The organism is Anaerococcus nagyae (assembly GCF_017874535.1).
Lineage (GTDB): Bacteria > Bacillota > Clostridia > Tissierellales > Peptoniphilaceae > Anaerococcus > Anaerococcus nagyae.
In genome coordinates, this window is sequence record NZ_JAGGLS010000007.1 from 1 (window position 1) to 57,671 (window position 57,671).

Genomic DNA, 57,671 nt, shown 5'->3' on the forward strand with positions numbered 1-57,671 from the left:
CTCTCATGAAAAATATTTTCTCTACTTAACGTAGTTTTCTTTTTTTATTCATAAAAGCTTTTTTGATTCAAGCTCTTCATTTACACTGATTTTTTCAATCAATGCGTGATTTATATAATCATCCTTTTTAAAGAAATCAACTTGGTTAAAGTTGTCAATAACTTTATCGTTATTTATTGATAGGTTGATTATGTTTTGTGTTTACATAATCATTGATATTAAATTTCATTTTAGATGTATAATACATCTGGTTCATTGTCGTTTGTTTGTAACGACTTTATTAGTCTACCACTTAATTTTTGCTTTGTCAACTTTTTTTAAAATATTTTTACAAAAAGTTTACTCGGCTTTACAAATTAACTGTTTCGACTTTATTTAGTCTATCACCTTTTTGATATTGTGTCAAGTGTTTTTTTGTTTTTCTTTTAAAACCTCTTGGCATCTTTGCGGTGTCGACTTTTACTATTATACAGACTTTATTTTTTTTGTCAAATCTTTTTTTACTTTTCTTCTCTTGGATTATAATTTACTATGGATACCATCTTTCCATCTTTATTTTGTATTTTTCTTATTTTTTTATCAAAATCAAGACGCTTTATCCATATTGACTTACCACAGCCTAAACACTTTAGCTTCATATCTGCACCCATACGTTCTATCTCCCACTTATTTTCTCCGCACGGATGCCCTTTTTTTAATGTTATTACGTCCTTTAATTTATATTTCTTCATTGAATTCCTTTCCACTTGCTATAGACACTGTTTGTATACTTGGATTTAGATCTCTATGATAAATCTCATCTATTATGAGTTTTCTTTCTTTTCTTCCAAGAGCCCATTGATATCCCGGCACTGCTATAGCTGTAGTTTTTGCTACATATGATGACTCACGTATTTCCATTATTCCAAATAGACTTACATCTTCTAGGATATATTTACCTAATTCTTCATCTTCTTTTAGTTTTTCTGAAACAGAATTCACTATATCCTGAGCTTCTTCATATGAAACATCGTAAGATAGATATATATTACATTCAAATTTCATTGGCCCACTATTTAAATTTTGTACATTTGTTATTTGAGAATTAGGGATGGTATGCAAAGACCCATCATAATCTCTAATTTTTGTATGACGCATTCCTAATGTTTCAACCGTTCCTTCAACTCCAGCAGTCTTTATCCAATCTCCTACTCTGTAAGTATCATCAACTATAATTATAATTCCGGTAACAATATCTTTTACTAAGGTTTGAGCACCAAAAGCTATTGCTACCCCACCTATCCCTGCTGTTGCTATGATTGATCTAGTATTTATACCAATCATATCCAAAATTATCATTAATACTATAAAACCCACTATAAATCTTATAACTGTATATAGATTTTTACTGAGGGTTTCTATCCTCACTTTTCTATATCCATCTTCATCTATTTTGTTCGTAAAGGCTCTACTTATAAAATGAGATAGAACTTCTAATAATATTTTCCCTAATACTAAGATAATTAGAATCATGAGTACATCTTTTAAAAAATCAGTTTTAGTTAATTGATTTACATTTATATCTGGCATTATACCAACCTTTCTTTTTTAATCATAATATATTTAATTCTATCATTAGTCAATAATTTACACATTATAATATCTAGTTAATAAAGTAAACACTTATTTAAGATAACTAGATATTCCTATATTACGAATTAAAGTATTAAATATTATATAATCTTTATCATATTTTTTCTTATAGTCTAAAAAAATATCCATTTGGTATCTACTAGCCTCTTTTTGTAAACAAGTGACACATATGCTAACTACACTTGTAGGAATATTACACTTATACTTCTTTTAAAATAAATATAGTAGCTTTTGCTGAATTGATAGAACTTTAGGAAATAATCTACAGAAGTTATTTATATAGAATATATATAAATTTTTATATCAAAGTATTTTTCTAAAGTAATATATTCTTAATAAGTGTTTAGTTTACGATATTAAAATTAAAAAAAGCACACGAATATGCTTTTCAGAACGTAGACAAAGTATATTTTATAACTTGTTAATAATATAAATTAAGATACAGTCCATCTCATCTAGATGAATATACTTTCACTTAGTAAATTCATCTCTAAAACTAGTCCAAAAGTAAGAAAAAGTTTGTCTAGCAAACGAGCTTTAATGTGCGTGAAACGAATGCATTAAGAAATCTCATGAGATTTCTCCGCTCACTACGCTCGGTCGAAATGGTCGATTTTATATTTTTTTAAACAGACTAAAAAAGCACCCGAAGGTGCTTAATGATTTAATATTATCTTAAGTTTATCTTACCAAAACCTGCAGATGCATTAATTTCAAGATCAGTTTTATCTACATTTGTAGAAATTTCATATCCTTTATTTTTTTGCATCTTGTTTTTGTATTTATCACTTATATTTAAACCTTGACTTAAAACATTAGCTTTTATATCTCCTGTAAAGTCTTGGCTATCAACTGTTATATTACCAAATCCAGAATTCAACTTGACTTCTTTACTATCTTTAATATTATAAATTCTAATATTTCCCGAATGTGTATCAGCCTTATATTTTTTTACATCCAATCCATCTACTCTAATATTTCCGCTAACAGCATTTATGTCTGCACTTTCACCACTTATATTAGATAGATATACTGAGCCATTTACATTATTTACACTTAGATAGCCATTAGTATTCTTAAGGTCAATTTTACCATTAGTATTATTGACATCTATATTGCCACAAGAATTTATGATATTAATTTTTGCATTAACAGAGTTTATATTTATCGCATTAAAATCTACATCTTCAATCTCAATATTTCCATTTATAAGATCAATGTCAAGATTATCATATAAATTTTTTCCTAAAGATAAATGTAGTATACTTGTAGCATCAAAATTATGATAAGATTCATTGATTCCTACTTCTAAATTATCTCCATTAATATCAATTTCTAAATAATCTAATAAATCACCTTTTTTTGCCCAAATATCTTGAGTAAGAGTAATTGCTGAATCGCTTGCCCTTTCTACTAAGACTTTACCATTAGGTATATCAATATTAATAGAATTTATTTCATCATCTATTCTCATTTCCTTATGAGTATTGGTTTCGCCTTTAATATTAAATTGGTTAATATCTATATTATCTAAATCAAAATTGCTAATTGTTTCACTTGTCCTTTTTATTACACTATCAAGCGATTGACTAAGTTTTGATACAAAATCACTATTAGACCTAGATTTTTTACCACCGAGAGCATCTATTAGATTGCTAGCTTCCTCGACTGTGATTTTGCCTTCCTTTAGCATTTCTAGAATCATTTGTTTTTCATCATTCATCTTTTAATCCCTCCAATAATTCACGAGCTTGGTCTGCTGTAATCTCGCCATTATCAAGCATATTAAGAATATCTATACGGCTTTCCTTTTTATCTATAGTTCCACCAAGTTTATTAACTAGTTTATCTATCCTATTTCTCACTGTTGGGTAAGATATGCCTATTTCCTCTCCAACATCTTTTATGCTCCCTCTTTTTTGTAAAAATAATTCTATAAATTCTTTATCTTCCTTATCAAGCCTTGAAAAGTTATCCATTTCAAACTCTCCACTAACTTCTGTATAACAATTCTCGCATCTATATGAAGTAATAATCATTTCATCGCCACAGTTTGGACATTTATTAATCATAGATAGCCTCCTTTTAATATAAATATACTATGATTTTAATATTTGTAAAGTCAAAATTAATATTTTTAATAAATCTGGTCATTTTTATTAAATTATACTCGTTTCTCTATTCAATATTGATTTTTACAATTAAAAAAACTGTTGAAAATAAATAGTTTTACTACTTATTTTCAACAGACTTAAATTATATATAATCACGAGCCCAGTAGGATCTAAGGCTCCTTACTATCCATAAGATTGTATTTAACATAACTACCGCTAAAAATATCATGCCTAACATATAGAAAGAAGCTAATATAACTTCATTTTTTCCAATAATTTTAGGAATCAGATTATAAATTATTGCCAGGGTGAAGAAAAATATTATCCACTTACCCGCTGTTTTTACATTTCCATTAAAATCTGGATAGATTTTTTGTTTTTTGCTATATCTCTTATTAAAATTATCTCTACGAATTTTTATTTCTTGTCTACTTTCTTTATCTGCATGATCTATAAGTGCAGAGTAGTAATGCTGCATATCTTCATTACTAGTTGCATATTTTTTAAGATTATCTATTTCCTCTTTACTATAAGTGTGACTTAGTATTTTGCTAGTTATCATAGCTTTTGATTTATAAGTTTTACGCTCATCTCTAAGTTCCTTAAGATCTGATATATTTCTTTTTTGCCCTATTAACATTTCTGTATCTAGTTCATATTTTTTCATATATTTAAAAATATTTGTAAATACTAAGACAAATACAAACATTATTAACATTTGGCTTACTATTATTCCTATATCATTAAAATCTAACTTATAAGCCATCCCTAAAATTACTCCTGGAATAAGTAAAGTTATTAGGGAAAGTATTAAAAACTTTAGGATTGATCTCATAATTTTAACACCTTTTCATAACATTCAACTAATCTCTTTCCTGTATTTATAAGAGATTTTTTCTCTGCTTCTTCGTAGCCTACCTCCGCTAATGATGGTAAATCACTTTCTAGTATAGATTTTATTTTTAGTTTAAAATCACTATAATCCTTACCCTTGTATATATTTGTTCCATTGATAAAATCTTTTTTAAATATTTCTATATCTCTAACTAAAATATCTGCCTTAGTTGAAAGGGCTTCTAGTAAAACTATGCCTTCTGTCTCTTCTCTGGTTAAAAATACATATAAGTCCGAGCCACTATAAGCTTCTCTAAGCTCTTCACTTGAAATATATCCTGGAAAATGTAAATTCTCTGTTTTATTTTCCATAGCCTTTTTTATTTCACTAGGAAGAACTGCTTGATTGAGTTTACCAAACCAAACGAATTCATATTCTGGCATAGCCGATGCTAATTTTATAAAATCATCTATTCCCTTTCTCTTTATAGGAAGACCCACAGATATTATAGACTTTTTGCTTTTATCAAGTCCATATTTTTCATAAAAGTTTTCTCTATCACAAACCTTACTTTTCCAAAAATCTAGATCTATTCCGTTAGAAACAACCTCTATTTCCCTTTTAAGTTTATAACTTTCTAGAATTTCTTTGGAGTATTCTGTAGGAGTTAAGACTAAATCTCCCTTATTGTAGCAATGAATCAGCCAACGCTTAAAAGCAGGAGCTATCTGGTTACTTAAAATAAAAGAATTTTTAAAATCCTCTTTTGTAGAATGTCCATGGTAAACCACCCTTTTACCATCTCTATGAGCTTTATTTGCAAAAGCTACTGATTTAGGAAAGACTGTATTTATATGTACTAGATCATAATCATCTTTTTCATCCAAGGTAAAATCACAACCTATCAGAGATAAGGCTCTTATCTGATGATCTATAGCCTTACCTACTCCGCTTTCTTTAACTGTATCATAATCTTTTGTGTATAAAAGAACTTTCATATCCGTACTCATTTACTGCCTTTTTATATAGATCTTCACACTTAGAACCAAAACTTTCTACAGAAAAATTCTCTAGAGCGTAGGACCTAGCATTATCAATTAGCTGCTTATGAAAATCCTCATCATCTAAAACTAAATTCATATAGGAGTTAAATTCTTCAAAATTATGGTACCTATATCCATTAAAGCCATCTTTAATTACACCTTCTAGAGAATTATCATCTCTACAAATAGCTACTGTTCCATTTGATAGAGCTTCATAATAAGTTAGTCCTTGAGTTTCTGAAGTTGAAGCTGTAGTAAAAATATCAGCTGCTTGATAATATTTATTAACCTCACTAGGTTCTACCATGCCTACAAAATTAATCTCTTTACTAAAGCTTTTACTATAAGCTTTTAGCTTATTTAAGTAAGGACCTCCACCGACTATATAAAAGGCTATTGAACTATCTTTAAGTTTTTCATAAAACCTAATAAGTTCCTCAATATTTTTTTCTTCAGCTAAACGACCTAAATAAAGCAATATTTTCTTATCCTTATCTAAATCAAGCTCATCTTTTAAATCTTCTTTATAGATATCAGGTATGCGAATACCAGTCGGTATAACAGCTATTTTATTAGCATCAATATTATAAGATTCTAAAATTTTAGCTGTTTTTTTAGTAGGTGCTATTATGTATTGACACATATCTGCAAAGGTCTTGCTAGCCTTAGCAACAATTTTAACTCCTGCCGCTTTATTTTTTATAAAGTAATGAGTGTAATCCTCATAAACTGTATGATAGGTATGGACTAGAGGTACATTTAACATTTTAGAAAGTGATTTAGCCATTACAAATGTAGAAAATTCACATTGGCTATGGATAATATCTGGCTCCCATTTTTTAATGGACCTAAGATGGGTCTTAGCTAAGATATTTGTAACTCTTGCTTCTGGATAAATTTTCCTAGCGGAAAGAGATCCAACGTAGTACACATCCTCACTCTTATAGCTTGAAATAGTATTAGATAGAGTTAGAACTCTTACTTCGTGTCCTTGATTTTCTAAATATTCTTTTAAATTTAAGACTGAACGCACTACCCCGTTTACTACTGGGTAATACCAGTCACTGCTTATAAGTATTTTCATAAATTCCTCAATAATACTATATTTTCTTTTTTATTATTTACAATTTTAACAATCTATTCTAGTTTTAATTAAATCAATAATTAGTATAGTCTATAAGAAACGAGGTGGCATATGGGACCATTAATTGCAACAGATATAATACTTCTAATTTTTAGCCTATATATAGGAGTGTTTTTTAAACATTTTCATAGCTCATATCCAGAAATGAAAGTAGGTTTTCATTTATGGGAAGTTTGCTATAATAAAGACTCTTGGGAATATGGCAATAATTTTGCAGGTAAACTTGCCATAATATTAGGAATTGCTTTATTTGGTATAATTTACCCTATACTCTTATACATGGGCCTAAAGAGAAGTTATATGACTGTATTAATTTTATTACTTTCAGTTATTTATTTCTTGCTATTATTTTTTATAGTAAAGATTAGGGTTCGTAAGAAATTTAACTTAAAAGATGAGTGAAATCTAAGTTAAATTCTGGGTAGTTATATAATAAGATAGTTTATAAGCATTATAAGAGAAAGGAAATTATATGGATAGTATTTTTGTAATATTAACTACATTTTCAGTTGTAATTGTAGCTTATCAAGCTGAAAAAAATAAAAATAATAGCAAAAAAACTCTTTCTTATAAAATATCTAAAATCATTGCAAATATTTTAAATTTCATTGTATTTTTAGATGTTAATGATGTAAATAATATTATAAACGATATAGAAAATAAGAACTAAGGCGACAATAATATCGTCTTAATTTCTTATTCTAAAGGTCTTTTTTCCATATATTTTCACTAACAAATGAAAAATTATTATTAAAGCAAACATAACATAACTTAAAACTAGTAAAACAATTTGTCCACTTATAGATAATTTTGAAATAATAAGCGGAATAAAAAGCACATTTAAATATCCTAGCAAAGAATTTGCAAATTTGTATCCCTTTCCTATATTAGTAGCTTCATAGTTAAATGGTTGAAAAATATAATATAAAAATAAATCAAGAGATACATAAAATAAAAAGCTAACAAGGACAAAAATTTCACAATATATTAAAGTTCTTAAATAAAATTTCTCAAACACAATAAAATTTAATACATTTACCAAAATCCCAGTTAAAAGACTAAGCATTTTTATTTTTAAAACAGTTTTGTACCTAAGCTTATACATAGTAAAAATAGCTTTTTCTTCCCTATAAAAGCCATATTGGAGCAATGGCCTATCACAATTTAAAAACATTGCTCTATTAATATTTGGATTATAATAAAGTAAATACATAAATATTGGTTGAGATATTATCAATATATTTAAAGTATCAAAATTAAAATCCGCTTGCTTGTATTTAGTAAAAGCAATAAGAGTGATAATTATAGCAAATAAAATTCCTGCTTTTTTTAAAATAGGTTTTACAATCACCCTATTATGTCTTGCAAAAAATAAATTATTTAAAAGCTCATATCCTCTGCCATTTTCTTTTTTATCTGTTTTTATGTCTGTATCCTTAAGAGCCAAACTATCATTTGCAATCTGATCCAAATCTACATTCATATCTGTATCTTCAAGCTTTGCATCTTCCAAAAGTTTGCCATATTCATCAAATTTCAAAAGATATTTGCTTGCAAAAATAGAAATTATTAAAGTTATTGTAAAGACCAGCATCAAGATATTGCTATCAATATCTTTAATTAACATCAATCCAGCAAATAAAATAATAAAGACAATAATATTTACCCAAGTTTTGTCTGCATATATTTTATCTTTTTTATTTAACAGCGATAAGGTAAAGGCATTGGAAATAATTCTTATAAAGGCAAGAATAAAGCTTATTAAAAACCCATTTTTAAATCCCAAAAATATTGTAAAAGCAAAAACTCTCCCAATTCCAAGCCTAAGTGGATCAAAAACCCCTTGAATCAAGCCACTTTCTTTTGCAAGCATCTTATATTGCTTGTTTAATTTATGAATTTCTACTTTTCCTCTGCTAATAGAATTTGAAAGTACAGCAGGTGCCAGATAAAGACTTAAAAATCCTAAATTTGTTAAGGCCAAGTCTACAAAATCATTGTAAATATTATCTGGAAAATGCCATGAACCTTTAATTAGCCATAGAAAAAATCCCGCATGAAATAAGGCAATAAAAAATGTAAATATGCACTTTAAAATCTGATCAATAATGCTAAGTATAGGTCCTATGGCAAAAATAAACTTTTTAAAAGCGTAAGCTTTATACTTATCCCCTGTATATTTTCCAATTAAAGGCAAGTGATGAAAAAAATAAATAATATGATTTACCTTATCCGCTAAATTTGCATTTTCTGTAATCCTATATTTTTTATAATATTCCATATTAATCCTCCTTTTGTAAAAGATCTATTATCTTCTCTTCAAAGTCTGGATTATTTTTAATTTCCCTATCTACTTCCTCTATTTGGCCCTTATGTAGTAAAACTATCTCGTCTGATATATCCTTAGCTAGATCTAAAATATGAGTAGAAAAAATTATAATATGGTCATTTTTTATATATTTTATAAGATTTTTCATTTCTTTTTGAACAACTACATCCAGAGAATTTAGCGGTTCATCCATAAGAATTACTTTTGGTTTTAAGATAAGAAACATCATCATTTGAAGTTTATTTCTCATGCCTGTAGAATATCCTTGGATAAGCCTATCCTTATCTTCCTCATCAAATCTTACTAGGTCAAAATAATAATTAGGATCTAGATTATCATTAATTCTTTCTTTATTTACATCTATAAAAAAATTTATAAATTCTCTAGCAGTTAAAAACCTTGGCAGCTCTGGTTCTGCCAGCATAAAAAATACATCTTTTAAATTAATATCTATTTTCTCATCATCTTCTAAAAGATATATCTCGCCGCTATCTTTTTTTAATTCTTTTGAAATCAAAGAAAAAAGAGTTGTCTTTCCTGCACCATTTCTTCCTAAGAGAGCATATATTATCCCTTGGTCAAATTTGGCACTTAAATCCATTAAGACGCTTTTTTCTTCAAATTTTTTTGATAAGTTTTCTATAACCAGTCTCATATTTGCTCCTATCCTTAATATTAGTTATGAGTATATCAAAGGATTGGATTTTAAACTAGAATAATCTATAGTAATCAATATAATATTATTTATATATTATATTCTTTTAATTGATATGATTTCAGAAGGGCTATCTATTATAAGATTAGGGTTTTCTCTTTCAAGAATCTTTCTATCACGAAATCCCCATGAACAACCAATAGTAAATATGCTGGAATTGCTACCACATTTCATATCTACTTCACTATCTCCAAAGTATAAAATTTCTGAAAATGGCACATTAAAATGGCTAGCGATAATTATTATTCCTTCTGGGGATGGCTTTCTTTTATAGTCCTCTCTATAACCTAGTATATAGTCAAAATAATCTTTGCCAAAAATTTCTTTTAAAACTCTATTACTCGTAGAATCTGGCTTGTTAGAAAAAGCTGTTAGTATTTCTCCATTGTTTTTTATAGAATCTAAAGACTCTTTTATACCCTCGAATGGCTTAGTAAGATAGCTCGGGTTATCATCATAAGCCTTGTTGTAACTATTATAAATTTCTTCATGAAGATTATCATCACCAGTAAATTCAGCATATTCTAAAGCTTTATCAACTAAGACTTTAGGACCATTACCTACAAATTCTCTTACTTTATCTTTTGGTACTTCTTTTAGCCCATAAGACTTAAAAGTTTCATTTAGATAATAATTGATAGAATCTATAGTATTAAGCAACGTTCCATCTATATCAAAAATATACATTATATCCCCTTTTCTTTTTTATATTCTTTTCTAAAAACTCTTACCCAAAATTTGCATAAAATTAATTATTTAGGGAATTAATAATTTTAAGAACATTTTGATTGATAATTTTACTCCATTGTATATACATTATGGTAAAATATTAATAGTATGTAAAGAAAGAGGGTTTTATGAACAACAAAAGAAACTTATCCATGCTAAGTGATTTTTATGAATTCACTATGGCTAATGGATATTTTAACAATGGAATGAAGGATACTGTAGCAATTTTTGACGCATTTTATAGGTCTAATCCAGATGAAGGCGGTTATTCAATTTTTGCAGGTCTAAATGATATTATAGATTTCATAGAGAATCTATCATTTTCCGATGAGGATATAGAATATCTTAGGAAAGTAGGCAATTTTTCTGATGATTTTCTAGACTATCTTAAAGACTTCAAATTCACAGGAGACGTTTGGTCATATCCAGAAGGGTCTGTTATGTTTCCAGGAGAACCTATAATAACTGTAAAAGCTCCTATTATCGAATGCTCAATACTTGAAACTTATTTACTTTTATCAATGAACTTCAATTCATTGGTCGCAACTAAGACTAGTAGAATAGTCCGTGCTGCAGGAGAAAGATTAGTAATGGAATTTGGATCTAGACGTGCTCAAGGCGCCGATGCTTCTTTAACAGGAGCAAGAGCAGCTTATATAGCAGGTGCCCCTGTATCAAGTAATACACTTTCTGCAAAAACTTATGGATTTAAGCCATCTGGAACTATGGCTCATGCTTGGGTACAAGCTTTTGACAGTGAATACGAAGCTTTCAAAACTTATGCAGAACTATATCCAGATAATTGTATATTATTAATTGATACCTACGATACTATGAATAGCGGCTTGCCAAATGCTATGAAAATATTTAAGGAAGTTCTAGAACCAAAAGGACTTACTGGCGGAGTACGTATAGACTCTGGAGACCTTGCTTACTTATCTAAAGAAATAAGAAAAATACTTGATGAAAGTGGTTTTACTGATACAAAAATAGTTGCAAGTAATTCCTTAGATGAATTTAAAATTAATTCATTACTATCTCAAGGAGCTCAAATCGATTCCTTTGGCATAGGAGAAAGACTTATAACAAGTAAATCTGATCCTGTATTTGGTGGAGTCTATAAACTAGTAGGAATCTATGAGGATGACGAACTTAAATCAAAAATTAAAATTTCTGAAAATGTAGAAAAAATTACAACTCCAGGTTTTAAGAAAGTTTATAGACTCTATGATAAAAATACTGGCAAGGCTGAGGCAGACTATATAACTTTAAGGAATGAAGAAGTTGATGAAAATCAACCACTTGTAATATTTGATCCACTATTTACATGGAAGATGAAAAAAATGGATAATTATGAAGCTCGCCTTATGCAAGAGCCTATTTTTGAAAATGGTAAGCTAGTTTATAAAGAACCTAGCATTGAAGAAATCCATGAATATTACCAAAGTGAGATGGAAAGTATTTGGGATGAGGTAAAGAGATTTGATCAACCACATAATTATTATGTAGACCTTTCCCAAGATTTATGGAATCTAAAGCAAAACTTAATCTTAGAAGCTAAAAGAGGACAATGATTGCTATAATAAGTGGGGCAAGTTCCGGAATAGGTAGAGAATTCGCTTACCAAATAGATAATAAGAATTATGATGAAATTTGGCTTATAGCCCGTAGGTATAAAAGACTAGTAGAAGTAAGAGATAATTTAAAAACACCAACAAAAATACTTGCCCTAGACTTATTAGATGAAAAAAGCTTTTTTATAATAGAAAATGAGCTTAAAAAAACTAGCAACAAAATCGGTCTATTAATTAATTCTGCTGGTATGGGGATTAATGATTACTTTGAAAATATTAGTTTAGAAGATAATGAAAAACTTATAGAACTGAATATAAGTGCTCCTAGTAAGTTAATTAAGATTGCTTTGCCCTATATGGGAGAGAATTCTACTATAATAAATGTAGCAAGTGTATCAGGGTTTATTCCCCAACCTAAATTTGCAGCTTATGCAGCTAGTAAGTCCTATCTTATAAGCTTATCTAGGGCCTTAAATAGGGAACTAAAAGATAAAAAAATCCATGTTGCCACCCTATGCCCAAACCCTGTAGATACCGAGTTTGGAAATAATAATGAAAATAATCTTAAAAAATATGGAAAAGAGGATTTGCATATTTTAGTAAAAAAAGCCTTAAAAAAAGCAGCTAAAGGAGACTTAATAACCACCCATCATGCTTCTAAATTTATGCTTGTGATCTCAAAAATCATCCCCCACTCATTCGTAATGTGGATTGAGAAAATTAACAAAATGTATTAAACAAAATTATTTTCTAGCAGTTTCCTTAGCTAGGATATATCCGCCTATTAGACCAGCTTCGTTTCCTAGCTCTGGGAATACTATGTATTCTTCACTACTTGGTATAGACAAGTAGCATCCTTTAATTTTATCAAATTCTTCTCTTATTTTTTCAATCATCCCCTCTTTGTTGGCAACACCACCACCTATTATAATTATGTGAGGTCTTAGAATAAGAGTATAAGTATATAAAGCCTTAGCTATATACCTTGCTGAAATTTCAATAGCTGGATCACATATAGATAAGTCTTCCCCTTTTCTGCCTGCTCTTTTTTCTATAGCTGGCCCTGAACATAAACCTTCAAAACAAGATTTGTGATAATCACAAACTCCTTTAAAGCTGTCATCACTATCTTTTGAAATTTCTATATGACCCATCTCAGGATGTGAAAATCCTTCTAGTAGTTTGCCATTTTGAATATATGAACCACCTATACCCGTTCCTATTGTAAGATATAGGCAACTCGGTTTATCCTTAGCAGCGCCTAAATAATATTCTCCAATTCCTGATGCTCCTACATCGGTTGTTAATCCCATTGGAACATCTAATTTTTCGCTTAAAGATGCTAATAAATTAAAGTTTCTCCATAATTTTTTAGGTGTAGCTAATATATAACCATAAGTATAAGAATTTTTATCGACATCTATAGGACCAAAAGCTCCTATACCAATAGACTTTATTTTGTATTTACTGAAAAATTCCACTACTTTTTTCATATTTTCATTAGGATTGCTAGTTTTTATCCTATATTCATCTTTCAAATTCCCATCATCATCAAAAATCGCACTTCTAATCTTTGTTCCACCTAGCTCTATTGATCCATAATACATTTATCTACCTCACTACATTTGATTCAACTATAGTTAAATCACCATCAAATTCATAAGAACTTACTTCGTTTGTTAATATGAAAAAGTCTCCTTTCTTAATGTTGAACTTTTCTCCATCAATAATAAGCTCACCTGCTCCATCTATCACTGATTCTAAGAGATAGTCTTTATTCCTTATCATTGATTGCTTACCTTTAATTTTTATTTCTCTGACTTCAAAAAATTCATTAGATGTTAAGGTAGTCTTTATCATATTTTCTATATTCTCTACTATAGCTTTTTCCTCAGTCTTATTAATTCGTATAGCTTCTAAAGACTTTTCTATATGCAATTCTCGTAGATTGCCATTTTTATCAGGTCTATCATAATCATAAAGTCTATATGTCACATCACTTGCTTGCTGTATTTCTAGTATTAAACATCCTTCTTTTATAGCATGGACAGTCCCGGCAGGCACAAAGAAAAAATCACCTTTTCTAGCAGGAACTTCTCTTAAAACCTCATCCCGCTTTTTGTTATTTATAAAATCTATTGCTTGATTTTTATTATCGACATTTAGTCCATAGATTATCGAAGATTGATCATCATTTAATATATACCAACACTCTGTTTTTCCTCTAGAATTTTCAAGTTTTTTGGCCATATCATCATCAGGATGAACTTGAATAGATAAGTCTTTTTTAGCATCGATTATTTTTACTAAGAGTGGAAAAGTTTCTTCAGTTGGGTTTGCAAAAAGTCCCTTATAATCTTTATAAACCTCGTCTAAAGTTTTTCCAGTAAGATCACCATTTATAATAGTTGAAGGAGCATCTTTCATTGCTGATATAGCCCAATACTCACCTATAGAATTTGAATTTATATCGTAATTAAATTCCTTTTTTAATCTATCTCCTCCCCAAATTTTTTCTTTAAATTTTCCATTTAATATTAGTACCTTTTGCATATCATAACCTTTCTAAAATATTTAAAGTATCTTTTATTTGTCCATCATCTGGATTATCAATATCTTCATAAGGAGCTCCAAGAGTAACTATAATATATTCCTTACCATTTTTGCTAGATAAAGTTGCCCAACACAAGCCTGCCTTATCAGTTGTGCCACTCTTACCTCCTATTATTTCAAATCCTTCATAAGTATAGTCTGCTAAATGTCTAAATACAGTACTCTGCATATATACTCCCTCTGGGTGATCTGCAGTATGTGTAGAAATATATTCTTTTTTAGTAAATATCGCTCTAAAATCAACATCATCTAGGGCATATTTTAAGAGCATCGCTATATCCTTGGCTGAAGAATAATGCCCTGGCTCATCCATACCATCTACATTTTGAAAATGAGTGTTTTTCAGATCAAGTTCTTGTGCTTTTTTATTCATAAGTTCTACAAATTCAAGTATTGATCCAGATATATTTATAGCAAGAGAATCCGAAGCTTCACCACCAGATGGTAACATAGCTCCGTAGAGTAAGTCCCTATATGTAGTTGTTTCTCCACCGAAGAATCCTGCCATTGAAGCGTTTTCTTTTACCAATCTTTGATAACTTTCTGTATCGACTGGAGCAAAAGCTCCAAGGTCATCAATGCTCTCAAGACTTACTAAGCAAGTCATAATCTTTGTAAGTGATGCCATAGGCAGCTTTTCGTTTTCATTATAAGACGTAATCTCTTTATCATCAGTCAAATTGTAGACATATACTGCTTTAGAGTTATATTCAACAACTTCCTTAGTTTGCTTTCTTACAGCAAGTATCAGAGCTACTAGAAGTATCGGTAATAATAGATATAATAAATTTTTCCTTTTCATATGAGCCTCAAACTTTATAAATTCATTATTTTGTAACTAGTATACAATATTTTTATATTTTTATAAAGATAAAAAAAGCAGAGAAAATGAGGTAAAGCTCAAAATCTCTGCTTAATGTAAACTACCTATATTATTAAATGGGTAAAATCTATAAATTGCATGTCCTTCTAAAGAGTCTCTTTTTATAGGACCGAATGTTCTAGAATCCTTGCTTATATTTTTAATTCTGTTATCTCCCACAACAAAATACTCATCTTTCGCTAAAATCCAAGAACTAATTCCTAGTTCTTCATTTTCGTAAGTATATGGAGCATTTGTATAATCTTCTTCTAATTTTTCTCCATTTATATAAAAGCTACCATCTATAAGATCGATCTTTTCGCCAGGAAGCCCTACTATTCTTTTAACATAAAGCTTTTTAGCAACATCTGGAGCATCTAGTATCACTATATCTCCTCTTTCATAATTCCTAAAATTAGTTCCAATTTTATCAACGAGAAGTAGGTCTTTTTCTTTAAGGGTATCATCCATAGAATGACCTTTTACAGTTGTAAAATTAAATACAAAAAGTCTAAAAATTAAAGCGATTGCTAAAACAATTACAAATGTTTTTAAACCATCTAAAAATTCTTTCTTATTAGTTTCACTATTATTCATAATCTAGTAACCTACTTAATATCCCTTATAATTTTATCAAACAAGTTTTTGAACTTATTCTAGCAAAAGATATCTTATATACTCTCCTTTAAATTAATTATATTCAAAATTATATAAATGTATGTAAATGATATAATTATAGCCTCTAATTATTATGGTAGCTAAAGGTCATCTCTTTAAATCAACTTATTTCTACTAATACTTTAGCTAAAATAATTTAGGAGCTGATAATCATTTAAACAAGATTTTATCTATTTTTTAAGACTTACTAAGAAAGTTCGTTTACATAAATAAGATAAGCTACTCATAGAAATGAACTTTCTTAATCGTTATTTTAAACAGTCATTAATTACTTCTTTGATATTTGATATTTGCCTTACTTTTATATCTTTAAAATCGGATTCATTGATTGAATTTCTTGCTACATAGCATTTCTTATAGCCAAGTCTTTCTAATTCTTTAATCCTCTGTTTTATTTGAGGAACTTTTTTAAGTTCTCCTGTAAGTCCCACTTCTGCTATAAATACAGTCTTATCATCTATAGGTTTTTTTAAATAAGATGAAGCTATAGACATCATTATAGCTAAGTTTACTGATGGTTCTGAAAGCTTTAAGCCACCTGTAGTCTTGATTATAACATTGTAATCAAATAGATTAAGCCCTGCTCTTTCTTGAAGAATAGATATAAGGGTATTCAAATCATCCTTACGAAGAGAGTCTCCTATTCTTTGTGGATACGGTAAAAATGATTTGCTTACCAGAGACTCAATTTCTACTTCTAACAGTCTAGATCCTTCCTTGGTTACAGATATTGCTGAACCTTCTATAGCACTTTGACGCGAAGTTATAAAATATTCACTGGGATTGGATATCTCTATAAGACCATCTTCACTCATCGAAAACAGTCCAATCTCTCCAGTTCTTCCAAATCTATTTTTAGTAGAAGTTAAGACTCTAAGATCTTCATCACTTTCTCCATCTAAAAGAAGTACTGTATCTACCAAGTGTTCTAATGTACGCAAACCAGCCATTTCATTAGCTTTAGTCATATGGCCAATCATTATTACAGCTCGTTTTTTTAATTCATCTTTAGCAATATCTACAGCTTTATTAGCAACTTCTATAGTTTGAGTAGGACTTCCTGCTTTATTATCAAATTCAGCTAAAGTAAATGTCTGGATGGAATCTAGAAATACTATTTGAGGATCTATATTTCTAATTTCATTTACAGCACTATCCATAGAATTAGTTGAAAGAATCCACACATTTTCTGGTAGATTTTCCATAATTCTATCAGCACGAGACTTTATCTGACTTTCTGATTCTTCTCCTGATATATATAAAACTTTAAGCCCCTTATCTGCATAGGACTTTGATAGTTGTAGAAGTAAGGTTGACTTTCCTGCCCCTGGACGAGCAGTAAGAATTGTCACACTGTCTCTTACCAGACCTCCTCCAACGGCTCTATCAAATTCTTCATAATCAGACTTTAGTCTTTGAGATTCATTGATTTTAATATTCTTTAATCTCTTCGCTGACTTATCTTCTATTACTTGCTTATTCTTATTCTTAGCTTCTGTAAGAGTAATTTCTGTAAGTGTTCCCCATTTACCACATTCTGGACATTTTCCTGCCCAAAGTGGTTGAGTATGACCACAGTTACTACACTCGTAAGCTTTTTTAATTTTCGCCATTTATATCTTTAATAAATTTATTTACTGAAAATTCATAAGCAGCTTTTTGTGGACTCTCTTTATATAAATTTTCATAAATATCACGTGGAGTAATTTGTTTTTCTAATAAAACTATTAAAGGATCTATATATTTTCTATCTTCTTCTATTTTATCTATTATATCTAACATCCATTCATAGATTCTCTTCTCTTTATAGAGAGCTTGAATGCCTTGAATAGTAGCTATTTTCTTTAAATCTTGAACACTTTCATAAGTCATATCAGAAAATTTTTCATATACATAATCTAATACGTCCTCATCGTAGAATATATTTTTAATTAAAGCTATTGCGGCAAAATTATATGGATAAGGTATGTTATCAGGCATCCTGACTTCTATATACTTTTTGACCCTAACATCAGGAAATACTATTGAAAGAGCATGGTAAATCATATCCGTACTAGAATCTTGATCCATGACTTCTTCAAATGTTTTATCTTTAGTAAATACTTCTTTTTTATCTCTTTCTATAAAGATACTAGGAGTTTTAAGGATCTTTTTAGCATAAGTTTCATAACTTAAATCATCATCAAATGAAAATGAGTATATTCCAGTTCTATCCTTATCGCATTGTTCCCATATAGTTTGTCTTAGATTGTGTTTATCATAAACTTTACCTTCGAAAATATAAGCATTATCAAAGATACTATATAAAAATGGAGATATAGCATTAGCTACAAAATACTTTTTCCTAAAGTCATACTCATCTTTATAATCTATAGCTACTTGTAGACTACAAGAGCCTTTCATCATATTATGAGCTAAAGCTCCTCCAAATTCTTCAAAATAATCGTACATATACTTATACCTTTGCTTAGGGATCATCTCTATATCATCGATTTTTTCTTTAGGTTGATAACCTATTTGTAGCAAGAGCTTATTTTCTTTTTCAAAAATAGGAATAATATCCTCCATAGCTTGCTTATAGTTTTCAAATAATTCATCTATTGAACTAGCAGCATCAAAGGCAAGCTCAAATTGAGCAGCTGGCTCTATAGAAATAGAATTTCCAGCTCTTCTAAGACCCATAATATTACTATTTTCGTAGCTGGCCTCATATCCAAGTTCTTTTACTTCTTCTAATAAATCACTAACCCCATCTTTTTGCTTATAACGTGCTGTATTTAAGCTATCTTTATCAACTGTGAAGTGTTCAGCTTCAAATCCAACTTTAAAATTTGTCTCAGACTTCTCACCTGATTTTATATAATCAACAATTTTTTGAATTTTTTCATCGTAAGTCATAACTACCTCATTTCTTACGTTTTTACAATTATTATACTTTAAATAAAGAAAATAACGTTAATTATATACAAAAAAGAAGCTATTATAAAATAAATCATTAGCATTTATAATCACTTGGTTTGTAGATAATTACAATAAGTAAAACTTATAAACTAGTAATAAAAATATTTATTCTATTATAGAAATTTCTAAATTTATGCTTTTTAAAATTCTTTTTTTTGAATTAAACTCATATTATAAAATTGTTTATAAGTAGGACTATTTTTTATTAAAAACTCATGTGTGCCTATAGCTTCAATAGATCCTAAAGAATTTAAAACTATTATTTTATCAGAATTCATAACTGTTTTTATTTTATGAGCAACTACCACTATTGTCATCTTATCTTTAAAAGAAACTAATATATCATTAATAACTGATTCACTCACAACATCAAGGCTAGAACTTGGTTCATCTAATAGCAATATCTTAGGTTCAGATAATAAATTTCTTGCTACATTAATTTTTTGCTTTTGCCCTTCTGAAAGTAAGATGCCTTCTTCTCCAATTACTGTACCAAGACCTTGATATTTATCTATAAACTTATCTATCGTTGTTAAATATGCATATTCTCTTAAAATATCATCATCCAGATCCCTATTTTTCCCATATTTAAGATTATTTCTTATAGTATCAGAAAACACCAAATTATTTTGTAAAATAAAAGATACATTATTCCTCAAATCATATGGAGAAATATCCTCCAAATCGTATCCTCCGACCGTAATTTTGCCTTCATAACCACCATAGAATTTATATATTAGTGATAAAATAGTTGATTTCCCAGATCCACTTGGACCGACTATTGAAACAAATTCTTTATTATTAATAATAAAATTAAGATTATTGAGTATACTAGACTCTCCATAAGAAAAGCTTACATTTTCGAATACAATAGATGAATTCATGTTTGTAACATGATCTTTATAAATACCATCATCTTCTGTATTAAGATCCAAAATCTCACTAAGTCTTGAGATAGCACCTCTTGCTTCAAATAACTCTGTAAAATCATTTAATAACTGAAGTATTGGTGATATGACTTGGACAACATACATAAAGAATATTATTAAATCCGAAATATTTAGTCCGCCTTTATAATAAGTAAATGATAGATATATAACTAAAAAGGTCAAATGGTAAACTATCAGCGCTGCAGATAAAGAACTTAAGCTTGCACCTACCAAAACCATTCTCTTCATATTATTAGATAAAGCATTAAAATAAGAAAAATGCCTTTTCTTTTCATCTTCTTGGGCATTGAAAGATTTTATAAGCTTAATATTATTTATTGATTGAGTAAAATTACCACTTATATCTCCTAAAAGTTTTTGTTGATTTCTGTATATATTTTCTAACTTTTTATTTACAGGTAAATTTACTAGCAAAAAAATCGGAACAATTAAAAGAACAAATAATGTTAGTTTAAGATTTATCTTAAATAAAAAGATCAAAGCTCCAATAACTATAACAGAGTTAATTATTATATCTGGTATTATTACAGATGCAATTTTTGAAATTACAACTATGTCATTTGTTAATCTACTAGATAAATTTGCTGGCTGATATCTTTCTATTACTGAAATTGGTAAGGCTATAACATGAGAAGAAAATGTTTTTTGTACATTCTCTATTGCCGTTGCTCCGACTGTACCTAAAAAATATGTAGCAACTGTTTTTATAATATATAGGACTAGTATAAAAAGTAAAATCAGACCTATTATATACTTATGGTCCATAAGATACTCAATAGCTTCACTACTTGCTAGTTGACCAATTATCTGAGGTATCATCAAGGTTAAAAAAGAACCTAAAGCACTAAAAATTATTCCTAAAATTAGCTTTGAATGAGGTATGCTTTCTTTTAGCAAATTATAAACAGTTTGATCTCTTTTCATATTAAAATTCAAGCTTCCTAAAATATTTCCTACTCAAAGTCCAAAATATACCTAGATATATTGCCAAAAGCAGTGTCATCAATAGCATACATTTTCCAAAACCAAATTGTGAGTATAGATTAAAATATGAATTAGGGAAAAAGTATTTTGATAACCCCAACTTATTGGATATACTACTAAAAAGTGCAAAAAATAAAGTAACTACTAAAGTAACACTATTATTAAATCTAATTGATAAAAAAACAGCTATAACTATAGTAATTATGTATATATATAATTTCCCAACAAGAGAAACCCACATGATTTTCCTATCTGTTATATTGCTAGCAATAAATTCTCCTGATCCATAACTTAAATTTTTAAAGTGCAAATAATAAGCTATTAAAGCTGAAAAAAAAGTAATAATTGAAAATACTATATAAACTAAAATAACAGACTCAATTTTTGCATCAATTACTTTACCTCTATCTATATCCTTAAATAAGTATAAAGTTCCTTTTTCGATTTCCTGATTGATAGAATAAATAACCAAATATATCAAAGCAACCAAGGGCAACACAGTATCGAAAACTATACTTTGACTTAAATCAAAAAAATCCATAAAACTCATTGAGTCATCCATACCCCCAATCTGCATAAAATTAGTAGGTAAAAGTGAAATAATCATCAATACTAATGGGAAAAATCCAAAAGCCATAAATATTTTAGCTGGTTTCCTCTTATAAGCAGTTTTAAAAACAGGCATAGTTAAATTGTTCATAAAATACCTCCTAACTTTCAAAGTACCTATTTATATCATCAGCTTTTTCTGAAATATTTAAAATACAATTAGAAGAAGCAAGATCTGCTAATAAGCCATTTAGTTTGTCAATATTTATCGATTTATCTATTTCTAAAGCTTTGCCTTCATCCAAAATCTTAATAGCACTATCATCAAGATTTTTTATTTGCTTAGATTTCTTTAGCTTTATTATAAGTTTTTTATTTTTTTCGTTATTAAAAGATTGACTCAACTTACCTTGGTTAATATATATGAATCTATTACATAAGGTTTCCAATTCTCCTAATTGATGGCTAGATACTATCATAGACACTTTTCTATCTTCAGACCATTCTTTTAATATATTTATTAGTTTATTAACACCAGTTGGATCAAGTCCTACAAACGGCTCATCTAAAAGTAAAATTTCAGGCTCAGCAACAAGAGCCATTGATAAAGCTAGTCTTTGCTTCATACCATAGGAAAATCTAGATGGATAATCATCCTTTCTCTTCCACAAATCTAACAATTCTAAAGTAGGCTCAATATTCTCTTTGTATTGAGTTTTATTATGGATATCTAAATAAAAATCCAAATTTTCCACTACAGTCAGATCTGGATAAAATACAGTTTCTATAAGAATTCCAAAATCATCCAGTCTATTATCCTTATCATATAAACTTTCACCTAAGTATAATACATCCCCATTAGTAGGTTTAATAGATTTGGAAATCAGCTTTAAGAGAGTGGATTTACCAGCTCCATTTCTACCGATCAGCCCTAATATTTCTCCTTTTTCAAGCCCAAAACTCACGTCATCTAAAGAATAAAAGTCATTAGTCTTATACTTTTTACTCAAATGATTTACTTCTAGAAGCATTCTTATTCCTTACTTTATTTTTAGAGTTTTTGTTGGTTGATGTCATTATTTTCGTTAAAAGATATCCTATTGCAACATACATTATCAAAGAAAAAATAAGCTGAGAAACATCAACAGGACTATTAGCAATTTTTACTGACATTTGTCCTACATCCTTGCTATAAGCATTTTTAAAAACATCCCATTTTCCATTATTTTTTACTATATTTCCAAATATTATATAAGTTAAAAAACTTATTAATGGTAAGAGATAATGATACTTATTAACTATATGAGTTGCATCAAACTCTTTTTTTATAAGAACAGCGTTTATTATTAAAGGAATTACTAGCATTATAAGAACAAATGCTAAACTCATCTTATCTAAAAATATTCCTAATATTAAAAAAACTAGGCAATTTAAAATAATAGCCTTTATATATGTATTTTTTGTTACATTTTCCATAATTAACCTCTTTCTACTTGCTTAAAAATTAAAAAAATCAACAAGTGTATTATTTATCCAATGGAGGGCGAAAGCATTTTCATATCCAAATTTATCATATAGTAAATATAAAATTATAGACATTGGAAATTTACTAACAATATTTATAAATATATTAACATTAAGATGAAGAATTAGTGAAAATAACAATGATCCTATAATTATAGCCTGTTTTTTATCAAATCCTTTTTTTAAAATTTCATATATAACGAATCTAAACAAAAACTCTTCACTACTTGCCACAATCATATTTCTAAAAATATTTACACCATCTACCTTAAATACTAATTTGAATAATACAAAGCCGACTATAGTATAGATTAAATAATTCCTATAATTGATATTAAAATCATTAATATCAATGCCGTATATTCTCTTAGACAAGGATAAAGGCAAGAATATAAAAAAAATAATCATTGACAAACTTAACCAAATTGTAGACATGAGAGTAAGATTATTTTCATTAGAACTAATAATAGTTAAAAAACCAGACATAACATAGCTAATTCCTGCTATAGCAATAAGTGCTAAAGACATAAAAACTAATTCAATTTTTTTTGAATCCACTTCAACTTCTTTCATAATTCACCTATACCAATTTAATGCTGTAATTGTACAATATGAAATATATTCTACAAAGGGTATATTTAAAATAAGCGCAGAAAGGAACTCCTTTCTGCACTTTTCCAACTTCTATAATTACTATCTATTGACTATAAGTCCATTCTCTAATATGTATTTATTATATTAAATATTTAATAAACATTTATTTTTAAATTTTAGAGAATAATCTTATTACCAATGCCATTTTTCTCCTTTGTAACCAAATGATACAATACCAAGGTTAACTTCTTTTTTGTTAAGTAATCTTCTTAAGAAATTCATAATACACCTCCTTTTTTTATTTTTAATAATTAGCTATTCTAATTACACTTTTATTATAATAAATCTAAAATTATAGTCAATGAACTTACATAAATATTACAAATTCAATATTTATATGATTTATGTAAATATTTTATTAAGCTTTTATTAAAAATATAATACAGTTTTTAATATTTATTTTGTCTTATATTTTAAATTAATATAAGTATGACTAACATTCAACGTTTTTAACTTTTCTAATAAACTTACAAAAATTTTACTATATTCTTACAAAAATAAATATTTTAAGGTATAAATTTTTCTAAAAATATACTCCATATAAATTTTTACAAAAACTTTACAAATGAAATTATAATAAGATGGATTATAATACTATTATGAAAACATCTTATTATTTACATAGCATTGGAATTTTAAAATTGACATACTCTAAGGAAAAGATTTATAAAATTGAGAAGTAGACAGATTTGGTAAATACGATGAAAAGTCTTTGTTTTCAGATAGTATTAATCAGGAAATAAAAGAATACTTGAATTCTAAAAGAGAGAATTTTTCATTTTATAATAATATTGAGCTTAAAGGAACAAAGTTTCAGATGACAGTATGGAATGAACTTAAAAATATCCCTTATGGAGATACCAAAACCTACAAGGAAATAGCGAAATCCATAGGTAAACCCAAAGCCATTAGAGCAGTTGCAAGTGCAATTGGAAAAAATCCTATTATGATAATAATACCTTGCCATAGAGTAATAGGCTCTGATGGTAAACTACATGGTTATGCTTACGGGCTAGATTTAAAGAAAAAACTACTTGCTATAGAAAAAGCTCCTACTAAAATAAACTAAAATAGTCTATCAACTAGTAAGAGCTTCTATTTTTAATTTATCCTCTCAGTAGACTCTCCATCAAAAAAGTGCAGAGCTTCTGGATCTAGGGTAAAGTAGTGCTTTTCACCTATATCGTAATCAAAGTAGCCTGGCTGACTTATTACTATATTGGTTCCATCATTTAATTTTGTATAAAGCAATTGTTCCTTGCCTAGCATTTCAATTACATCAATACTTGCACTTAGGGTATTATAATCTCTTTTTTCAGCTATAAATCTTTCTGACCTAATTCCTAGATAAACTTTTTTACCTTCATAATTTCTTATAAGCTTACTATCATTATCTGAAGGTCTAATTTTAATCTCCCCTGTATTACTTACAAATATTCCATCAGTGATTTTTCCTTCTATAATATTCATAGTCGGAGATCCTATAAAGCCTGCAACAAATAGATTGTTTGGCTTCCTATAAAAATCTGTAGGGGCTCCCACTTGTTGAACTATCCCCTTATCTAATAAAACTATCTTTGTTGCCATTGTCATAGCTTCTGTCTGATCATGGGTTACATAAATACTTGTGGTATTTAATTGGTTATGAAGCCTTACAATCTCCACTCTCATAGACTCACGTAGCTTAGCATCAAGATTTGATAAAGGCTCATCCATTAAAAATACTGCTGGATTACGTACTATGGCACGACCTAGGGCAACTCTTTGTCTTTGCCCACCTGATATATCTGATGGTCTATTATAGAGATAATCCTCAAGCTGTAAGATTTTTGCAGCATTTTTAACTCTCTCATCAATTAATTTTTTGCTTTCATTTTTCATATTAAGTGAAAAGGCCATATTTTCATAAACTGTCATATGTGGATATAGGGCGTATGATTGAAAAACCATGGCTATATCACGATCCTTAGGCTCTACCTTATTCATTATCTTATCATAAAAGTATAAAGTTCCTTCTGTAATAGAGTTAAGACCTGCTATCATCCTTATTAGAGTCGATTTACCACATCCGGATGGTCCAAGAATAACACAAAAATCTTTATCCTCTATATCTAAATCTATATTTCTTATAGTGAAATTTTCACGACCTTCATACTTTTTCCCTATATTGTCTAATTTTACTCTCATCTAAATCTCCTAACCCTTAACAGCACCACTTGAAAGTCCTGATACTAGCTCATCTTGTAATATAAGGAATAATATCATAACTGGTACTGCAGATAAGAATCCACCTGCTGCAAATGCTGGCTGATTCATCGTTCTCATATCATTAATCAAAGTAAATAGTCCTGTTGCTAGTGTATAATCCATAGGATTAGTCAACAGTATCTTTGGCATTAAGTAATCTAAAAATGGTCCTATAAAGCATTGCAATGCAATTATTGCAAGCATAGGCCTAGCCAAAGGCATAATTATCAACCTATAAACCTCAAAATTTGAACATCCATCTATACGAGCTGCTTCATCTAACTCTGGACTTATGCTATCTAGATATCCTTTTAGTATAAAGGTATTTGTAGCTATCGATCCACCAGAATAGATTAAAATAAGCATTGCAGATCTAGAAAAAATAGGAATTATACCATTTACTATAGAATGTATTGCATAGTAGGCTGTGATCCCTGCAAAAGCTGGAATAATTTGCACTAGCATTATAGCTATAAGGCTTGCCCTCTTTCCCTTAAATCTAAATCTAGAATAGGCATATCCTGTAAATGATACAAATATCAAAGTTAAGATCGTAGTTATAACAGCTATTTTTAGTGTATTTAAAACCCATCTTAAAAAATAAGTTCGCTCAAATAAATATCTAAAGTTATCTAGACTAAACTGAAAATCACCTGCCATAGAAATATATTGGCCTTGATTTCCATTAAAACTACTCATAGTCATTATTATAAGTGGAATAAGTATTATAGCTGCCCATACTATAAGTAGTAAGTATGTTAAGAATAAGGCTATCTTCCCACCAGTTGATAAGGGTTGCAAGTCTGATAAATATAGGTCATTTTCTTTATTTTTTTTTCTTCTTAGCATATTAATACTCCTTAAAAGCGGAAGATTTTCTATAACCTAAGTAAGATATAATAATTAATATTATTGATATAAATACTGTTATAGCGGCACCTATCGCCTGATATTGACTTTCCATTGTTAGCTTATAGATATAGGATATAAGGATATCTGATGATCCAGCTAAATTTCCGTAAACTTTAGGATTAAACGGTCCACCCTGATTGTAAAGGTAAATAATGGAGAAGTTATTAAAGTTAAATGTGTATTGATTAATAAGCATTGGAGCTATCTGGAATAGTACCAAAGGTATGGTAATTTTAAATGTTCTTCTTATTCCACTTGCTCCATCTATACTTGCAGCTTCATATAAGTCTTTAGGTATTGCTTGAAGCACTCCTGTTGTTAGTAAGAATATATATGAATGACCTAGCCATCCTTGTATTAAAATCAAAGATAATCTTGTCTGGTAGGTGTTATTCTTTATATCTAAGCTCGTATTAAATAGCGAAGAAAAAGCATTAGACAATACCCCTCCACGACTAGTCATAATAGAAAAGAACATAATAGTTATAAATGCAGGAACTGCCCAAGGGAGTAGGTATACTGTCCTAAAAAATTTCTTTCCCTTTATTCTTTCATTATTTACAAGAAGAGCAAATATAAATCCTAGAACAATAGCAAGTGTTGATGCTGCCAAAGTCCATACTAATGTCCATCCAAATATCTTCCAGAAAGCCTTACCTGCTATACCTTGACCTTTAGCAATTGTTATATAATTAGAAAGACCTGCCCAGTGAAATTTATTTTGATTTTGAGGATTCATATCAGTAAAAGAGATCAATATTGCTGTAACAATAGGTACTATTACTATAAACACTATTAGTATTAAAGCTGGAGTAGTTATAAGATATGGGAATCCATCTGTCCTCATAAATTTACGAGTTTCAAACCAATTGTTTGGTCTAATTCCTGCCATCTCAGCTTTCTCGACATTGCGGGTATCCTTAAAAGACTTAATATATATAAATATTGCTATCAATATAAATACTAAGGCAATAATTCCCTCAATCATAAATAGGATTGACCTATCAAGTCTGCCTCCGCCCTCTGCAAGGCTTATCAAACCTGCTATACCTTCGCCCTGATAATTGCCAAAACCTAAGGCATAAGGAATAGCAATCATATAAATAAATAGACTTCCTAAAAAAAAACATATGGCCTTTTGCCATTGACCATTTAAAAGCTGTCCTAAACCCGGAAGGAGAATAGATACTATAGATCTCCATGGTCTTATCTTTTCTTTTTCTATAGGAGTTCTACGGCGAGCTTCAGCTAAATCACTGGATAATATTTTCCTTTTTCCCCTAAGATCTTTTTTAATCTTATACTTTAGACTTTTAATTTCTTCTTCTAGAGAAACTTTGGGATTTTGGAATTCTATAGCCTTATTATTATCTTCAAAGCTCTTTTTAAGCTTCTGCTTTTCAGACTTATAAGCTTTTTTAGAAATAAGTTTTTTACTATAACTTTCTTTTAAAAATCCTAAATCTTTATCATATTTTCCCTTTAAAGCTTTCTTATCTTCATCTATTTTTTCATTAGCAATTCTTATATCCTCTTCTGTCAATAAATGAAGCTTATTACTTTTTTCAGTAAGTTGACTTTTTAGATATAAATCATGGTCTATAATGTCTGGTATTTCATTTATATAAATATTAGCTTCTTTAGCTTTAAGCTCAGCATCATAAGTCAAATCTGAATTAGATTCATAAAAATCTAACATGGATTGAGCCAGATAATATTTTGCCGCCAAATCTTTAAAATCTTTTGAATGAGCTTCCTTTTTTGATATTATGGAAGCCTCCCTTTTTTTAATATTTAAGAGTTTCTTTTCCTCTTTCTTATATTCATTAAGCTTAATATTATAAGGATGACTAGACTTACTTACATCTGTCTTCCCTTCAATTTGATCGATTATATATTGGTTTTTCCTAGGATGTAGGTTAGCTCGATCGTCTACTAGGTATTTTTCATATTTCATAAATTCCTAGGTCCTTTCTTTTGTTATTATAAAATAAAATAAGATTATATGTAGGATAATGACTAAATAATAAAAAATAGATTTTATTCTAAATTGCATTACAACATTTATAAGCGAAAGGAAAGTAGAAAATCCAAAAAACATCCTATAAATGTTGTTAACACCTCTTTTATTTATAGTAAAAAATGTATATATGGATATGATTATAGGGTTAATCGTGCTCAAAAATAAATTAAATAAAATATAATTTAAATATTGATCGTAAGAGCTTATCCCATTAGCATATTTAAAATTGTTAAAGAAATTGATATCCTTAGCAAAAAACATAGCCTCCAAAGATGAAAATAATATTATCAAAGCTGATACTATGAGGATTTTCATTAAAAATTCTTGATTTTCTCTATTCTTATTCATATAAAACATAAAAGGTCAATTGCTTGACCTTTTTAAATATCCTTTTAGTTAAAATTTTCCATCATTGATTCAAATGATGCCTTTAGTTCATTATAAGCCTTTTGTTCATCTTTAGGTGCTACTGAGTTCCATGAAAGAATAGCATTTTTATAAGTATCCCAAACGTCTGTCCATTCTTTAAATAACGGTCTTCTTGGAGAATTATTGTATGACTCTATAGTAGCACTAATAATTTCTTTATCCTCATCTGGCAAATCAGAATCCTTATAAGTTTCTGCATCTACATTTTCAAGGATCTTGCCAGTTGACTTAAATAAATCCACTGCATATTCTGGGTTAACAATCTCTTTAATCATCTCATCTGCTATAGCTACTTTGTCACTATCTTCTTCTATTCTAGAGTTAATAGCAAGCCCCCATCCACCTTGCCAGTGAGCAAGTGGTTTACCATTTAATGTCAAATGATTTATTGGATATACTTTTAAATTGCCTTCACCTGCTTGTTTAGAAATAGGATCAGCATCCCATGGTCCACCTAAACGTGCAACGCCACCATTACCTGTCTTAAACTTATCATCTATATAAGCCCAACCTGCATCAGCATCAAATAAAGGTGTACCTGCATCATAGTGTTTTTTCCAGTAATTAAATATTCCCTTGATAGTAGCTTTCTTTTCTGGCTCTAGATCTTTCCAATCTTTTGTCATATCAGTATATAAAGTATCATCATCTTCTTGTTTTAAAAGTTCAATTTCTGAAGAATTAGTAGCCGCTACACCATACCAAGCATCAAATAATGGGAATAGTACAGTCTCTGGATCTTCTATATCATTAATCTCTATTGGTTTTTCTATATCAATGCCTTTATCATCTGCATTAGCTGTGTTTACATAAGTTACTAATGATTCTATATTATATGGAAAAGCAAAATATTCTCCATCTATATTAAAATTCCCACCTATACCTTCGTCAAAATTATCCCATCCACCAATTTCTTTTTGAAGTTTCTTAGAATCAATAGCACCCAATACATCATTTCCATGAAGCACATAAAGCCTATCTGCTGGTATAGCAAATAAATCAGCTACATCTTCATTAGTTGCATCTGTCGAGTCTAATATATCAAGATGATCAAAAGCAGATACTTTCTTAAATTCTATATCTGCATTTGGATATTTTTCTTTAACTCTATTTGCAGCTTGTTCATAATGTGGTAGCCAAGCTTCTTCAACTTGTACTGTTAACTTAGCACTTACATCAGCTGCATCTTTGCTCTCATTTGCTGAATCTTTTTTACCTGCACCACAAGCAGATAAAACAAAAGCTAATGATAGAGCAGCTAGCCCTTTAAAAACATTCTTCATTTAATTCCTCCTTGCTTATAAACGCATATGAAAACGTTTATTACTTCCTTATTATAATAAATTATTAAATATTTGTCAATATTAGTATCTCTAGATATAAAAAAACCACCCTTTGCGTGGTTAGACACTTTTGACAAAATATAAAATCAACTTTGTCTATGTTCTAACCATCTTAAGGGTGGTTTATGAGTAGCTTTATTTTTTAGGATTATTCTATAGATTCAGTGGCTAGAGATTCTTTTTTATCCTCTGCTACGTTTTCAAATTCTAATTTTTCATCTTTTACAGTTAGTTTAATAACTGCATCGCGGTCTAGCTTATTATCTAGGATATCTTCTGCAAGTCTATCTTCTATCATCTTGGTTATATGACGTTCAAGTGGTCTTGCTCCATATTCTTCATTAAAGCCGCCTTTTGCTAGAAGCTTTATGACATCTTGATCGTACTCTATATCAATATCTATGTTATTTAATCTTTGACGAGTCTTATCTAACATTAGCTTGGTAATCTCTTCTATATTTTCTTCACTAAGAGGGTTAAACATAATAACTTCATCTAGTCTATTTAAAAACTCTGGTGCAAAGGCATTTTTCACTTCACGTTCTATAATCTCACGAGTTCTATCTTTACTCTTCTCTTCTATGTCACCTGTTTCAAAACCTATGGTTTGCTTTTCATTAAGACTTGATACGCCTACATTACTTGTCATAATAATTATTGTATTTTTAAAGTCTACTGTGCGACCTTGTCCATCTGTAAGCCTTCCATCATCCAGGATTTGAAGAAGTAAATTGAAAATATCCGGGTGAGCTTTTTCAATCTCATCAAATAGAATTACAGAATAAGGGTGATTCCTAACTTCTTCTGTAAGCTGGCCACCTTCTTCATATCCTACATAACCTGGAGGTGAACCTACTAGACGAGATACGGCAAATTTTTCCATATATTCACTCATATCCATACGAATTAAGTGTTCTTCTGATCCAAAAATATTTTCTGCTAATGATTTTGCTAGATAGGTCTTTCCTACACCAGTTGGTCCTACAAATATAAAGGAACCTATTGGTTTTGCTGGATCTTTTAATCCTACTCTAGCTCTTTTTATAGCATGCGCTACTGATTTTATAGCTTCATCTTGACCTATTACTGTCCCTTCTAGTTCATGATCAATATTTGCATATTTTTCCTTTTCATCTTCTGTAAGTTTTGTAACTGGAACTTTTGACCAAGAGGCAACTATACTAGCTATATCATCGTAATCTATAAAAAGATTTGCTTTATCCTTATTTTTCTTTTCTATTTCAGCTTCTATTTCAAATTGAGTTTGGTTTATCTTATCTCTAAGCTCTGCTGCCTTTTCAAAATCTTGATCTCTTACAGCTTCTTCTTTTTGAATTGTTAATTCTCTAATCTTATCTTCAGGATTTATATCTTGTTCTTCTTCTTGATAAGATTTTATCCTTATCTTACTCATCGCCTCATCTATTACATCTATAGCCTTATCTGGTAAAAACCTATCGTTTATATATCTATCAGTAAGTTCGACTGCTGCATTTATAGCTTCATCAGTGATTTCTACACCATGGTGAGTTTCGTATTTGTCCTTAACTCCATAGATTATTTTACGAGTATCGGCTAATGATGGTTCTTCCACTTGGATTGGTTGCATACGGCGGGTCAGAGCGCTATCTTTTTCAATATATTTTCTGTATTCTTCTATTGTTGTAGCGCCTATAATTTGTATATCCCCTTTGGCAAGAATAGGTTTTAAAATATTTGCAGCATCCATAGATCCTTCTGCAGCTCCTGCTCCAAGTACCATATGAAATTCATCTATAAATAAAACTACATCATCATGCTTTGATAGTTCATCAAATAACTTCTTAAGTCTATCTTCAAAATCACCACGATATTTTGTACCTGCTAACATGCTTGCTAAATCTAAACTTAGAATTGTCTTATCTTCTATAATTCTTGGAACTTCACCTTCTACTATTCTTTGGGCAAGTCCCTCGGAAATAGCTGTCTTACCGACTCCAGGTTCACCAATTAGAATAGGATTATTTTTAGTTCTACGCATTAGGATTTGGATGACTCTTTCAATTTCCTCATCTCTACCTATTACTGGATCAATTTTTCCATCCTCTGCTTCTTTATTGAGGTCTCTAGAATATTTAGTGATGTTTTCAGATAATTCTCTCTCATTTATTGAACTTTCAACTTGACCTGTTAAAAGTTCCTTGAGATTCCTCTTTACAGTTTCTTTTTCTACCCCTGATAAGAGGAACATTATATTAGTTAGAGAGTCCTCGTCTGCAAGTATTGCAAACAGAACATTTTCTTCTCCTGCTGATACTTGACCATGTCTTGATGCATTAAGCCTTGCAAGTTCAAAAATTTGCCTTACCTTTTTGCTATATTCTGTTGCTGGACGTACTGCTTGACCTTGACCTATATTATTTATAACTACTTGGCGAAGCAAATCATAATTTGCTCCAGCCGCTTCTAGCGCCTTTGTCGCTACAGAACCTGTCTTCATTAGAGCAAGGAGCAAGTGCTCACTACCTATATAATCATGGTTTAGAGAGTATGACTCGCGTCTTGCTTGTTGGGTTAGTTTATTTAATCTGTTAGCTTCCATTCTCTCTCCTTCATATATGAGTTAAGAAACTCAGCTCTATCAGGGTCTTTTTTACCCTTATACTTGTTTTTGGTTAAGTTAAATATCAAATAGTCTAGCTCATTACTAGTTAAGTCAGTATTAAAGCCTAGTTTATTATACTTTTTAAGCCTATATAACTGGCTAGCTATAGTATTGAGGCTCTTTAGATTTTCACTATTTAAAGTATTTAAACTAATATTTATTTCTTCTAATATATCTTCATCTGAAATATTATTTAAAATTTGATAATCTCTTCTAAATCTTCTCTCATTTCTTACCAAAGAATCTATATTGACTGCAAAACCATCTACATAATCATCCATGTTGTCTCTATAATTACCAAAGTTCTTTACAAGATATATGTCATCTACATATTTGTCATAATATTTTGGAACATATCTTTGAGCATACATACCGTGACTCATAAGTCCTTGTTTGAAACCATAATAAGATTCTTCTGCATTTACTAATCCAAACAAAAACATCTTTAGTCTAATTTCAAGACCTGCACCTGCATTTCTAGCATCACTTGTTAGGTATCCATATTCTGCCATAAAAGAAAAATCTAGAAGTTCATCCAGCTCTCTTTCTACTTCATAAGCTTTTTTATAAGCTTTTTTAACATCTAAATCAAAGTTTTTTATATTTATAGCTATGTGGTCACGATCATTAATTGTCAGAATATAATCATCCTTGATAACAATAGCTATTTGAGCTAGCTTACTATCACAATCTTCTGATAAGACCATGTCATTTATAAGTTTGTTTAAAGTAATTTCATCAATCTCACTTAGTAAAGTAACTTCATCTGGATATATTTTCTTGATTCTTTCTATCACTCTTTCGCTATCCTCATAGGTCATTGTAGTAGGAAAATCAACATCCTTTAGATTACGTCTTAAAGAGAGGTTAGAATTTAGAATTATATCTTTTGCATATTCTATCAATTTTTCACCTTCATATTTAAATCATCTATTCTTTCCTTTAAAGAAGCTGCCTGCTCATAATCTTCTGTATCTACAGATTGTTGCAGTTTTTCTTGAAGATCTTTAATTTCTAAAGCCACTTCTTTAAACTCACGATCTTTTTTAGGTAGCATACCCGTGTATTTATCATAATTATTATAAGTTCTAAGAACTTTTGGAGTTAGCTTTTCGCTAAGTTTATAGCACTCTTCACATCCAAAAATTCCTGATTTAATATTAGATTCTAGGTTACCACAATTAGGACAAGTTTTTTGATTAAGCCCTTCCATATAGTTATATGGATGGTTGTTTTGATTGAACTTATATTCGTAATATCCATCAATCATATCATCCAAGGATGGCACAAATTTTTGGATCAAATTTTCTAAATTTGATTTATTAAAATTAAGGTTATGAAATTCACTATCACTACTTTGAGCATTCATATCAGTATAATAAGTCATACACTCATTACATAGATAGAAATCATGCTCATAGCCATTCACTATGGCTTTGACGCTAACTGTTGCTTCTTTGCCACATCTTTCACACTTCATAATTAACTCCTTGCTAAAACACTTAAGATGATATTTTTTATAATGTCAGATCGTACCCTATTGCGAAATTTACTATCTACTTCTACCAAAGCCTTATCGCTTGTAGCATACTTTGCCATCAAAAATTCATCCTTAGTAAAGTATTTTCTATTATATAAGTCAACAAACAAACTATCAGCATTTGCTTCAGTCATCTGTTTGTTTAAATTTTTTACTAAATAAGATAAGTAATTATCTTCTTCTACTATAGTAATGATTTTTATAAAACCATTACCACCTCGCTTGCTTTCTATTAGATACCCGTTATGAGGGGTAAATCTAGTTGAGAGAACATAGTTTATTTGACTTGGCGCACAATCAAATTGCATGGCCAAATCATTTCGTCCAATTTCAAGCATCCCATCAGTAGATTCCTCAAGCATAGCCTTTAGAAATCTTTCTATATCTGATGTAAGACCTGCCATAAACTCACCAGCTTTCTGAAGTTTCTTCTTACTTTACAATTATTATATTAAAGGTCAAGAAAAAGTTTGACTTTTTGACTATCTCTGACCTTTGGTTTTAAAAAAATAAGAATCCATTGATTCTATATAAATAGTACTTTTATAGTATGAATTTTCAAGTAATAAGATAATGTAAAAGCCAGAAGAACACATACTCTTCTGGCTAAATTAATTTTATTCAAAATCTGACTTATATTGTGTTTCAAAAGCTTTTAACTCACTCTCTACATCACTATCTGAATTTGATAGAATTTGTTCTAAAGTAGATCCTATATCATTATATGCTTGTTGGCTTCCTGGTGCTAATGGTCTTGAATATAAGTTCTTTGTCGCATCAGCAAGTATCGGAGCTATAGATGAATCAGAATCTTTATATTTACTATCTTCTAAGGCACTTGTTCTTGCAGGCATGTATCCTGTATCTAGGGCAAACTTGATTTGTGCTTCTTTACTTGTTAAATATTTTAAGAACTCAAATGCTGCTTTCTTTTGAGCGTCATCTGCATTATCAAACATGTAGATATTTGTTCCTTGTTGTACCGCACTTTCTGCTGGATATGGAGCTGCAGCATATTCAAATTTATCTTCTACACCATCTTTTACGTAAACCTCACCAGCATTGGATCCTATATATGCTCCTACTTGTTCATTTGCAAACGGACCTGACATATATTGATCTGTTCCTGCTATTCTAAAGTATCCATCTTTAATACCATCTAGATAGTAATTTACAGCTTCAACTGACTCAGGAGATGTTATATCAAGGTCTTTGTCCATTTCCAATCCCTTATTATGAAGATATGTTGCATAGAAGTTTGGTAGAGAATCAAATCCTACTCCTGGAATATTTTTTTCTTCATAAATTTTCTTTGACACTTCTTTAAGTTCATCATAAGTTTTAGGAACTTCTAAACCTAATTCATCAAATAAAGTTTTGTTGTACCATAAAACTTCTGTAGACTTGTTAAATGGTAAGCCCATAATTTTACCATCTTGTTCGATTTCTTCTCTTACTCCAGGAAGTATGTCATCATAATCTTCTATTCCATCTTCTCCTTTAACCATATCCGTAAGATCTGTTACTAGGTTTGCATCTTCAAATTGCAACATCCAGTCAGGATAGGCTTGGGTAATTGTTGGCAAATCACTTGGAGACTGCATTGTTGCAACTAGAATTTGATTCAAATCTCCATAATTACCTTGATTTTGTAGATTAACTTTGATATTTGGATGTTCTTTTTCAAAATCTGCTACAAGGCTTTCTAAAGCCTCGCCTTGACCACCACCCATAGCATGCCAGAAAGTTATTTCAGCTTTCTCATCTTCACTATCATTTTTAGATTCTTCTTTCTTATCATCGTCTTTCTTATCTTTATCTTCTTTGCTTTCATTCTTAGTATCTTCTACTTTTTCTTCTACTTTAGCATCATTTGTAGCTGTATCAGTTTTTTTATCTGTATTGACATCTTGATTGCTACAACCTACTAAAACAGCTAAAGATAACATTAAAGTTGTAAGTAACGAATAGACTTTCTTGTTCATAACCTCTCCTTATAAAATATACATTTATCATTACTGTATTTATATACCCATAAAAAACGATTTAACCCTTAATTCCTCCATAAGAAACTCCCTTAAGAATTTGCTTTCTAAATATAAAGTATAATACTAAAATTGGTAGAATTGTTATAGTGCTTGCAGCCATTTGCAAGTGAATATACGATCCTGCTTCTGTAGCAAAGGCTGATAAACCGTTACTTATCATCCTCATATTTTTACTATTTGTCACAAGTAAAGGCCACAAGAAAGAATTCCATCCTGTTATAAAATTTAATAACCCTATAGTAAATAACGTAGACTTTGATAAAGGAATCATAACACGACTTATAAACTCAAAATCACTAGCTCCATCTACTTTTGCTGCATTATAGTAATCCATAGGTATAGACCTTAAGAATTGTCTTAGATAAATTATATAAAATACACTTGCCATAAAAGGTAATATCAATGCCAAATAAGTATCCAAGAGTGAAAGCTTTGCTATAGTTCTAAAATTAGTAAAGACTATGATTTCAAATGGGATCATAAGTAAGGCTAACAAAATATTTTCTATAGCCTTTTTATGCTTAAATTTTAAAAAATTTAGTGCAAATGCAGCAAGAGTTGTAGTTATTAATGTTCCTAAAGTATTAATCAAAGTGACAAAAATAGTATTAAGGAAATATCTGCCAAAAGGTGCAACTTTCAAAGCATCTTTATAATTTGTAAATTGAACGGTCTTTGGTAAAAATTTAGGTGGTATACTTGTAACTTCTTGAAAACTCATAAGCGATGATGAAATCATATATATAAACGGAAACAGGGTTATAGCTGCCATTAATATTATAAAAATATACCCTAGAACCTTTAAAAATTTATTCATAATACCTCCTATTTACTTATCCTTTCTATTATCTTTCTTTGCAAGAAAGTCAAAACTAAAAGCATCAAGAAAAGTAAAACCGCTGCTGCCATAGCATGTCCGTACCTATACTCTACATAAAATTTATTGTAAATATAGAAAACAGCTGTTACAAGGTTATTGCCTACACCAGCCTTTCCATTAAATAAGGCAAAGACTTCATTATAAACCTTAAAGGCAGAAATAAAGCTTGTCAAAAACAAAAATGTTATAATTTGTGAAAGCTCTGGAAGAGTAATCTTTATAAATTGTTCCCACTTGCTTGCTCCAAAAGTTTCAGCCACCCTATAGTAGTTTTTATCAATCCCCTTAAGACCAGACAAAATAACTATAATATTAAAAGCCAAGGCATTCCAAATACCAAATATAACCAAAGCAGGCATATTGTAGTTCCTATCATTTAGAAAATCAAAAGGTCCTATATGAAATAGTCCCAAAAAGTAATTCAAAAATCCATATTTACCATGGAATAGATATCTAAATACAATACCTATAGCAATCACAGATGTAAGATAGGGTATAAAAAATATAGTCTCAAAAAATTCTGATCCCTTTACCTTATCGTATAGTATTAGAGCTATAAGCATAGAGATTATAAGTGATAAAGGTACTACTGTAACAGCATAAATAAAAGTATTTTTCATAGCAAGTCTAAACTGTGCATCATTAATTACAGCAGAAAAATTTTGAAGTCCTACAAAAGTCGGATTTAGTATACTATTTGACTGCATCGACATATAAAAAGTTCTAAAAAGTGGATATATTGTAAAAACACCTATAAATATTAAAGCAGGTAAAAGATAAAGCCAAGCTCTCGGTGAATTCTCAGCTTTATAATTGGATTTTTCTTTCATCAGTAAACTCTCTTTCCATCTTCTTCAAAAAGATATATTGATGAATAATCTATAGTAAGAGATACTTTATCATTCTTATTTATTTTAAGCTTACTATCAGCTATAACTCTTGAGGCTACACCATCTAAAGTAAAGTGCAAAATCATATACCTACCTATCATTTCGATATTTTCTACTCTAACAATTATTCCGCTATCAGCTAACTTAAAATGTTCTGGTCTGATTCCTATAAGATACTTATCTTTATCTAACATTTCTTTAAATCTATTTTTATCAAAGTCATCCAAGCTTATAGAAAAATCATCACTTACTAAAGAATTCTCTATTTTTCTCATTTCATAAATATTTATAATAGGATTACCTATAAATTTTGCCACAAATAAATTAGCAGGCTCAAGATACAAATTTTGAGGTATATCATATTGCTGTATAACCCCATCATCTATTAAAGCTATATAATCAGAAATCGAAAGTGCTTCTTCTTGATCGTGAGTTACAAAAATAGTTGTAACTCCTACATCTTTTACAATATCTCTAATTTCTTCACGTATAGACAATCGAAGTCTGGCATCCAAATTGCTTAAAGGCTCATCCATCAGTAGTATCTTCGGATTTTGAACAAGAGCTCGAGCTATAGCAACTCTTTGTTGTTGACCACCAGATAATTGATTTGGTTTTTTATCTTTATAATCTGTAATATATGTTAGATCCATATACCTTTGAGCAACCTTATTAGCTTCAGATCTTTTAATCTTATTATCTCCTACAGTCAAAGGAAAAGTTATATTTTCAAGTACTGTCATATGAGGGTATAAAGCATAATTTTGAAAAACCATACCTATATTTCTATCTTTAGGATGAAGATTTATTACAGACTTATCATCAAACAAGATATCTCCATGAGTGGGATCTAGAATACCCGCTATAATGTTAAGAACCGTGGATTTCCCACACCCAGATGGTCCCAATAGGGTTACAAGAGCTCCATCAGGGATTTTTAGATCTATATCCTTAAGGGCTTCATAGCCATTTTCATAAATTTTATTTAAATCTTTAATTTCAATCATAAATTCCTCAGATAATTTTTAATAAATGTATCATTCCAATATAAAATTTAGATAAGAACAATGTAAAAATAATACTCTAACTTCTATTATAATACATAAGTTATAAAACTATAAGCCCTAAATAAAAGACCATAAAAATGTTTCTATCCATTCTTATGGTTTTATAAATTGTATTAACTTTTAGTCTCTATTTCTATTGCCAAATAGTAAGAAAAGTCTTAAAAATTGTAAAGCTGTCGTAAGTGTTGCTGCTACATATGTGTAAGCTGCAGCTTTTAACATATTTGCTGCATACTTATTTTCCTCACCTACAAGCATACCAGATTCTTCGAGAACATTTAGGGCACGTCTAGATGCATTAAATTCTACTGGAAGAGTCACTATTTGAAATAATAATGTTATAGCAAATAAAATTAATCCTATATCTAAAAGATTTTGGCTAGAAAGAAACATACCAGCAATTATAACTGGAAAACTCAATTTAGATCCAAAGTTCACAGCTGGGACAAGCCAAGATTTAACTTGTAATGGTACATATCCTTCTTTGTATTGAATAACATGACCCAACTCATGGGCCGCTACAGCTACAGAAGCTATAGAAGTATCTTTTATAGATTCTGGTGAAAGAGCAACTTCTTTAGTAGCCGGATTAAAATAATCTCCCATAGCTTTTGAAATCTGTTTTATCTTTATATCATTATATCCATGAGTATCTATAATATAATCTGCCGTTTGTTTTCCTGTTATATGTTTTTGTGTATCAATTTTACTATATTTTGCAAAGGCTTTTTGAACATTAGCCTGCGCAATCATCGTTATGATAAATCCGATAAGTACAAGAACGTAAGTTCTATCAAATCCATAATAATAAGGCATAAAAACCTCCCAATCTTTTTTATGAATTATACCCTAAATATAGATACTAATAAAAATAAACATAGAAAAAGGGCTCTAAAGGCCCTGTTTCTTTTAGAAAAGAATAAGTTAGTCCTAGTTTTCAAAAGGGAAAACTATAAGGAATTAATAATGAAAAACCTAGCTATTTAATAGCTACTTATATTATAGCATAGAAAAAAATTATTGCAAACATTTTCTTAAATTTATTTGATTATTTTCTACACGCTATAATTTCCTACTATTTATAAGTTAAATCTTTAACTCATATTTTTCTTTCGATTAGATTAGCGTTTTCATTTGATCCTATCAAGATTAATACATCACTCTCATTTATTCTAGTATCATGGTTTATATCCATAATCATTTCTTCATCTCTCATAATACCAACCATGTTCATTTTGTATTTATTTCTAAAATCTAAATCTCCTACTGTGTTGCCTACCCACTCTTTTTTAGCTACAATCTCTATTAATGAATAATCATTAGAAAATTGAATATTTTCTATTAAATTAGTTCCTGATAAGGACCTAGCTAGTCTTTCAGCTGTATCTAACTCTGGATATATAATATAATCTGCCCCGATCTTCTTTAATATCCTTGCATGAGATTGGCTTGTAGCTTTTGCTATAACTTCTGGAATGCCTTCATCTTTACAAATTAGAGTTGCTTCTATAGAAGATTCCAAATCCGTGCCAGTTGCTATTATTGCAACATCATAATTATTTATCCCTAAAGATTTCATAGCTACATCTTCTGCTATATCCGCTTGTACAGCACTCGAAACATTGTTGGCTATTTTTTCTACCTTATTTATATCTTTATCAACCGCTGTTACATACATCCCTTTTTCAAATAATTTTGTAGAAAGAGCTTGACCAAATCTACCTATTCCTAAAACAATTATATTTTTTTGCATAATATCTCCTAACCTATACTTATAAAACTTTCTGGATATCTAATTAATTTTTCATCTGTTTTTAAACCAAAGGCAAAAGCCATAGTCATTGGACCAACCCTACCTAGGTACATGCAAAAGCCTATTAAAATTTTAGCAATCTTAGAAAGCTCTGGAGTTATTCCTCTAGTAGCACCTACTGTTGCCAAAGCAGAAACTGTTTCATATAAAATATCTATAAAACTGAATCCATCTATCAGAGATATAAAAAAGCTTACGATCAAAACTATAAACATCGATATAAATACTATAGATAAAGCTTTCTTGATATTTTGATCACTAATTCTTCTTTTAAAAATTACAGGTTCTTTTTCATTTTTTATAACCGATACTGTAGCCAATAATAATACTGCAAATGTTGTTGTCTTAACTCCTCCAGCTGTAGATCCTGGTGAACCACCTATAAACATAAGTATTATAAGCACCAAAGCGGTAGATTCTTTAATTTTTCCCAGCTCTACTGAGTAAAATCCAGCTGTTCTTGCTGATACAGATTGTAAAAATGATTCTAATATACCTGCTCCTAAACTCTCTTTTTGTAAAACTCCACCATCTCCAGATTCAATTATAAAAAAACCTAAGGCACCAATAACTATTAAAAATATAGTTGTCATTAGTACTAGTTTGGTGTGTGTAGATAAATTTTTTAAGCTTCTCTTATAATAAAGTTCACTAGTTACCATAAATCCAAGACCACCTATTACAATTAAAGCCATAATTGTAATGTTTACTAGATAATCACTTCTTAACGGATAAAGAGAATCCCCCAAAGTATCAAATCCGGCATTACAAAATGCTGATATAGAGTGAAATATAGAATACCATATACCTGTCTTAATGCCATAGCTTGGTATAAACCTAAATGAAAGCAAAACCGCTCCAATGCTTTCTACTGCTAAAGTGAATACTAGAACATACCTAAATAGCTTAATCATTCCCTCTGTATTTTCTACATTTAGCTGCTCCTTTAAAATAATCCTAGACTTTATTCCTATCTTTTTTCCTAAAAGCAGAGGTATTAAAGAGGCAACAGTCATTATCCCTAAACCACCGATTTGGATTAATAAAATAATAACTAATTGCCCCATGAAATTCCAGTGTTCGGCCGTATTGACAGGGCTAAGTCCTGTTACACAAGATGCACTAGCTGCTACGAAAAAAGAATCAATAATTCCAGTTCTATTACCACTTTGAGTAACAAATGGTGTACTTAAAATCAACCCGCCTATTGTAATTAAAATCAGAAATCCAATAGCCAAAACAAAAGCTGGATTTTCTGTAGAATTTTGAATTTTTCTATTCAAAAATTTACTTTGCATAAATAAACCTTCCTTAAAGACCCAAATGGGATGTCGCAGAATGAATAAATCGTCCCAAAATAATTAGAAGAACCTCTACGAAAATTTTGCCTACACGGGCCAACAGGTCATGTAAAAACTTTCCCAAGAGAACTTTCTAATGATGGGACGATAATTATTCATAGTTTTGCAACCGCCATTAATCTAATGCAATTTTACAACCGATTATTTATAATGTCAACAAAGATACATCAATCTATTTTATAATTTTTTACGGGTATAATACTTATAAAATTAAAATAATCATACATTGAAAGGAGATGAAATGAAAAAGTTAAAAAAAGCTGTAAACTTATTATTTTTAAGTTTTTTAGTTTTTATACCACAAACGGTCTTTGCTGAAAACTTTGATCATATCAATATAGATGTTGATGTTGATAAAAATGGTATAGGAAAAGTAAATGAAGAGTGGCAAATTGATGAAAGAGATAATGATTTTAGTGAAAGATATAAAAATATTGAAAATCTAAAAGGAATTAAAATTGAAGATTTTTCCGTATCCATGGACGGTAAGAATTTTAGCCCAAAAGATCCTTGGAATATAGATGAAAGTTTTGAGCGAAAAGCTTACAAATATGGTCGCATAGACGATAACGATAATGAAGTAGAGCTTTGCTGGGGCATATCTAAACGAAATGAAAATAACACCTATGAACTAAAATATAAAATTAATCCAATAATAATTGGTCTAAATGATAGCGATATGCTATTTTTCGAATTTGTAGGAGCACGTCTAGATCCAAAACCAAATAATTTTACTATAAAAATAAATTCCTACAATCCTATAAATGAAAATACAAAGATGTGGGCTTTTGGATATGAGGGAGATATTGATAACAAAAATGGAACTATTGTTGCAAAAACAACTGGAGACATTAGCAAAGGAAGAATACTACTCAAATTCCCAAAAGGAACTTTCAATACCAGCTACAGAGAAAATAAAATTTTTGATGACTACAAAGATGTGGCCTTTGAGGGTGCTAACTTTGAAGACAGCGAAGGTACAGCCCAGCTTACAGATGACGATTCGGATTTTCCTGCTTTTTTAGTAGCCATTGTTACTCTATTTGGTATAGGTCTTGGAGCATTTGGTATAAAAAAAGCTGTGGATGAGGCAAATACCTATAAATTTGCCAACATAAAAGAAATACCAGACATAAAAAATATAAAACATTATAATTTTGATCAAATACCTTATGAGGGAAATTTAGAAGATTTATATTTAATTGCAAAGAATGCCTACCCAAATAAAACAAATTTTGATAATCTTATCAATGCATTTTTCTTAAAATGGATAAATGAAGGAGTAATTAGCTTTATAGAAGATAAAAAAGACCACGGGCCTTTTAAAAAATCCTTAGATCAAATAGAAATCAATCACAAACTAGAAAATATGGGACAAATAGAAGAAGATTTATTTGGATATCTCATAGGCGCAGCATATGAAAAAGATAGTGGGAAAATCACAGAATCATCATTAAAAAAATATATGAAGAAAAACCATAAATCCTTAGAAAATCTCTCCCAAAGAATAGACAAATCTAGTTTAGATACATTAATATCAAAAGGATATGTAGAAAAAGTAACCAAGGCAAAAGCAAGAGGCAAAACAAAAGAAGAACTCCATCTTACAGAAGAAGGTATGGATTTATACAAAAATTTTGTAGGATTCAAAAATTACCTAGAAGACTATGAAAATATAGATACAAAAAAAATTGAAGATATAAGCATTTTGGATAAATATATGATATTTGCTGCTCTGTTTGGTATCAGCGAAGATGCCTACGATAGATTTGTAAATGTAAATCCAGATTATGCATATTACGGGTTTTATAACTACCATATGATCCACCACATAAGTAACTACTCTCACGCTACAAGTACAGGTGGAGAAAGCTCATCCTTTGCAGGAGCTGGTGGATCAGCATCCTTTGGCGGAGGAGCCGGAGGATTTGGCGGTGGCGGAGGTGGCGGCCGTTAAAAAATAAAATAAAAAGTCTAATAGCAAAAAATGAACTGACTCAAAAAAGTTAGACCTAAAAACCTAACTAAAGGAGGTCAGTTCTTTTATGGCAAAATATAGCACAGAATTCAAAATGAAAGTAGTAAAAGAATATTTAGAATCCAATATCTCATATAAAAATTTATCAGATAAGTACAATATAACAACTTCAAGTATAATTAAAAACTGGGTAAATGCGTACAAGTCACAAGGCTTTGAAGAGCTAAAAGTAAAAAGGAAAAATACACAATATACAATGGAAAATTTCTTTGGAATATTAAAACAAGAAATATATTACGGAAATAAATTCTATTCGTACGAGCACTTAAAGAAAACAATTGAAGACTTCATAAAATATTATAACGAAGAAAGAATAAAAGAAAAACTAGGATATTTATCACCAGTAGAATATAGAAAGAAGAATGCAGCATAAAAATTTCCTACCCCTAGGGGTAGGAATGAAACAAAGAAATACCAGAGTAAGCTTTTAAGCTAATTCTGATACTAGGTCCAACTTTATGGGGGCACCTTAAAAAACGCTCTTAGACTTTTATCTATTTATAAATAACTTGTACCTTATTATCCTTAAAAATTTTAAGGATTTCATCCTTTTTTTCGATAGGAAAACGCCAAGTATCAATAGAATTTGAGTTGATGACCAAAGTAAATATCGCTTGCTTATCCTCAGTTATAAAATTTACTTGTTTCAGATCAGAAAATTCATGTTTTTGATTGATAAAGGATACATTTCCTTGAAAAATAAAGCCATCATGTAAAAATCCCCTATTAAATCTAGCTGCAATAACATATATTGATATAACTACACACATAACAAAAGTTTCGCTAATCTTAAATTTTATAAAGTATCCAAAAACTATAAAAATAAGCCACACAAATAAGAGAGATAAAGTATCCATCTTATTAATAGCAGGTCTAATAATAATATCCTTGCCTTTATAAAAAATAATCCCAGCAAGAATTAGAAAAATAACAGTAATTAAATAAACCATAAAATCCCCCATTCATTTGTTAATTTATACAAGTATTATATAATAGAAGAAAGCTTAAAGTAAATAAAGGATAGACTATGAAAAAATTATATTTTAAAGAAAAATTTTTCAAGATTACAGATCATTATCCAATTTTGGATGAAGATGGGAGAGAAGCTTACTACCTAGATCAGGATTTTACATTTATAGGTTATAAGTCAAGTGTAAGTGATCCTAATGGAAAAAAAATAATAAATATATCAAGAGAGCTTATAGCTTTTTTCCCAAAGTACACTATAGACTTTGCTGATGGATCCCAAATGGTTATTCAACAAAAATTCGAGTTTTTTAGACACAAAGTTCATGTTTACATGGATAATGAAACTTTAGAGCTAAAAGGCGATATATTCCACTATGACTTTGATATTAAAAATAGCTCTGATAAAAATATAGGAACAGTAAACAGGAAGATTTTTACTCTAACAGATACTTACGAACTAGCAATTTTTGATGAAAATTATACGGAGGAACTTATAGCCTTAGTAATCTGTCTAAATAATATGATAGATAGAGAACGCGCCAATTCATCAGCATCTAACGGCTAAGGAGAGAAAATGACACAACAAATATTAAATTATATAGAAAAACTTTGTAATACTCCTTCCCCAACTGGATATACAAAAAGAGCCGAAAAATACCTAATAGACGAGTTTACCAAAATGGGATACGAACCTTACCAAACTCATAAAGGAAATGTAGTTGTACCTATAAATGAAGGCAATAGTAATGGATTGCTCTTATCAGCTCATATTGATACCCTAGGTCTTATGGTTAGATCTATAAAATCAAATGGTAGAGTTCGTGTTACAACACTTGGTGGATTTCCTCTTTCTTATGCAGAACAAGAAAATGTTACAATCATAACTCGCGAAGGCAAAGAATTTACTGGAGTATTGAGAATAAATAATCCAGCAGTCCATGGTTCAAGCGATCCAAAAGAAATTACCCGAGATGATATTAATATGGAAGTAGTAATAGACGAAATCACTAATTCTTTCGAAGAAACCGAAAAACTTGGCATATCTGCAGGAGATTTTATAGCTCTTGATCCTAGATTTAGAGTGGACAATGGATTTGTGAAATCTCGTCATCTAGATGATAAGGCAAGTGCTGGACTTCTTATGGCTATTGCCAAAGATATAAAAGAAAATAATATAAAAATCAATCGTCCACTCTATATGACTTTTACAGTTTATGAAGAAGTAGGACATGGTGCAGCCAGCGGTCATCCAAAAGGAATAACTGATATGGTCGCTGTAGATATGGGTGTAGTTTATGATGACCTTAAGACAGATGAAACCAAAGTTTCAATATGTGCAAAAGATTCGTCAGGTCCATACAATTTTGATCTGACTAATGATTTAATCGAAATTGCTAAAACTGAAAATATAGATTACGCTATAGACATCTATCCATTCTATGGATCAGATGCCTCAGCAGCAGTTGTAAGTGCAAATGACTTTCGTCATGCCCTAATAGGCGCAGGAGTGGCAGCAAGTCATGGCTATGAAAGAACTCATGTAAATGGACTTAATGGCCTTTATGATTTACTAAAAGCTTATATTCAAAAATAAAATCCCATTATTAATAACTTTTAAATAAAATTGTTGTAATTTTTAATATTTTGGTTATAATTAAAGTAGCAGAAAGGGAGTAGCCCAATTATTTAGTCGTCAGAACGAATTTATATTCCGGTTAAATAAACCCTCACAAGGTGGCAAGACTTTTGGCGGTACTCGTCAAAAGTCTTTTTTATTACCATTTTTGCAAAAACATTTATAGGAGGAATTATGGACTACCAAGGTTCTAAAAAAGAAATATTAGAAAAAATTGGATCTGATCCTAAAAAGGGTCTAAGCTCTAATGAAGCAAGTAGCCGTTTGGAAAAATACGGACCCAATAAAATAGAATCATCCAATAAGAAATCTCTGGGCAAAAAAATTCTAGAGCAAATCCTTGATCCAATGGTAATCTTACTTATATTAGCATCAATAGTATCCATGTTTACTGGAGATAAAATAGAAGCTATTATAATAATTGCAATTGTAGTTATCAATGCTATTATGAGTATCTACCAAGAAGGTCAAGCCGAAGATTCTGTAGCAGCACTACAAAAAATGAGCTCTCCAGAGGCTACAGTTATTAGAGATGGCAAGCGTGGAAAGGTTAAAGCAGAAGATCTAGTACCAGGAGATATAGTTGTTCTTGAAACAGGAGATATTATACCAGCTGATATTAGGCTTCTAGACTCACGCAACCTACAAATTGATGAATCATCTTTAACAGGTGAATCTGTGTCAGTAGAAAAAGATGCTGAAGAGCTTTATGACAAAGAAGTAGGTATAGGAGATCGTAAGAACTTTGCCTATTCATCGTCAATTGTAACCTATGGACACGGTGAAGGTCTTATAACTTCAACAGGTCATAATACAGAAATCGGTAGAATAGCAACAAGTCTTGATACCGTAGAAGATAAGCAAACCCCACTACAAAGGCAACTTAAAGACCTATCTAAAAAGCTTGCTATTTTAGTAGTTATCATATGTGCATTAGTATTTGTTGTAGGCTACTTTAGAACATCAATGAGTATATTAGATAACTTTATGGTTGCAGTATCTCTTGCAGTAGCAGCAATACCTGAAGGACTTACAGCTGTTGTAACTATAGTATTATCTATAGGTATGAATAGAATGGTTGATAGAAAAGCAATAGTTAAAAACTTAGTTTCAGTAGAAACCCTAGGTTCAACTACAGCAATTTGTTCAGATAAGACAGGAACTCTTACACAAAATGAAATGACTATAACAAAAGTTTACACAGACTTTAAAGAATATGATGTTGAAGGAAGTGGATACACTCCAAAAGGTGATATCTCACACAAAGGCGATGTAATAGATGATGATAGTCAAATTAAGCTAATCATGACAATTGCATCATTAAGTAACGATGCAAACTTGATTGAAAAAAATGGATCCTACGAAATTACAGGTGATCCTACAGAAGCTGCAATGCTTACTCTATCTGAAAAATGGGATATTGTTCAAGAAGACTTAAACGAGGCTCATCCAAGAATAGATGAAATCCCATTCGATTCAGATAGAAAGATGATGACAACTTTCCATAATATTGATAAAAATTATTATGCAATGACAAAGGGTGCACCAGATGTTATGATTAATAACTCATCAAAAATTATGATAGATGGTAAGTTAGAAGATTTCACAGATGACTTAAAAGAAAAAGTTCTAAAAGAAAATACAAAACTTGCTAAACAAGCTCTTCGTGTTATGGCATATGCCTTTAAACCATATGAAAGTCTTGAAAATGAAGAGCTTTCAACAGAAAATATAGAACGTGAAATGGTATTTGTGGGCCTTACAGGTATGATTGACCCACCAAGACCAGAAGCCAAAGCAGCTGTCGAAGAGTGTCACAACTCAGGTATAGATGTATTTATGATAACAGGTGACTATTTTGAAACAGCCCTTGCTATTGCAAAAGAACTTGGTATAGCAGAATGTGAAGATCAAGCCATGCAAGGAAGCGACCTAAATAATAAGTCAGAAGAAGAAATCAGAGAAATAGTAAAGACTAAGAGAATCTTTGCCAGAGTATCTCCACAAAATAAGGTGCAATTAGTAAATGCCCTACAAGCAAATGGTGAAGTAGTAGCCATGACAGGAGATGGAGTAAATGATGCTCCAGCAATCAAAAACGCTGATATAGGTATATCAATGGGTATCACAGGAACCGACGTTGCCAAAGATACTGCTGATATGATCCTAGTAGATGATAACTTTGCTACAATAGTAAATGCAGTAGAAGAAGGTAGAGTAATTTTCTCAAATATTAAAAAGTTTGTATCTTTCCTACTTTCATGTAATATTGCAGAAGTGGCTATAGTATTTTTATCAATACTATTTGGCTTACCAAGTCCACTTACACCTATTCAACTACTTTGGCTAAACCTAGTAACAGATGCTTTTCCAGCCCTAGCACTAGGAGTTGAACCAGCGGAAGCAGATATAATGGAACGTAAACCTCGTGATCCAGATGCTGCAATTACATCAGGTGAAACAGGAAAAGGAATCATCTTCCAATCCATAGCTATAACAATATCAGTACTACTCGCCTATGTCATAGGACTAAAATACATCTTCCCTAACAACATAGAAGGTGCACATACAATGGTATTTGCAACACTTATAACAAGTGAACTTCTAAGAGCATTCTCAGTAAGAAGTGAAAAATATACTCTAAAAGAACTAGGTTGGTTCTCAAACAAGAACCTAGTAAAAGCAAATCTATTATCCTTTGCCCTATTACTAGTAGTAATGTATGTTCCAATCCTTAGAAAGCTCTTTGAACTAGAATTTATATCATGGCAATGGTGGATAATACTACTACTATCATTCCTACCACTACTTATAGGCGAGATTAGAAAAAGAATTAGAAAATAGTTTAAAATTAACTTAAGTAAACTATGTAAGATTTTACGTATAAAAACCTCCTGATTAGTGTAAAGAAAATTAATCAGGGGGATTTTTATTATGAGAACAGATCAAAAAACTGGAGTTAGGTGGCTCCAGTCTTATTTACTATATTCTTATGACTTGTTATCTAACCATTATTAAAGAAAAGATCTTATGAATGTATAAGGCGGCTTCTATAGTTAACTTTTTTTATAACTTGACACATATTCTAAATCTGAAAATCAAAAATATACCCTATACCTAAATCACTGTTAAAAATATACATAGTTCTATGGCCATGCTTATCAATATTTTTTTCAAAAGAGTATACAGTATTAGGCTTTTTTTCTAAAGAATCTATAGAATCACATAAGTCATTATAATTATCTATCTCAGACTCGTATGTCGACATCATTGTTTTGAACCTTTTTACCTCCTTATAGTAATTATCATCTATACTTTTTCCGTCTATTTTTTCATCTTTTTTAGATTTAATTTCATATATATCAAAATAATCATCACCAAAAGCTCTTTCAGATTTAAATATCCTCTTTGTATAATAAGGCTTATCTATATGATAAGGCTTTTCTAAAACTATCAAAGATACCCCTAATATTATTGTAAAAATTAAAAAATATATATTCTTTTTATTTTTCATTTTTATTTCTGCATTTCTATAGAAACATTTATAGGTTTTAAAACATCGATATGCTGATTTAAATATCCCCAATTATTAACAAGTGTAGAAAATGTATTTTTATAGTCTGTTTTTAGTGAAAAGTCAAATGTATCGGTAATATATAATTTATTAGTTTTACTGTTAGAATACTCAAAAGCATGGATCGCATAATATAAATCTTTGCTATCATTCATTGTAAATCTATCACTATCTTCTCCTGATTGTATCCTATCATAGACTTTCGTTTTCTTTATTGCTGTAGAAAATGCACCATTTGCTTCATAATATCTCATGCCATCAACCGAATATTCTACAAGTGTTCCGGATAATGGATATCCATTATTTCTAGCTATTTTTGCTGCTGCTTTCCATGCTACTTTCAATTGGTTTTGTACACTAGAAGAAGAACCTGTAGATCTATAAGATATATTATTTTTATTATTAGCTACATAGTCAATAACTTCGTTTAATTGATCATCATCCATATTATCTAATGACTCTGTCATTTTTAGATTATCTTCAAGTGTATTAACATCTAAAACATCAATCGGTGTTTCAAATTTTTTTGCAGAAACATAAGAAACACTATTTTGAGACCCATTATCTAAATTATCCGCTTTTACATTCTTTAGTGGAACTAAAAACATAAATGTAAACATAGCAACAATAGTGACTTCTTTTAAAACTTTATTCATTTTATCTACCTCCATATAATTTTTTAACCATAGATTACTCTATTCCTATTAACAGCTTACCCAATTCATTAGTAATAAAACAAAAAAACATAATTCCATATTTATAACTCATCTACAAAAAAGCTTGTATTGAACAATGATAGAGGAACTTAAAGCACGATATATGCTTAAAATCAGGTCTTAATCTCAAGCATTTATATACCTTGATGGGAGAATTTAAATTGAAGTTTGAATTTGAATAAGTCACACTAGCATAGAATTAGATGTCTATATGTACACAAAAACTTATAAACACTTATCCTTATTTAAGATCTAGGTCAATCCATATCTTTGAGTTAAATTCCTATTTTCCCTTGTGCTTTTGCTTACGCTTTCTTTTTTTAAGCTCATACTTTTTCTCCTTTTCTAATCTCATTTTTTGTTTTTTATTAGCTTGTTTTTCCAACTTATATTTTTCTTTTTGCCTTTCCAATGCTAATTGAGATTTTGTGGATACTCCTACCTGTTTGCTTTGTCTTCCAGCTTCTCTCTGCAGTCTTTTAGGATTAGTTGCTTTCTTTTTAAGTTTAATATTAATATCTTGACTAAATCTAAGCTTATTATAATTTTTCAAAATAAAATTATATACTTCGTTATTTGTTGGCTCCGAACCAAAAACCACCCTACAAACTGATAAAGAGTTATCCTCAACCCTCTCAAAAACTCCTACCCAAAACGGATCCTCAAAATATACAGTTAATTTTATTGATACTTTATTCATACATACCCTCCTTTATTTTTTCAAAGAATGGACAACCCGGAGGGGAAGGTTACTTACCTAAATAAATAATATTTAGACGACTGGGCTACCTACCAGTTCTAGAATATCATCTGATATTCATTGCGTTTCTATCTTTGACTAGTTCATACTATACTATATTTAAATATATAATTAACTAATATAAATTATTTTTAGATTAAAGATAAATTATCCTTGTTAATTTTTTATTAAAACATTATAATACCAGTGGAGATGGTATTTCTAGTGAAAACTATACTCTTTTACACCATTATATTTTATTTTAAAAAATGAGCTTATATAAGTAATGAGACTCAAAATATTAATTAGTTACTTAGACAAGGCCATTGATTTTTTATCGTTAAAAAATAGATTATTAATAGCCTTGTTTTTTTAAGGAGATTTTATGAATATTGAAATGTTAGAGGGAAAAATACATAGAGCGACAGTTACAGAGGCTAATCTTAATTATGTTGGCTCTATCACTGTAGATGAAGATTTACTTGAAAAGTCAGGTATAAGAGAATATCAAAAAGTACAAGTTGTAGATATTGATAGTGGAGCAAGGCTTGTAACTTATACAATAGCTGGCGAAAGAAATAGCGGTGTAATTTGCCTAAATGGTGCTGCTGCAAGACTCGCCTGTCCTGGAGATAAGGTAATAATTATGGCTTATGCAAGCTATAATAAGGAAGAATTAGAAAATTATAGTCCAAAAGTAGTCTTTGTGGATGATGAAAATAAAGTTAAGAAAGTATCAAATTACGAAAAACATGGAACTTTATCTTAAGTAAAATATAAATTTAGTGGTGTATGAGGCTATCTCTAATATATTTAGAGGAGATTTTTATGAAAATTGTTAAAAGTATTGATGAACTAAGGAAAGATTTAAAAGGATATAAACTAGAAGGCAAAAGTATAGGACTTGTCCCTACTATGGGCTTTTTACATGAGGGACACGCTAGTCTTATAAGAAAAGCTCGCGCAGAAAATGATATTGTAGTTGTATCTGATTTCATAAACCCTATACAATTTGGTCCAAAGGAAGATCTTAAAACCTACCCTAGAGATTTAGAATCTGATAGTAAGCTATGTGAGAATATAGGTGTAGATTTTATTTTCGCACCAGAAGCTAGCGAAATGTATCATGATAGAAAAACTTTTGTAGATATAGAAGATATGTCCAATAACTTATGCGGAGCAAAACGACCTGGTCACTTTAGAGGCGTTTGTACAGTTTGCACTAAGTTATTTAACATCACTGGAGCCGATAGGGCTTACTTTGGTCAAAAGGATGCCCAACAAGTAGCTATTATCAAAAAGGTTGTTTTTGATTTAAATATTCCGATAGAGATTATCCCTTGCCCTATAGTAAGAGAGGATGACGGATTGGCTTTATCTTCTAGAAACACTTATCTATCAGATAAAGAAAGAAAGGCTGCCCTTTGCCTATCAAAAGCTATCTTTAAAGGAGAAGAATTAGCTAAAAATGGGGCTAGCGTTAGTGAGGTTTTAGAAAAAATGAAAGAAATCATATCATCTGAAAAACTAGCTAAAATAGATTATATAAGTGCAGTAGATTTAGCTACTATGAAAGATTCTAAAGACTTTGCTGACGATAGGCTTATTGCTATAGCAGTATTTATTGGAAAAACCAGGCTAATAGATAACTTTATTTACAGAGTTTAATATGAATAAGCTAGCTAATATATCCCAAAAGATAAGCAAAAATATTGGACTTATAATAATAGTTTTCTCATTAATAGCCTATTTTTTACCCCAATATTTTTCGTGGATGACCTCATACACTACTATATTTTTGGCCATAGCTATGTTTGGTATGGGAACAAGTATTGATGAATATTCATTCAAAGAAATATTAAAACATCCTAGAGAAGTGATAATAGGTTCCCTTGCTCAATTTACAGTCATGCCTTTATTAGCATGGGTTTTAGCTATAACTTTTCATGTAAATAAGGATATAGCTTTAGGGATAATTCTAGTTGGATCTTGCCCTGGCGGTACAGCTTCCAATGTCATCACCCACATAGCAGGAGGTGACGTATCTATGTCAGTATCTATGACTATACTTTCCACACTTCTTGCACCTATAGTAACACCTGCCTTGGTATACTTATTAGCTGGAAGATGGGTTGATGTTTCAATAATTGCTATGTTTATATCTGTAGTAAAGGTGATACTATTACCTATATTGGCTGGTATACTAGTGCAAAAAATTAGTCCACAAACAGTTGAAAAATCAAAAGATATGTTTCCATTAATTTCATCAGCTGCTATAATTCTAATAATAGCAGGAATAATAGGTGCAAACTCTGAAAAAATCGCCCAATCAGGACTTATAGTATTAGTAATAGTAGCAATTCACAACGCCCTAGGTCTTTTAGGTGGTCTACTGGTAGCAAAACTAGCCAAAATGGATTATGATAAGGCAACCGCCCTTGCAATAGAAGTAGGCATGCAAAATAGTGGGCTTGCCATACAACTTGCAAGTGTAAATTTTACTCTAAATCCACTAGCAACATTACCAGGAGCTATATTTTCTATTTGGCATAATATAGCGGGGTCTATATTTGCTTCTATTAGGAGAAACAAGCCTAAGAAAAAACTTATAGCGACAATTTAATTATATTAAAATAATATAGAGGCTACTACAAAGACAAACTCAAATCTTCATTTGATAATCTCTAAATATTCATTAACTAGATAGCATACTTACTAGCTAAAGATTATTATATACTTTACTTATATAAGATTTGTTTATTTATCTTGTAGATGCCTCTTTTATTATCTTCATCTCATTTAATTGTTTAATTAATGTGGTTGATATTTATTTATACCTTTAAAAATACACATATATTATTATTTTGGCTATACTAAATAATGAAATATCACTAGCCACGTCCATAATCTTGTGTAAATATATCTAGTAAAATATTTACCATACAATTCATTAATATCAATAAAGCTTGAACTCAATCAGATGATAGCTTTTTAATCATTCGTATGGCTGAATCGTTAATTATATTTTGTACTTTACCATCAATTGCAAAGTGTATTATATCATTCGATTCCTCTTAGTTTCGTTTGCTCGTTAAAACATTGTATTAGTTAAGCTTTCAAATAACCTTTTTCTTTTTATAGAATTACACAGACACCATCAATTTTTTATGAATTAGATATTTAATAGAATTTCTTATGGGTATTATCATAATATAAAAATACTTTTGAATAATGTAATAGGTAAAATAATAACAGTGAATTTAATAAAATTTTATACTTATCTCCAAATATAAGTACTTATAAAGCTGATACCCCATCTTGGTGTCCTTATGTAGTTGGTTTAGTAGGAACTAGTATAGGTAGTTTATACACGACAAATGCCGGAATGGTAAGTGATCCTGTTGCAGCCGCTATAGTAGCTGGCGTAATAGTGCAGGCTAGACTTGGGTAAGTGAACAGTGTGGTAAATAATTATGAAAAGGCCAAAAAATATACCAATATCACAATTTTATATCTCAAACTTAATATTATTTATTTGTTTTGCTATCGCAATAAATATGCTACAGGCCTCTTTAAATATTTGGTATATTCTTGCGATATTATTGGGAATATCTGCTATTGAGACTATAATTTTTTATAAAAAAAGTAATGATAGCTTTAAACCAATAACATATGAAGAAGCCTTGCAATCTGTTATCTTATCTGTAGGTATAACTATAGTATTAGCTGGTATTATTTTGTTCATTCTTTATATGACAAAATAATATTAATAATTTAATCTATGCACCCAAAGATATCGAACTCTCTTCTATTTTAAAATGTTTCTTTATCAAATTATGTTGGTAAATAATAATTAGTCAAATACTTTTCCATGAATAGGAATTCCTATTCATGGAATTTTTTTCATAAATTTAATAAATATTTCTCAAATAAGATATTTTTAATCAATTTACGTTAATAAGACTTCTAGTAAAAAATATTCCAGTCCTAAAGTTAACGAATCGTCTATATTAAAAGCTACTCTACTAAAACTTTAATAAAATTGTTATGCCTTTTATTAATCCATTTGAATATTCATAAATGATGAATTTACACATTATTATGGACTTAATTGCTATTTTCTATAATAAGTTTTCCATAAATATTTTTTTAAATTTATCTTTATCTATACTAGTCACTACATTTATATTTTTCTCACAAAGAGAATTTAGTCTTGTATCAGCTATAGTCATCCCCCTTGTGTACTTTCCATTAGTCTCAATGTCTATATGTAGCATCTTACTTTCAAATATCTCAGGATTTGTAGCATACATTACTGCTAGAGTATCGTGCATATGGGTTGTATAGTTTTCCTCAGCTCCTGCTCTTTTTATTCTTCTATCCATAATGTCTGCTAATATTTGATTTATTCTAAGTTCTGACTTTTTAAACTCTTTATGCATATTAATATCATAGGATGTTTGTGTAGTTACATTAAGGCCAAGCATATTAATCTTTACACCACTAGAAAATACAATATCTGCAGCTTCGGGGTCTGCAAATATATTAAACTCACTAGTTGCAGTTACATTGCCCATGCCTATTGCTCCACCCATTATATTTATCTCGCTTATTTTTTCTTTTAAATCTTCTCTTATAGTAAGCAAGCTAGCTATATTTGTAAGAGGTCCTACGGTAATTATTAGAGTCTTTTCATTTTCTTCTAGAACCTTTATCATAGCTTCTATTGCAGATTCTTTTTCTAAGGGTGCTAATTGGTCATCTTTAAATTCATAACCTAAAAGTCCATTTACTCCATGAAATTTTTCTGCTAATATTTGTTCACCTATAAGAGGTTTACTAAGTCCTTTATAAACTGGTACATCCCAATCCATTGCCTTAACCAAGCCACGTAAATTTCTTGTAGTATGTT

The 57,671-nt window shown here is 29.9% G+C and carries 54 protein-coding genes and 2 pseudogenes (1 of these 56 running past the window's edge); 15 read left to right on the top strand and 41 right to left on the bottom strand.

The features are described 5' to 3' along the window. Positions 1 to 500 precede the first annotated feature (500 nt). From J2Z39_RS06195 to J2Z39_RS06225, 7 genes are all read right to left on the bottom strand, one after another. On the bottom strand, positions 501 to 731 hold the full coding sequence (locus J2Z39_RS06195; RefSeq protein ID WP_117522126.1) for a DUF951 domain-containing protein: 231 nt from the start codon (positions 729 to 731) through the stop codon (positions 501 to 503). Beyond that, the gene (locus J2Z39_RS06200; RefSeq protein ID WP_209814317.1) at positions 718 to 1,569 is read right to left on the bottom strand and encodes a mechanosensitive ion channel family protein; all 852 of its coding nucleotides are present in this window, start codon (positions 1,567 to 1,569) and stop codon (positions 718 to 720) included. The genes J2Z39_RS06195 and J2Z39_RS06200 overlap by 14 nt, the downstream gene beginning before the upstream one ends. Before the next feature lie 733 nt (positions 1,570 to 2,302). Continuing rightward, entirely contained in the window at positions 2,303 to 3,355 is a 1,053-nt protein-coding gene (locus J2Z39_RS06205) for a DUF4097 family beta strand repeat-containing protein (protein WP_209814318.1), read from the bottom strand. After that, the gene (locus J2Z39_RS06210) at positions 3,348 to 3,704 is read right to left on the bottom strand and encodes a DUF2089 domain-containing protein (RefSeq protein WP_117522129.1); all 357 of its coding nucleotides are present in this window, start codon (positions 3,702 to 3,704) and stop codon (positions 3,348 to 3,350) included. The genes J2Z39_RS06205 and J2Z39_RS06210 overlap by 8 nt, the downstream gene beginning before the upstream one ends. A gap of 184 nt (positions 3,705 to 3,888) precedes the next feature. Continuing rightward, entirely contained in the window at positions 3,889 to 4,512 is a 624-nt protein-coding gene (locus tag J2Z39_RS06215) for a hypothetical protein (protein WP_147318538.1), read from the bottom strand. A 65-nt stretch (positions 4,513 to 4,577) separates the two neighbouring features. Further along, positions 4,578 to 5,579, bottom strand: a complete 1,002-nt coding sequence (locus J2Z39_RS06220) for an LTA glycolipid anchor biosynthesis glycosyltransferase, IagA/BgsA family (protein ID WP_209814320.1) — start codon at positions 5,577 to 5,579, stop codon at positions 4,578 to 4,580. Beyond that, a complete protein-coding gene (locus tag J2Z39_RS06225) occupies positions 5,548 to 6,708 on the bottom strand; it encodes a glycosyltransferase (protein ID WP_117522132.1) in 1,161 nt (386 codons plus the stop codon). Before J2Z39_RS06225 ends, J2Z39_RS06220 begins: the two co-directional genes overlap by 32 nt. Positions 6,709 to 6,819: 111 nt before the next feature. On the opposite strand from J2Z39_RS06225, the gene J2Z39_RS06230 reads away from it, so the two are divergent. Then, the gene (locus J2Z39_RS06230; RefSeq protein WP_117522133.1) at positions 6,820 to 7,170 is read left to right on the top strand and encodes an SdpI family protein; all 351 of its coding nucleotides are present in this window, start codon (positions 6,820 to 6,822) and stop codon (positions 7,168 to 7,170) included. A 70-nt stretch (positions 7,171 to 7,240) separates the two neighbouring features. Then, positions 7,241 to 7,438, top strand: coding sequence for a hypothetical protein (locus tag J2Z39_RS06235; RefSeq protein ID WP_209814323.1), 198 nt, complete (start codon positions 7,241 to 7,243; stop codon positions 7,436 to 7,438). Between the two features lie 18 nt (positions 7,439 to 7,456). Here the strand turns inward: J2Z39_RS06235 and J2Z39_RS06240 are convergent, their stop codons facing one another. The 3 genes from J2Z39_RS06240 to J2Z39_RS06250 form a co-directional block, all read right to left on the bottom strand. Continuing rightward, entirely contained in the window at positions 7,457 to 9,049 is a 1,593-nt protein-coding gene (locus J2Z39_RS06240) for a hypothetical protein (RefSeq protein WP_209814324.1), read from the bottom strand. A gap of 1 nt (position 9,050) precedes the next feature. Next, on the bottom strand, positions 9,051 to 9,752 hold the full coding sequence (locus J2Z39_RS06245) for an ABC transporter ATP-binding protein (protein WP_117522136.1): 702 nt from the start codon (positions 9,750 to 9,752) through the stop codon (positions 9,051 to 9,053). Positions 9,753 to 9,848: 96 nt separating this feature from the next. Beyond that, positions 9,849 to 10,499: an HAD family hydrolase gene (locus J2Z39_RS06250; protein ID WP_117522137.1), complete on the bottom strand. Its 651-nt coding sequence runs from the start codon at positions 10,497 to 10,499 to the stop codon at positions 9,849 to 9,851. 170 nt (positions 10,500 to 10,669) lie between these two features. Between J2Z39_RS06250 and J2Z39_RS06255 the strand changes: the two genes are divergently transcribed. After that, positions 10,670 to 12,115, top strand: coding sequence for a nicotinate phosphoribosyltransferase (locus tag J2Z39_RS06255; RefSeq protein WP_117522138.1), 1,446 nt, complete (start codon positions 10,670 to 10,672; stop codon positions 12,113 to 12,115). Beyond that, positions 12,112 to 12,852 carry an SDR family NAD(P)-dependent oxidoreductase gene (locus J2Z39_RS06260; protein WP_117522139.1) on the top strand — a complete coding sequence of 247 codons (741 nt, stop codon included), beginning with the start codon at positions 12,112 to 12,114 and terminating at the stop codon, positions 12,850 to 12,852. The genes J2Z39_RS06255 and J2Z39_RS06260 overlap by 4 nt, the downstream gene beginning before the upstream one ends. A 6-nt stretch (positions 12,853 to 12,858) precedes the next feature. On the opposite strand, the gene J2Z39_RS06265 is transcribed toward J2Z39_RS06260, so the two are convergent. From J2Z39_RS06265 to J2Z39_RS06315, 11 genes are all read right to left on the bottom strand, one after another. Then, complete coding sequence (locus tag J2Z39_RS06265; RefSeq protein WP_209814326.1) at positions 12,859 to 13,722, bottom strand: ROK family protein; 864 nt, start codon at positions 13,720 to 13,722, stop codon at positions 12,859 to 12,861. 4 nt (positions 13,723 to 13,726) lie between these two features. Then, the gene (locus J2Z39_RS06270; protein WP_209814328.1) at positions 13,727 to 14,668 is read right to left on the bottom strand and encodes a type I phosphomannose isomerase catalytic subunit; all 942 of its coding nucleotides are present in this window, start codon (positions 14,666 to 14,668) and stop codon (positions 13,727 to 13,729) included. 1 nt (position 14,669) lies between these two features. Then, entirely contained in the window at positions 14,670 to 15,530 is an 861-nt protein-coding gene (locus tag J2Z39_RS06275; protein WP_209814329.1) for a D-alanyl-D-alanine carboxypeptidase family protein, read from the bottom strand. A gap of 111 nt (positions 15,531 to 15,641) precedes the next feature. Continuing rightward, positions 15,642 to 16,187, bottom strand: a complete 546-nt coding sequence (gene lepB, locus J2Z39_RS06280) for a signal peptidase I (RefSeq protein WP_209814331.1) — start codon at positions 16,185 to 16,187, stop codon at positions 15,642 to 15,644. Positions 16,188 to 16,516: 329 nt separating this feature from the next. After that, a complete protein-coding gene (gene radA, locus J2Z39_RS06285; RefSeq protein WP_209814333.1) occupies positions 16,517 to 17,881 on the bottom strand; it encodes a DNA repair protein RadA in 1,365 nt (454 codons plus the stop codon). Beyond that, a complete protein-coding gene (locus tag J2Z39_RS06290; protein WP_209814335.1) occupies positions 17,868 to 19,166 on the bottom strand; it encodes a glutamate-cysteine ligase family protein in 1,299 nt (432 codons plus the stop codon). The genes radA and J2Z39_RS06290 overlap by 14 nt, the downstream gene beginning before the upstream one ends. Positions 19,167 to 19,369: 203 nt before the next feature. Then, positions 19,370 to 21,103, bottom strand: a complete 1,734-nt coding sequence (locus J2Z39_RS06295) for an ABC transporter ATP-binding protein (RefSeq protein ID WP_209814336.1) — start codon at positions 21,101 to 21,103, stop codon at positions 19,370 to 19,372. A 1-nt stretch (position 21,104) separates the two neighbouring features. Beyond that, positions 21,105 to 21,863: a hypothetical protein gene (locus J2Z39_RS06300; protein ID WP_117522147.1), complete on the bottom strand. Its 759-nt coding sequence runs from the start codon at positions 21,861 to 21,863 to the stop codon at positions 21,105 to 21,107. Positions 21,864 to 21,873: 10 nt separating this feature from the next. After that, entirely contained in the window at positions 21,874 to 22,743 is an 870-nt protein-coding gene (locus J2Z39_RS06305) for an ABC transporter ATP-binding protein (protein ID WP_117522148.1), read from the bottom strand. Further along, on the bottom strand, positions 22,715 to 23,188 hold the full coding sequence (locus J2Z39_RS06310; protein ID WP_117522149.1) for an Msa family membrane protein: 474 nt from the start codon (positions 23,186 to 23,188) through the stop codon (positions 22,715 to 22,717). Before J2Z39_RS06310 ends, J2Z39_RS06305 begins: the two co-directional genes overlap by 29 nt. A 21-nt stretch (positions 23,189 to 23,209) precedes the next feature. Beyond that, entirely contained in the window at positions 23,210 to 23,809 is a 600-nt protein-coding gene (locus J2Z39_RS06315; protein WP_209814338.1) for a CPBP family intramembrane glutamic endopeptidase, read from the bottom strand. A gap of 832 nt (positions 23,810 to 24,641) precedes the next feature. On the opposite strand from J2Z39_RS06315, the gene J2Z39_RS06320 reads away from it, so the two are divergent. Then, positions 24,642 to 24,959, top strand: coding sequence for a methylated-DNA--[protein]-cysteine S-methyltransferase (locus J2Z39_RS06320; protein ID WP_281063105.1), 318 nt, complete (start codon positions 24,642 to 24,644; stop codon positions 24,957 to 24,959). Between the two features lie 32 nt (positions 24,960 to 24,991). Here J2Z39_RS06320 and J2Z39_RS06325 read toward each other — a convergent pair whose 3' ends face one another. The 15 genes from J2Z39_RS06325 to J2Z39_RS06395 all read right to left on the bottom strand — a co-directional run bounded on the left by J2Z39_RS06325 (position 24,992) and on the right by J2Z39_RS06395 (position 43,024). After that, on the bottom strand, positions 24,992 to 26,077 hold the full coding sequence (locus tag J2Z39_RS06325; protein WP_209814340.1) for an ABC transporter ATP-binding protein: 1,086 nt from the start codon (positions 26,075 to 26,077) through the stop codon (positions 24,992 to 24,994). A 9-nt stretch (positions 26,078 to 26,086) separates the two neighbouring features. Then, positions 26,087 to 26,986: a sugar ABC transporter permease gene (locus J2Z39_RS06330; protein WP_117522152.1), complete on the bottom strand. Its 900-nt coding sequence runs from the start codon at positions 26,984 to 26,986 to the stop codon at positions 26,087 to 26,089. A gap of 1 nt (position 26,987) precedes the next feature. After that, positions 26,988 to 29,006, bottom strand: coding sequence for a carbohydrate ABC transporter permease (locus J2Z39_RS06335; protein ID WP_209814343.1), 2,019 nt, complete (start codon positions 29,004 to 29,006; stop codon positions 26,988 to 26,990). Between the two features lie 458 nt (positions 29,007 to 29,464). Continuing rightward, positions 29,465 to 30,784: a sugar ABC transporter substrate-binding protein gene (locus tag J2Z39_RS06340; protein WP_209814345.1), complete on the bottom strand. Its 1,320-nt coding sequence runs from the start codon at positions 30,782 to 30,784 to the stop codon at positions 29,465 to 29,467. 208 nt (positions 30,785 to 30,992) lie between these two features. After that, positions 30,993 to 33,425 (bottom strand): ATP-dependent Clp protease ATP-binding subunit, encoded by a 2,433-nt coding sequence (locus tag J2Z39_RS06345; protein ID WP_209814346.1) that lies wholly within the window; start codon positions 33,423 to 33,425, stop codon positions 30,993 to 30,995. After that, positions 33,407 to 34,393, bottom strand: coding sequence for an ATP--guanido phosphotransferase (locus J2Z39_RS06350; RefSeq protein ID WP_209814348.1), 987 nt, complete (start codon positions 34,391 to 34,393; stop codon positions 33,407 to 33,409). The genes J2Z39_RS06345 and J2Z39_RS06350 overlap by 19 nt, the downstream gene beginning before the upstream one ends. Next, positions 34,390 to 34,968, bottom strand: a complete 579-nt coding sequence (locus J2Z39_RS06355) for a UvrB/UvrC motif-containing protein (protein ID WP_117522157.1) — start codon at positions 34,966 to 34,968, stop codon at positions 34,390 to 34,392. Before J2Z39_RS06355 ends, J2Z39_RS06350 begins: the two co-directional genes overlap by 4 nt. 2 nt (positions 34,969 to 34,970) lie before the next feature. Continuing rightward, on the bottom strand, positions 34,971 to 35,432 hold the full coding sequence (locus J2Z39_RS06360; protein ID WP_117522158.1) for a CtsR family transcriptional regulator: 462 nt from the start codon (positions 35,430 to 35,432) through the stop codon (positions 34,971 to 34,973). A gap of 213 nt (positions 35,433 to 35,645) precedes the next feature. After that, complete coding sequence (locus tag J2Z39_RS06365; RefSeq protein ID WP_117522159.1) at positions 35,646 to 37,013, bottom strand: ABC transporter substrate-binding protein; 1,368 nt, start codon at positions 37,011 to 37,013, stop codon at positions 35,646 to 35,648. A gap of 61 nt (positions 37,014 to 37,074) precedes the next feature. Then, the gene (locus J2Z39_RS06370) at positions 37,075 to 37,893 is read right to left on the bottom strand and encodes a carbohydrate ABC transporter permease (RefSeq protein WP_117522160.1); all 819 of its coding nucleotides are present in this window, start codon (positions 37,891 to 37,893) and stop codon (positions 37,075 to 37,077) included. Between the two features lie 8 nt (positions 37,894 to 37,901). Next, positions 37,902 to 38,786, bottom strand: coding sequence for a carbohydrate ABC transporter permease (locus J2Z39_RS06375; RefSeq protein ID WP_209814351.1), 885 nt, complete (start codon positions 38,784 to 38,786; stop codon positions 37,902 to 37,904). Further along, positions 38,786 to 39,853, bottom strand: a complete 1,068-nt coding sequence (locus J2Z39_RS06380) for an ABC transporter ATP-binding protein (RefSeq protein WP_209814353.1) — start codon at positions 39,851 to 39,853, stop codon at positions 38,786 to 38,788. The genes J2Z39_RS06375 and J2Z39_RS06380 overlap by 1 nt, the downstream gene beginning before the upstream one ends. Before the next feature lie 180 nt (positions 39,854 to 40,033). Next, entirely contained in the window at positions 40,034 to 40,729 is a 696-nt protein-coding gene (locus tag J2Z39_RS06385) for a zinc metallopeptidase (RefSeq protein ID WP_117522163.1), read from the bottom strand. A gap of 283 nt (positions 40,730 to 41,012) precedes the next feature. Beyond that, complete coding sequence (locus tag J2Z39_RS06390; protein WP_209814354.1) at positions 41,013 to 41,666, bottom strand: potassium channel family protein; 654 nt, start codon at positions 41,664 to 41,666, stop codon at positions 41,013 to 41,015. An 8-nt stretch (positions 41,667 to 41,674) separates the two neighbouring features. Continuing rightward, on the bottom strand, positions 41,675 to 43,024 hold the full coding sequence (locus J2Z39_RS06395; RefSeq protein ID WP_209814356.1) for a TrkH family potassium uptake protein: 1,350 nt from the start codon (positions 43,022 to 43,024) through the stop codon (positions 41,675 to 41,677). A 304-nt stretch (positions 43,025 to 43,328) separates the two neighbouring features. On the opposite strand from J2Z39_RS06395, the gene J2Z39_RS06400 reads away from it, so the two are divergent. The 3 genes and pseudogenes from J2Z39_RS06400 to J2Z39_RS08495 form a co-directional block, all read left to right on the top strand. Beyond that, on the top strand, positions 43,329 to 45,044 hold the full coding sequence (locus tag J2Z39_RS06400; protein ID WP_209814358.1) for a DUF2207 family protein: 1,716 nt from the start codon (positions 43,329 to 43,331) through the stop codon (positions 45,042 to 45,044). Between the two features lie 88 nt (positions 45,045 to 45,132). Then, a pseudogene (locus J2Z39_RS08615) lies at positions 45,133 to 45,297 on the top strand (transposase); the annotation flags it as partial. 24 nt (positions 45,298 to 45,321) lie between these two features. After that, positions 45,322 to 45,498, top strand: a pseudogene (locus tag J2Z39_RS08495) (IS3 family transposase); the annotation flags it as partial. Positions 45,499 to 45,619: 121 nt separating this feature from the next. Here the strand turns inward: J2Z39_RS08495 and J2Z39_RS06410 are convergent. Further along, on the bottom strand, positions 45,620 to 46,075 hold the full coding sequence (locus J2Z39_RS06410) for a hypothetical protein (RefSeq protein WP_117522173.1): 456 nt from the start codon (positions 46,073 to 46,075) through the stop codon (positions 45,620 to 45,622). Positions 46,076 to 46,152: 77 nt separating this feature from the next. Between J2Z39_RS06410 and J2Z39_RS06415 the strand changes: the two genes are divergently transcribed. The 3 genes from J2Z39_RS06415 (at position 46,153) to J2Z39_RS06425 (ending at position 50,574) form a co-directional block, all read left to right on the top strand. After that, positions 46,153 to 46,659 (top strand): LURP-one-related/scramblase family protein, encoded by a 507-nt coding sequence (locus tag J2Z39_RS06415; protein WP_117522174.1) that lies wholly within the window; start codon positions 46,153 to 46,155, stop codon positions 46,657 to 46,659. Positions 46,660 to 46,668: 9 nt separating this feature from the next. After that, positions 46,669 to 47,688 carry a M42 family metallopeptidase gene (locus tag J2Z39_RS06420; RefSeq protein ID WP_209814362.1) on the top strand — a complete coding sequence of 340 codons (1,020 nt, stop codon included), beginning with the start codon at positions 46,669 to 46,671 and terminating at the stop codon, positions 47,686 to 47,688. 216 nt (positions 47,689 to 47,904) lie between these two features. After that, entirely contained in the window at positions 47,905 to 50,574 is a 2,670-nt protein-coding gene (locus tag J2Z39_RS06425) for a cation-translocating P-type ATPase (RefSeq protein ID WP_209814364.1), read from the top strand. 241 nt (positions 50,575 to 50,815) lie between these two features. On the opposite strand, the gene J2Z39_RS06430 is transcribed toward J2Z39_RS06425, so the two are convergent. The 3 genes from J2Z39_RS06430 to J2Z39_RS06440 form a co-directional block, all read right to left on the bottom strand. Beyond that, positions 50,816 to 51,187, bottom strand: a complete 372-nt coding sequence (locus J2Z39_RS06430) for a hypothetical protein (protein ID WP_209814365.1) — start codon at positions 51,185 to 51,187, stop codon at positions 50,816 to 50,818. A gap of 59 nt (positions 51,188 to 51,246) precedes the next feature. Next, the gene (locus J2Z39_RS06435; protein ID WP_209814366.1) at positions 51,247 to 51,960 is read right to left on the bottom strand and encodes a hypothetical protein; all 714 of its coding nucleotides are present in this window, start codon (positions 51,958 to 51,960) and stop codon (positions 51,247 to 51,249) included. Between the two features lie 343 nt (positions 51,961 to 52,303). Next, complete coding sequence (locus tag J2Z39_RS06440) at positions 52,304 to 52,720, bottom strand: YjdF family protein (RefSeq protein ID WP_209814367.1); 417 nt, start codon at positions 52,718 to 52,720, stop codon at positions 52,304 to 52,306. 424 nt (positions 52,721 to 53,144) lie between these two features. Between J2Z39_RS06440 and panD the strand changes: the two genes are divergently transcribed. From panD to J2Z39_RS06460, 4 genes are all read left to right on the top strand, one after another. After that, complete coding sequence (gene panD / locus J2Z39_RS06445; RefSeq protein ID WP_209814368.1) at positions 53,145 to 53,528, top strand: aspartate 1-decarboxylase; 384 nt, start codon at positions 53,145 to 53,147, stop codon at positions 53,526 to 53,528. A gap of 59 nt (positions 53,529 to 53,587) precedes the next feature. Next, positions 53,588 to 54,427, top strand: a complete 840-nt coding sequence (gene panC / locus J2Z39_RS06450; protein ID WP_209814369.1) for a pantoate--beta-alanine ligase — start codon at positions 53,588 to 53,590, stop codon at positions 54,425 to 54,427. A gap of 1 nt (position 54,428) precedes the next feature. Further along, positions 54,429 to 55,382 (top strand): bile acid:sodium symporter family protein, encoded by a 954-nt coding sequence (locus J2Z39_RS06455; RefSeq protein WP_209814370.1) that lies wholly within the window; start codon positions 54,429 to 54,431, stop codon positions 55,380 to 55,382. Positions 55,383 to 56,232: 850 nt separating this feature from the next. Beyond that, on the top strand, positions 56,233 to 56,523 hold the full coding sequence (locus J2Z39_RS06460) for a hypothetical protein (protein WP_209814372.1): 291 nt from the start codon (positions 56,233 to 56,235) through the stop codon (positions 56,521 to 56,523). 357 nt (positions 56,524 to 56,880) lie between these two features. Here J2Z39_RS06460 and J2Z39_RS06465 read toward each other — a convergent pair whose 3' ends face one another. Next, positions 56,881 to 57,671: the 3' portion of a nucleoside hydrolase gene (locus J2Z39_RS06465; RefSeq protein WP_209814374.1), read on the bottom strand. Its footprint extends 130 nt past the window's final position; 791 of the gene's 921 nt are visible here — the last part of the coding sequence; its start codon lies beyond the right edge, outside the window — the gene reads right to left on this strand; the stop codon is at positions 56,881 to 56,883.

Excerpts from the sequence above, each read along its gene's own strand:
- J2Z39_RS06195 (WP_117522126.1), bottom strand. The coding sequence starts at position 731 with ATGAAGAAATATAAATTAAAGGACGTAATAACATTAAAAAAAGGGCAT.
- J2Z39_RS06200 (WP_209814317.1), bottom strand. The coding sequence starts at position 1,569 with ATGCCAGATATAAATGTAAATCAATTAACTAAAACTGATTTTTTAAAA.
- J2Z39_RS06205 (WP_209814318.1), bottom strand. The coding sequence starts at position 3,355 with ATGAATGATGAAAAACAAATGATTCTAGAAATGCTAAAGGAAGGCAAA.
- J2Z39_RS06210 (WP_117522129.1), bottom strand. The coding sequence starts at position 3,704 with ATGATTAATAAATGTCCAAACTGTGGCGATGAAATGATTATTACTTCA.
- J2Z39_RS06215 (WP_147318538.1), bottom strand. The coding sequence starts at position 4,512 with ATGGCTTATAAGTTAGATTTTAATGATATAGGAATAATAGTAAGCCAA.
- J2Z39_RS06220 (WP_209814320.1), bottom strand. The coding sequence starts at position 5,579 with ATGAAAGTTCTTTTATACACAAAAGATTATGATACAGTTAAAGAAAGC.
- J2Z39_RS06225 (WP_117522132.1), bottom strand. The coding sequence starts at position 6,708 with ATGAAAATACTTATAAGCAGTGACTGGTATTACCCAGTAGTAAACGGG.
- J2Z39_RS06230 (WP_117522133.1), top strand. The coding sequence starts at position 6,820 with ATGGGACCATTAATTGCAACAGATATAATACTTCTAATTTTTAGCCTA.
- J2Z39_RS06235 (WP_209814323.1), top strand. The coding sequence starts at position 7,241 with ATGGATAGTATTTTTGTAATATTAACTACATTTTCAGTTGTAATTGTA.
- J2Z39_RS06240 (WP_209814324.1), bottom strand. The coding sequence starts at position 9,049 with ATGGAATATTATAAAAAATATAGGATTACAGAAAATGCAAATTTAGCG.
- J2Z39_RS06245 (WP_117522136.1), bottom strand. The coding sequence starts at position 9,752 with ATGAGACTGGTTATAGAAAACTTATCAAAAAAATTTGAAGAAAAAAGC.
- J2Z39_RS06250 (WP_117522137.1), bottom strand. The coding sequence starts at position 10,499 with ATGTATATTTTTGATATAGATGGAACGTTGCTTAATACTATAGATTCT.
- J2Z39_RS06255 (WP_117522138.1), top strand. The coding sequence starts at position 10,670 with ATGAACAACAAAAGAAACTTATCCATGCTAAGTGATTTTTATGAATTC.
- J2Z39_RS06260 (WP_117522139.1), top strand. The coding sequence starts at position 12,112 with ATGATTGCTATAATAAGTGGGGCAAGTTCCGGAATAGGTAGAGAATTC.
- J2Z39_RS06265 (WP_209814326.1), bottom strand. The coding sequence starts at position 13,722 with ATGTATTATGGATCAATAGAGCTAGGTGGAACAAAGATTAGAAGTGCG.
- J2Z39_RS06270 (WP_209814328.1), bottom strand. The coding sequence starts at position 14,668 with ATGCAAAAGGTACTAATATTAAATGGAAAATTTAAAGAAAAAATTTGG.
- J2Z39_RS06275 (WP_209814329.1), bottom strand. The coding sequence starts at position 15,530 with ATGAAAAGGAAAAATTTATTATATCTATTATTACCGATACTTCTAGTA.
- lepB (WP_209814331.1), bottom strand. The coding sequence starts at position 16,187 with ATGAATAATAGTGAAACTAATAAGAAAGAATTTTTAGATGGTTTAAAA.
- radA (WP_209814333.1), bottom strand. The coding sequence starts at position 17,881 with ATGGCGAAAATTAAAAAAGCTTACGAGTGTAGTAACTGTGGTCATACT.
- J2Z39_RS06290 (WP_209814335.1), bottom strand. The coding sequence starts at position 19,166 with ATGACTTACGATGAAAAAATTCAAAAAATTGTTGATTATATAAAATCA.
- J2Z39_RS06295 (WP_209814336.1), bottom strand. The coding sequence starts at position 21,103 with ATGAAAAGAGATCAAACTGTTTATAATTTGCTAAAAGAAAGCATACCT.
- J2Z39_RS06300 (WP_117522147.1), bottom strand. The coding sequence starts at position 21,863 with ATGAACAATTTAACTATGCCTGTTTTTAAAACTGCTTATAAGAGGAAA.
- J2Z39_RS06305 (WP_117522148.1), bottom strand. The coding sequence starts at position 22,743 with ATGCTTCTAGAAGTAAATCATTTGAGTAAAAAGTATAAGACTAATGAC.
- J2Z39_RS06310 (WP_117522149.1), bottom strand. The coding sequence starts at position 23,188 with ATGGAAAATGTAACAAAAAATACATATATAAAGGCTATTATTTTAAAT.
- J2Z39_RS06315 (WP_209814338.1), bottom strand. The coding sequence starts at position 23,809 with ATGAAAGAAGTTGAAGTGGATTCAAAAAAAATTGAATTAGTTTTTATG.
- J2Z39_RS06325 (WP_209814340.1), bottom strand. The coding sequence starts at position 26,077 with ATGAGAGTAAAATTAGACAATATAGGGAAAAAGTATGAAGGTCGTGAA.
- J2Z39_RS06330 (WP_117522152.1), bottom strand. The coding sequence starts at position 26,986 with ATGCTAAGAAGAAAAAAAAATAAAGAAAATGACCTATATTTATCAGAC.
- J2Z39_RS06335 (WP_209814343.1), bottom strand. The coding sequence starts at position 29,006 with ATGAAATATGAAAAATACCTAGTAGACGATCGAGCTAACCTACATCCT.
- J2Z39_RS06340 (WP_209814345.1), bottom strand. The coding sequence starts at position 30,784 with ATGAAGAATGTTTTTAAAGGGCTAGCTGCTCTATCATTAGCTTTTGTT.
- J2Z39_RS06345 (WP_209814346.1), bottom strand. The coding sequence starts at position 33,425 with ATGGAAGCTAACAGATTAAATAAACTAACCCAACAAGCAAGACGCGAG.
- J2Z39_RS06355 (WP_117522157.1), bottom strand. The coding sequence starts at position 34,968 with ATGAAGTGTGAAAGATGTGGCAAAGAAGCAACAGTTAGCGTCAAAGCC.
- J2Z39_RS06360 (WP_117522158.1), bottom strand. The coding sequence starts at position 35,432 with ATGGCAGGTCTTACATCAGATATAGAAAGATTTCTAAAGGCTATGCTT.
- J2Z39_RS06365 (WP_117522159.1), bottom strand. The coding sequence starts at position 37,013 with ATGAACAAGAAAGTCTATTCGTTACTTACAACTTTAATGTTATCTTTA.
- J2Z39_RS06370 (WP_117522160.1), bottom strand. The coding sequence starts at position 37,893 with ATGAATAAATTTTTAAAGGTTCTAGGGTATATTTTTATAATATTAATG.
- J2Z39_RS06375 (WP_209814351.1), bottom strand. The coding sequence starts at position 38,786 with ATGAAAGAAAAATCCAATTATAAAGCTGAGAATTCACCGAGAGCTTGG.
- J2Z39_RS06380 (WP_209814353.1), bottom strand. The coding sequence starts at position 39,853 with ATGATTGAAATTAAAGATTTAAATAAAATTTATGAAAATGGCTATGAA.
- J2Z39_RS06385 (WP_117522163.1), bottom strand. The coding sequence starts at position 40,729 with ATGCCTTATTATTATGGATTTGATAGAACTTACGTTCTTGTACTTATC.
- J2Z39_RS06390 (WP_209814354.1), bottom strand. The coding sequence starts at position 41,666 with ATGCAAAAAAATATAATTGTTTTAGGAATAGGTAGATTTGGTCAAGCT.
- J2Z39_RS06395 (WP_209814356.1), bottom strand. The coding sequence starts at position 43,024 with ATGCAAAGTAAATTTTTGAATAGAAAAATTCAAAATTCTACAGAAAAT.
- J2Z39_RS06400 (WP_209814358.1), top strand. The coding sequence starts at position 43,329 with ATGAAAAAGTTAAAAAAAGCTGTAAACTTATTATTTTTAAGTTTTTTA.
- J2Z39_RS06410 (WP_117522173.1), bottom strand. The coding sequence starts at position 46,075 with ATGGTTTATTTAATTACTGTTATTTTTCTAATTCTTGCTGGGATTATT.
- J2Z39_RS06415 (WP_117522174.1), top strand. The coding sequence starts at position 46,153 with ATGAAAAAATTATATTTTAAAGAAAAATTTTTCAAGATTACAGATCAT.
- J2Z39_RS06420 (WP_209814362.1), top strand. The coding sequence starts at position 46,669 with ATGACACAACAAATATTAAATTATATAGAAAAACTTTGTAATACTCCT.
- J2Z39_RS06425 (WP_209814364.1), top strand. The coding sequence starts at position 47,905 with ATGGACTACCAAGGTTCTAAAAAAGAAATATTAGAAAAAATTGGATCT.
- J2Z39_RS06435 (WP_209814366.1), bottom strand. The coding sequence starts at position 51,960 with ATGAATAAAGTTTTAAAAGAAGTCACTATTGTTGCTATGTTTACATTT.
- J2Z39_RS06440 (WP_209814367.1), bottom strand. The coding sequence starts at position 52,720 with ATGAATAAAGTATCAATAAAATTAACTGTATATTTTGAGGATCCGTTT.
- panD (WP_209814368.1), top strand. The coding sequence starts at position 53,145 with ATGAATATTGAAATGTTAGAGGGAAAAATACATAGAGCGACAGTTACA.
- panC (WP_209814369.1), top strand. The coding sequence starts at position 53,588 with ATGAAAATTGTTAAAAGTATTGATGAACTAAGGAAAGATTTAAAAGGA.
- J2Z39_RS06455 (WP_209814370.1), top strand. The coding sequence starts at position 54,429 with ATGAATAAGCTAGCTAATATATCCCAAAAGATAAGCAAAAATATTGGA.
- J2Z39_RS06460 (WP_209814372.1), top strand. The coding sequence starts at position 56,233 with ATGAAAAGGCCAAAAAATATACCAATATCACAATTTTATATCTCAAAC.